At 60.9% G+C, this 57,305-nt stretch carries 50 protein-coding genes, 2 tRNA genes, 3 rRNA genes and 1 pseudogene (2 of these 56 running past the window's edge); 42 read left to right on the forward strand and 14 right to left on the reverse strand.

Annotated features, from left to right (window positions below; all coding sequences use genetic code 11):
• The 3 genes in view from U5L98_RS16580 to U5L98_RS16590 are tightly spaced (at most 9 nt apart) and all read left to right on the forward strand, a layout consistent with a single transcriptional unit that may run on beyond the window.
• A protein-coding gene (locus U5L98_RS16580) for an McrB family protein (protein ID WP_322559376.1) crosses the window boundary here: on the forward strand, positions 1–2,431 show its 3' portion. 80 nt of this gene lie to the left of the window's left edge; 2,431 of the gene's 2,511 nt are visible here — the last part of the coding sequence; its start codon lies off the left edge, out of view; it ends in the stop codon at positions 2,429–2,431.
• A 6-nt stretch (positions 2,432–2,437) separates the two neighbouring features.
• On the forward strand, positions 2,438–4,849 hold the full coding sequence (locus U5L98_RS16585) for a DUF2357 domain-containing protein (RefSeq protein WP_322559377.1): 2,412 nt from the start codon (positions 2,438–2,440) through the stop codon (positions 4,847–4,849).
• Between the two features lie 9 nt (positions 4,850–4,858).
• Positions 4,859–5,152 carry a hypothetical protein gene (locus U5L98_RS16590; protein ID WP_322559378.1) on the forward strand — a complete coding sequence of 98 codons (294 nt, stop codon included), beginning with the start codon at positions 4,859–4,861 and terminating at the stop codon, positions 5,150–5,152.
• Between the two features lie 18 nt (positions 5,153–5,170).
• Here U5L98_RS16590 and U5L98_RS16595 read toward each other — a convergent pair whose 3' ends face one another.
• Positions 5,171–6,241 (reverse strand): tetratricopeptide repeat protein, encoded by a 1,071-nt coding sequence (locus U5L98_RS16595; RefSeq protein WP_322559379.1) that lies wholly within the window; start codon positions 6,239–6,241, stop codon positions 5,171–5,173.
• 295 nt (positions 6,242–6,536) lie between these two features.
• On the opposite strand from U5L98_RS16595, the gene U5L98_RS16600 reads away from it, so the two are divergent.
• Together U5L98_RS16600 and U5L98_RS16605 are read left to right on the forward strand one after the other, a co-directional pair.
• Positions 6,537–7,403, forward strand: a complete 867-nt coding sequence (locus tag U5L98_RS16600) for a hypothetical protein (protein ID WP_322559380.1) — start codon at positions 6,537–6,539, stop codon at positions 7,401–7,403.
• Positions 7,404–7,624: 221 nt separating this feature from the next.
• Complete coding sequence (locus U5L98_RS16605; RefSeq protein WP_322559381.1) at positions 7,625–8,842, forward strand: PcfJ domain-containing protein; 1,218 nt, start codon at positions 7,625–7,627, stop codon at positions 8,840–8,842.
• A gap of 110 nt (positions 8,843–8,952) precedes the next feature.
• Here the strand turns inward: U5L98_RS16605 and U5L98_RS16610 are convergent, their stop codons facing one another.
• A complete protein-coding gene (locus U5L98_RS16610) occupies positions 8,953–10,308 on the reverse strand; it encodes an SMEK domain-containing protein (RefSeq protein WP_322559382.1) in 1,356 nt (451 codons plus the stop codon).
• Between the two features lie 790 nt (positions 10,309–11,098).
• Between U5L98_RS16610 and U5L98_RS16615 the strand changes: the two genes are divergently transcribed.
• The 4 genes from U5L98_RS16615 to U5L98_RS16630 all read left to right on the forward strand — a co-directional run bounded on the left by U5L98_RS16615 (position 11,099) and on the right by U5L98_RS16630 (position 13,335).
• Positions 11,099–11,320, forward strand: coding sequence for a hypothetical protein (locus tag U5L98_RS16615; RefSeq protein WP_322559383.1), 222 nt, complete (start codon positions 11,099–11,101; stop codon positions 11,318–11,320).
• Positions 11,305–11,709 (forward strand): hypothetical protein, encoded by a 405-nt coding sequence (locus tag U5L98_RS16620; RefSeq protein WP_322559384.1) that lies wholly within the window; start codon positions 11,305–11,307, stop codon positions 11,707–11,709. Before U5L98_RS16615 ends, U5L98_RS16620 begins: the two co-directional genes overlap by 16 nt.
• A gap of 220 nt (positions 11,710–11,929) precedes the next feature.
• Entirely contained in the window at positions 11,930–12,199 is a 270-nt protein-coding gene (locus tag U5L98_RS19095; protein WP_416208271.1) for a hypothetical protein, read from the forward strand.
• Positions 12,200–12,738: 539 nt separating this feature from the next.
• Entirely contained in the window at positions 12,739–13,335 is a 597-nt protein-coding gene (locus U5L98_RS16630) for a terminase small subunit (RefSeq protein ID WP_322559385.1), read from the forward strand.
• A gap of 419 nt (positions 13,336–13,754) precedes the next feature.
• On the opposite strand, the gene U5L98_RS16635 is transcribed toward U5L98_RS16630, so the two are convergent.
• Both U5L98_RS16635 and ispB read right to left on the reverse strand, forming a co-directional pair.
• Positions 13,755–13,831, reverse strand: a tRNA-Pro gene (locus tag U5L98_RS16635).
• 91 nt (positions 13,832–13,922) lie between these two features.
• Positions 13,923–14,930: an octaprenyl diphosphate synthase gene (ispB, locus tag U5L98_RS16640; RefSeq protein WP_322559386.1), complete on the reverse strand. Its 1,008-nt coding sequence runs from the start codon at positions 14,928–14,930 to the stop codon at positions 13,923–13,925.
• 292 nt (positions 14,931–15,222) lie between these two features.
• Between ispB and rplU the strand changes: the two genes are divergently transcribed.
• From rplU to ispH, 14 genes are all read left to right on the forward strand, one after another.
• Entirely contained in the window at positions 15,223–15,534 is a 312-nt protein-coding gene (gene rplU / locus U5L98_RS16645) for a 50S ribosomal protein L21 (protein ID WP_151442391.1), read from the forward strand.
• Positions 15,535–15,568: 34 nt separating this feature from the next.
• A complete protein-coding gene (gene rpmA, locus U5L98_RS16650) occupies positions 15,569–15,826 on the forward strand; it encodes a 50S ribosomal protein L27 (protein ID WP_089714316.1) in 258 nt (85 codons plus the stop codon).
• A gap of 99 nt (positions 15,827–15,925) precedes the next feature.
• A complete protein-coding gene (cgtA, locus tag U5L98_RS16655; RefSeq protein WP_322559387.1) occupies positions 15,926–17,113 on the forward strand; it encodes an Obg family GTPase CgtA in 1,188 nt (395 codons plus the stop codon).
• 42 nt (positions 17,114–17,155) lie between these two features.
• Positions 17,156–17,380, forward strand: coding sequence for a DUF433 domain-containing protein (locus tag U5L98_RS16660; protein WP_322559388.1), 225 nt, complete (start codon positions 17,156–17,158; stop codon positions 17,378–17,380).
• Positions 17,377–17,718, forward strand: a complete 342-nt coding sequence (locus U5L98_RS19100; RefSeq protein WP_416208272.1) for a DUF5615 family PIN-like protein — start codon at positions 17,377–17,379, stop codon at positions 17,716–17,718. Before U5L98_RS16660 ends, U5L98_RS19100 begins: the two co-directional genes overlap by 4 nt.
• 31 nt (positions 17,719–17,749) lie before the next feature.
• Positions 17,750–18,889 (forward strand): glutamate 5-kinase, encoded by a 1,140-nt coding sequence (gene proB, locus U5L98_RS16665; RefSeq protein WP_322559389.1) that lies wholly within the window; start codon positions 17,750–17,752, stop codon positions 18,887–18,889.
• Between the two features lie 206 nt (positions 18,890–19,095).
• Entirely contained in the window at positions 19,096–19,362 is a 267-nt protein-coding gene (rpsT, locus tag U5L98_RS16670; protein ID WP_151442387.1) for a 30S ribosomal protein S20, read from the forward strand.
• 222 nt (positions 19,363–19,584) lie between these two features.
• Entirely contained in the window at positions 19,585–21,108 is a 1,524-nt protein-coding gene (murJ, locus tag U5L98_RS16675; protein WP_322559460.1) for a murein biosynthesis integral membrane protein MurJ, read from the forward strand.
• 144 nt (positions 21,109–21,252) lie between these two features.
• Complete coding sequence (gene ribF / locus U5L98_RS16680) at positions 21,253–22,395, forward strand: bifunctional riboflavin kinase/FAD synthetase (RefSeq protein ID WP_322559390.1); 1,143 nt, start codon at positions 21,253–21,255, stop codon at positions 22,393–22,395.
• Between the two features lie 10 nt (positions 22,396–22,405).
• Complete coding sequence (gene ileS / locus U5L98_RS16685) at positions 22,406–25,240, forward strand: isoleucine--tRNA ligase (RefSeq protein ID WP_322559391.1); 2,835 nt, start codon at positions 22,406–22,408, stop codon at positions 25,238–25,240.
• Between the two features lie 84 nt (positions 25,241–25,324).
• A complete protein-coding gene (lspA, locus tag U5L98_RS16690) occupies positions 25,325–25,813 on the forward strand; it encodes a signal peptidase II (protein WP_322559461.1) in 489 nt (162 codons plus the stop codon).
• 75 nt (positions 25,814–25,888) lie between these two features.
• The gene (gene fkpB, locus U5L98_RS16695) at positions 25,889–26,350 is read left to right on the forward strand and encodes an FKBP-type peptidyl-prolyl cis-trans isomerase (protein ID WP_322559392.1); all 462 of its coding nucleotides are present in this window, start codon (positions 25,889–25,891) and stop codon (positions 26,348–26,350) included.
• Positions 26,351–26,359: 9 nt separating this feature from the next.
• Complete coding sequence (locus U5L98_RS16700) at positions 26,360–27,298, forward strand: hypothetical protein (RefSeq protein ID WP_322559393.1); 939 nt, start codon at positions 26,360–26,362, stop codon at positions 27,296–27,298.
• Between the two features lie 17 nt (positions 27,299–27,315).
• Positions 27,316–28,284, forward strand: a complete 969-nt coding sequence (gene ispH / locus U5L98_RS16705) for a 4-hydroxy-3-methylbut-2-enyl diphosphate reductase (RefSeq protein ID WP_322559394.1) — start codon at positions 27,316–27,318, stop codon at positions 28,282–28,284.
• 15 nt (positions 28,285–28,299) lie between these two features.
• On the opposite strand, the gene U5L98_RS16710 is transcribed toward ispH, so the two are convergent.
• The gene (locus tag U5L98_RS16710; protein WP_322559395.1) at positions 28,300–28,617 is read right to left on the reverse strand and encodes a HigA family addiction module antitoxin; all 318 of its coding nucleotides are present in this window, start codon (positions 28,615–28,617) and stop codon (positions 28,300–28,302) included.
• 523 nt (positions 28,618–29,140) lie between these two features.
• Between U5L98_RS16710 and U5L98_RS16715 the strand changes: the two genes are divergently transcribed.
• Genes U5L98_RS16715 through U5L98_RS16730 form a run of 5 tightly spaced genes read left to right on the forward strand, consistent with a single transcriptional unit; the run spans position 29,141 to position 32,388 of the window.
• Positions 29,141–29,557, forward strand: a complete 417-nt coding sequence (locus U5L98_RS16715) for a type IV pilin protein (RefSeq protein ID WP_322559396.1) — start codon at positions 29,141–29,143, stop codon at positions 29,555–29,557.
• Positions 29,558–29,561: 4 nt separating this feature from the next.
• Entirely contained in the window at positions 29,562–30,002 is a 441-nt protein-coding gene (locus U5L98_RS19105) for a GspH/FimT family pseudopilin (protein ID WP_416208273.1), read from the forward strand.
• Positions 30,002–30,442: a type IV pilus modification protein PilV gene (pilV, locus tag U5L98_RS16720; protein WP_322559397.1), complete on the forward strand. Its 441-nt coding sequence runs from the start codon at positions 30,002–30,004 to the stop codon at positions 30,440–30,442. The genes U5L98_RS19105 and pilV overlap by 1 nt, the downstream gene beginning before the upstream one ends.
• Positions 30,443–30,444: 2 nt before the next feature.
• A complete protein-coding gene (locus U5L98_RS16725) occupies positions 30,445–31,380 on the forward strand; it encodes a PilW family protein (protein ID WP_322559398.1) in 936 nt (311 codons plus the stop codon).
• A 33-nt stretch (positions 31,381–31,413) separates the two neighbouring features.
• The gene (locus tag U5L98_RS16730) at positions 31,414–32,388 is read left to right on the forward strand and encodes a pilus assembly PilX N-terminal domain-containing protein (protein ID WP_322559399.1); all 975 of its coding nucleotides are present in this window, start codon (positions 31,414–31,416) and stop codon (positions 32,386–32,388) included.
• A 150-nt stretch (positions 32,389–32,538) separates the two neighbouring features.
• On the opposite strand, the gene U5L98_RS16735 is transcribed toward U5L98_RS16730, so the two are convergent.
• From U5L98_RS16735 to U5L98_RS16750, 4 genes are all read right to left on the reverse strand, one after another.
• Entirely contained in the window at positions 32,539–32,733 is a 195-nt protein-coding gene (locus U5L98_RS16735; RefSeq protein WP_322559462.1) for a type II toxin-antitoxin system YoeB family toxin, read from the reverse strand.
• A 30-nt stretch (positions 32,734–32,763) separates the two neighbouring features.
• Positions 32,764–33,348, reverse strand: a complete 585-nt coding sequence (locus U5L98_RS16740; RefSeq protein ID WP_322559400.1) for a hypothetical protein — start codon at positions 33,346–33,348, stop codon at positions 32,764–32,766.
• Positions 33,349–33,560: 212 nt separating this feature from the next.
• On the reverse strand, positions 33,561–34,094 hold the full coding sequence (locus U5L98_RS16745) for a GspH/FimT family pseudopilin (protein ID WP_322559401.1): 534 nt from the start codon (positions 34,092–34,094) through the stop codon (positions 33,561–33,563).
• Between the two features lie 505 nt (positions 34,095–34,599).
• Complete coding sequence (locus U5L98_RS16750) at positions 34,600–34,902, reverse strand: PP0621 family protein (protein WP_322559402.1); 303 nt, start codon at positions 34,900–34,902, stop codon at positions 34,600–34,602.
• A 101-nt stretch (positions 34,903–35,003) separates the two neighbouring features.
• Between U5L98_RS16750 and U5L98_RS16755 the strand changes: the two genes are divergently transcribed.
• Positions 35,004–36,635 (forward strand): NAD+ synthase, encoded by a 1,632-nt coding sequence (locus U5L98_RS16755; protein WP_322559403.1) that lies wholly within the window; start codon positions 35,004–35,006, stop codon positions 36,633–36,635.
• A gap of 112 nt (positions 36,636–36,747) precedes the next feature.
• On the opposite strand, the gene U5L98_RS16760 is transcribed toward U5L98_RS16755, so the two are convergent.
• Together U5L98_RS16760 and U5L98_RS16765 are read right to left on the reverse strand one after the other, a co-directional pair.
• Complete coding sequence (locus tag U5L98_RS16760; protein ID WP_322559404.1) at positions 36,748–38,595, reverse strand: sensor domain-containing diguanylate cyclase; 1,848 nt, start codon at positions 38,593–38,595, stop codon at positions 36,748–36,750.
• A 144-nt stretch (positions 38,596–38,739) separates the two neighbouring features.
• Positions 38,740–39,555 (reverse strand): outer membrane protein assembly factor BamD, encoded by an 816-nt coding sequence (locus tag U5L98_RS16765; RefSeq protein WP_322559405.1) that lies wholly within the window; start codon positions 39,553–39,555, stop codon positions 38,740–38,742.
• 125 nt (positions 39,556–39,680) lie between these two features.
• Here U5L98_RS16765 and rluD point away from each other — a divergent pair, with 125 nt between their 5' ends.
• From rluD to ilvN, 5 genes and pseudogenes are all read left to right on the forward strand, one after another.
• Complete coding sequence (gene rluD, locus U5L98_RS16770; RefSeq protein WP_322559406.1) at positions 39,681–40,640, forward strand: 23S rRNA pseudouridine(1911/1915/1917) synthase RluD; 960 nt, start codon at positions 39,681–39,683, stop codon at positions 40,638–40,640.
• A 10-nt stretch (positions 40,641–40,650) separates the two neighbouring features.
• Positions 40,651–41,406 (forward strand): peptidoglycan editing factor PgeF, encoded by a 756-nt coding sequence (gene pgeF / locus U5L98_RS16775; protein ID WP_322559407.1) that lies wholly within the window; start codon positions 40,651–40,653, stop codon positions 41,404–41,406.
• Between the two features lie 152 nt (positions 41,407–41,558).
• Positions 41,559–44,141 carry an ATP-dependent chaperone ClpB gene (gene clpB, locus U5L98_RS16780; RefSeq protein WP_322559408.1) on the forward strand — a complete coding sequence of 861 codons (2,583 nt, stop codon included), beginning with the start codon at positions 41,559–41,561 and terminating at the stop codon, positions 44,139–44,141.
• 576 nt (positions 44,142–44,717) lie between these two features.
• Positions 44,718–46,442 carry an acetolactate synthase 3 large subunit gene (locus tag U5L98_RS16785; RefSeq protein WP_322559409.1) on the forward strand — a complete coding sequence of 575 codons (1,725 nt, stop codon included), beginning with the start codon at positions 44,718–44,720 and terminating at the stop codon, positions 46,440–46,442.
• Positions 46,442–46,934 (forward strand): annotated as a pseudogene (ilvN, locus tag U5L98_RS16790) (acetolactate synthase small subunit). The gene U5L98_RS16785 and the pseudogene ilvN overlap by 1 nt, the downstream one beginning before the upstream one ends.
• A 63-nt stretch (positions 46,935–46,997) precedes the next feature.
• Here ilvN and U5L98_RS16795 read toward each other — a convergent pair.
• Positions 46,998–47,303: a LysR substrate-binding domain-containing protein gene (locus U5L98_RS16795; protein ID WP_322559410.1), complete on the reverse strand. Its 306-nt coding sequence runs from the start codon at positions 47,301–47,303 to the stop codon at positions 46,998–47,000.
• Positions 47,203–47,886 (reverse strand): LysR family transcriptional regulator, encoded by a 684-nt coding sequence (locus tag U5L98_RS16800; protein ID WP_322559411.1) that lies wholly within the window; start codon positions 47,884–47,886, stop codon positions 47,203–47,205. The genes U5L98_RS16795 and U5L98_RS16800 overlap by 101 nt, the downstream gene beginning before the upstream one ends.
• A gap of 189 nt (positions 47,887–48,075) precedes the next feature.
• On the opposite strand from U5L98_RS16800, the gene ilvC reads away from it, so the two are divergent.
• The 7 genes from ilvC (at position 48,076) to U5L98_RS16835 (ending at position 56,223) form a co-directional block, all read left to right on the forward strand.
• Positions 48,076–49,092, forward strand: coding sequence for a ketol-acid reductoisomerase (gene ilvC, locus U5L98_RS16805; protein ID WP_322559412.1), 1,017 nt, complete (start codon positions 48,076–48,078; stop codon positions 49,090–49,092).
• Between the two features lie 145 nt (positions 49,093–49,237).
• Complete coding sequence (pssA, locus tag U5L98_RS16810; protein ID WP_322559413.1) at positions 49,238–50,074, forward strand: CDP-diacylglycerol--serine O-phosphatidyltransferase; 837 nt, start codon at positions 49,238–49,240, stop codon at positions 50,072–50,074.
• A 518-nt stretch (positions 50,075–50,592) separates the two neighbouring features.
• A 16S ribosomal RNA gene (locus U5L98_RS16815) occupies positions 50,593–52,131 on the forward strand.
• A 96-nt stretch (positions 52,132–52,227) separates the two neighbouring features.
• Positions 52,228–52,304: transfer RNA gene (locus tag U5L98_RS16820), tRNA-Ile, on the forward strand.
• Positions 52,305–52,782: 478 nt separating this feature from the next.
• Positions 52,783–55,678, forward strand: a 23S ribosomal RNA gene (locus U5L98_RS16825).
• An 83-nt stretch (positions 55,679–55,761) separates the two neighbouring features.
• A 5S ribosomal RNA gene (rrf, locus tag U5L98_RS16830) occupies positions 55,762–55,877 on the forward strand.
• The 16S, 23S and 5S rRNA genes sit together here with 1 tRNA gene alongside, the layout of an rRNA operon.
• 145 nt (positions 55,878–56,022) lie before the next feature.
• Positions 56,023–56,223: a hypothetical protein gene (locus tag U5L98_RS16835; protein WP_322559414.1), complete on the forward strand. Its 201-nt coding sequence runs from the start codon at positions 56,023–56,025 to the stop codon at positions 56,221–56,223.
• Positions 56,224–56,312: 89 nt separating this feature from the next.
• Here U5L98_RS16835 and U5L98_RS16840 read toward each other — a convergent pair whose 3' ends face one another.
• A complete protein-coding gene (locus U5L98_RS16840) occupies positions 56,313–57,122 on the reverse strand; it encodes a Tim44 domain-containing protein (RefSeq protein ID WP_322559415.1) in 810 nt (269 codons plus the stop codon).
• A gap of 102 nt (positions 57,123–57,224) precedes the next feature.
• Here U5L98_RS16840 and U5L98_RS16845 point away from each other — a divergent pair, with 102 nt between their 5' ends.
• On the forward strand, positions 57,225–57,305 hold the start of the coding sequence (locus U5L98_RS16845; RefSeq protein WP_322559416.1) for an isochorismatase family protein. The gene runs 498 nt beyond the window's last position; the window shows 81 of its 579 coding nt (coding positions 1–81); the start codon lies at positions 57,225–57,227; its stop codon lies off the right edge, out of view.

A 57,305-nucleotide genomic window follows, 5' to 3' on the forward strand; every position in this document is an offset into this window, starting at 1 on the left:
CGAGTGCTTCTCATGCCTTTACCGGGGTCGCCGCTTCGACCCCAAGCAGCTGGTCGCGGAGGCGCTGTTGTACACCAAACAGCACCGCGTTGACCCTGAGGAGCTTGAGCAGGCGCTCTACGAGCCCTTTGTGGAGGCGCTCAAGGAGCGGGAATTTTCGGTGGTCAGCAATTCCCGCCAGCTCGGGGACACCAGTCTGACAGTGATGATCTACGAGGTGAAAAAGCCGCGCCTTGTGCAGGAGAACTTCAAGCGCCTGTTTTCAGCCAATCAGAACCGTTTCTACTGGAACCGTGACAAATTCTCGCGGCTGCGCCAAGGCGCCCCGGTGTTTGTGGTCAATAACAGCGCTTCCCGTGTGTTTTTTGGCTACGTTCAGGACACCCTGATTCGCGCTGAATTCGAAGAGGAGAGCAATGTAAGCCGCTTCACCCATCAGGGCGAGACGTTCGAGGTCAGTGGCGAGTATCGTGAGTTTGTTTGTATCGAGGTCAAGTCGTTACAGTACCCGCCGCCAGGCTGGCAGTGGAAGACCTTTGGTAGTGGTGAGCACTCATACATTTCTGGCCCTGAAGTAGGTGCAGCCGCGGCAAGAAACAACCTTGAGCGCGTTAATTTGCTACTCGAGGTCTTCGCACGAGAGGAAGAGATTACTCTACAGCTGCAGACTTGCTACCAGGCGCTGCGCAGCCACGTGGTGGATGACGACGAGCCCGAGCAGCAGACCGAGCCCCGTGTCTGGTACGTGATGCAGGGTAAGACATTCACACCCGAGCAGGGCCTGGCCTACCTCTGGGCACCGCTGGAGGGGAAGGGCGGGCGCTCTTTCAATCACTGGAAGGCCGTCGGCGACGTTAAACCTGGCGACATCATCGTCCACCACGCCGCAGGTGGGGTTCAAGCCCTCTCACGGGCGAGCTCTATGCCGTTCGTGGCCCAGCAATCAGATGACGTCGATAATGAGTGGCGCGGTGATGGATACCGAGTCGAGCTTGAGGTGCTGGTTCACTTGAACGAGCCGGTGTCTCTGGATGTCATCCGGCAGAAGAAGCTCCAGCTGCAGAAAGCCCTTGCCGGTGTCCGTGGGCCTTACAACCGCGACGGCACAGGAAATCAGGGCTATCTGTTTGAGTTCACTTGGGAGGCGCTGGCCATTTTGTTGAACGGGCACTCTCTGGCGCTGCCCGAAGAGATTCAGCGCTGGTTGCCCGCTCTCGATGAGCTTGAAGACCACATTGAGGCCCAGCTCGCCGACGATATTCTTCCTGAGGAAGACCAGGAGCGTCGCCTGCCGGTCGGGATCACCCAAGCCCCGGCCAAGGAGTGGCTGCCCCGGGTGAAGGCCTACATGGCCAGCCAGGGTTTTCACTACTCACTGGCGGAGGTGGCCAACTTCTACCTTTGCATGCGCACCAAGCCGCTGGCGATGCTGGCGGGGATCTCGGGTACCGGCAAGACCCAGCTGGTGCGAAAGTTCGCCAAGGCCATCGGATATGGCGACCCCGACCACTGCGTCCTGATCGCTGTGCGCCCCGACTGGGCCGACAGCTCGGATCTTATCGGCTATGCCAATATCCAGGGCAAGTTCGAAACAAAGCCGCTACTAGATGTGATGGCACGGGCCATCGAGCACCCTGACGAGCTTTACTTCGTCATCCTGGACGAGATGAACCTGGCCCGGGTCGAGCACTACTTCTCGGAGTTCCTGAGCTTTATCGAGACGCGTGAGCGCGACACCGACGATGTCATCGTTACCGAGCCGCTGATCAGCCGCGCCGACGTGAATGGTGGCCACCCGGTGTATCTGCCGCAGAACCTGATGGTAGTGGGCACGGTGAACATGGACGAGACCACGCACGCCTTCAGTCGCAAGGTGCTCGACCGCGCCAATGCCATCGAGATGAACGACATCGACCTGGCCTGGGTGAATTCGGAAAATAACGTGACGCCGGTTAGCGGGGTCTATGCCGATGCGCTGAAAGCGCCGTTTCTCAACTCCATCGACCTGACCGACAAGCACAAGCGGGAGTTGGCCGCCCCAATGGCCTTCCTGATGCGGGTCAACGCCATCCTCGAACCTGCCGGGTTGCACTTTGCCTACCGTGTGCGCGACGAAGTGGCGTTCTACCTGACCCTACACAGTGAGGAGTCGCTGGAGAGCCTGGAGGGCTTCGGTGCCGACGCAGCCATGGACTTCCAGCTGATGCAGAAGGTGCTGCCGCGCATTCAGGGCAGCTCGCTGAGCATGCTCAAGGTGCTGATACGCCTGCTGGGCCTGCTGGCCGATAAACCGCTCGATGATGAAGCCGAATACAGCAGCATCGAGAAAGAGGTGAGTCCGCAGGGCAGTCGCTACCCCCGAAGTGTCAAGAAGCTGCTGTTCATGCTGCAGCGCTTCCATGACGACGGCTTTACCTCCTACTGGCTATGATCTGATATGACGGCGCTTTGTTTCGATCATCCTGACGGCACCATCTGCCACCTCTCGGTTAGCGAGGTGGCATTGCCGCGGGTGATCGAGGCCCAGCGGCACCAGGCTCAGCGGGCGCGTTTCAAGGAACACGGCCTGCAGCTCAACCGTGAGGAGTCGGAGCTGGTAGGCCCGCTGGATGCACCGCTGTTCTTCGAGTGGCAACAACAGGAGTGGTTGTTCGAGCCAGGGGAGGAGAGTCGCTTCGAGCCGCCCCTGGCGCTCTACGTCAATGGCGCGCCCCAGAATCGGGTCAAGTCTCGGTTGCTGCATGGCCAGGTCCGGCTGATGGGCTCCATTAACCTGGAGAACAGCGTGGGGCTGACCCGCTTCGAGGTGCGTGATGCCAGGGGCAAGGTGCTGTTTGCCCTGGATAGCGAGGTGTTCCCCCAGAAGCTGGACTACAAGGACGACTTCCCGGCCATGTTGGATGAGATCACCGAGATCCTCTATTCATTGGCCTTCGATGCGTTCACCAAGACATTCGCCTCCACGCGGCCGCGTTCCACCTATCACCAGCTCACTTCTGAGTGGCTCAACCTGTTCAAGGCGCTTTACCGCAGCCTGGAGCAGAGCCTGGACACGCTGCTGCGCTCGCCCAAGTCGGAGCTACGCAAGGAGTCCCAGGACAAGCCGATACACCGGGTAAAACGCGCTACACCCCAGGCGATCAAGGCGGCGACCCAGCGCCCCGATCGTTACTGCCGCGGGGGCGGCCTTGAAGTGGCTGCGGGTGTGCGGCTCTCGCATCTGAAGGAACAGCACAAGCGGATCAGCTACGACACCCAGGAGAACCGCTTTGTGGCCTGGGCAATCAAAGACATCCTGCGCCAAATTCAGCGCGCCGTACGCCATCTTTCTGACCAGCTCGGGCTCAACAGCCAGCGAGTCCAACTGGAGGTGGACGCACTGGAACGTAGTAAGTCACATCTGAGGCGTCGCCTGCGAGGCCCGGTGTTGGGCGAGGTGGGGGCCTTTAATCACCAGATGTTTTTCTCTACCGCACTCACCATGGCGCCGGGGTATAAGGAGTTCTACCACCGATTTCTGCTGCTGCGGAAAGGCCTGACCATGGCCGAGCACCCGCTGTTTAAGATGGACTACAAGGACATCGCCACCATCTACGAATACTGGTGCTTCCTGAAGACCGTCAGGCTGTTGCGCGAGAACCCCAAGTACGACCTGGCCAGCAACGACATCGTCAAGCTGGAGCACCATCGCTTCAAGGTGAACCTGAAGAAGGGCAAGCGTTCTGCTGTTAACTTCGTGCAGCGCGGTACCGGTGATGATATCTCGATCTACTTCAACCGCTTGTTCCCGCGTGAGCCCTTTACTTACACCTTCGATCAGCGCCCTGATCAGTTTATCGAGTTCTCCCGTAAAGGCTTCGGCAAGGATGGGGACAAGAAGTCCTTCAAGGTGGTCATGGATGCCAAGTACCGCTTTGACCGCGAGTCGAGTGGTTACCCATTGGCCTCCACGCCTTATGGGCCGCCGCTGGATACCATCGCTCAGCTGCACCGCTATCGAGACGCCATCCTTTGGGAGCAGGGCCAGGATGAGTCGGTCAAGGTCGCCAACAAGAGCATCGGCGGGGTGATCCTGTTCCCCTACCCGGAAGACGAGGAGGACTTCATTCCTCATCCGTTCTACCAGAGCATCCAGAAGGTGAACATCGGTGCCATCCCGCTCCAGCCGGGCAGGTCGAGGAAAAACACCCTGTTCCGACAGTACCTGGACAGCCTCTTCGAGCAGCCGGGGGAGGTGATTACGGAGTCGCTCTATCACTACGACAACCGGGTCTATCAGCAGCGTCGGCAGTCCAGTAAGGATCTCGTGATGGTGGGGCTGATACCCTCTCGGCAGCGAGAGGCACGGCTGCAGTACCACTTCGATCATCAGGTCTACTATACCCAGCGCCCGGCCTCGTCGCGCTACCCGCTGCATGAGGTCAAGGCAGTGGCCCTCTACGACCAATCCAGCCGTTTCATTATCGGCTGGGCCGATGTGGTCGATGTCGAGATGCTGCTAGGTGGTGAGCTCAAGGAAACCGGCACTACCTGGGCACCCAGCAGGCCCGATCAGCCATACTACGTCTATCGGTTGGGGCCCATCCAGCGCGTCAGCATGCGCTCTGGCGGCCAGATGAAAGGCAATCGTACGGGGCGCTATTTCATCACTCGGCTGGGCCTGGAGGTGGCGCTTGAGGAGCAGGAGCCACAGCTGCAGTTCATCAGCAGCTGGGAAAAATTCATCGAATGGAAGACCCTGAAGACACGCTACCCGGTAGTACGTGTTCAGCGGCAACGGTTCATTGATCCACTTACTGGTCAACCAGAGAGTGAACTCGAATTCATCGCAGAAGCATACGCGGAGTAGAAGATAGCCATGCCAGTCAACATGGTCGACGACGAGTTCATGGTCTGCACCGACTGCCTGATGATCATCGCCAACGATGACGCCAGCGGGCTGGACTATTCGCTGGGTGAGGAGGAGGGCGCAGCCCGGGAGCAGGAGATCCGGAAGGCCATCGCCGTGATCCAACGGGAGGAGGGTCAGATCGCCGTCGGGGATGGCGACCGGTACGTCGAATTCTCCTCGCGTCCCTGCGCCTGCTGTGGCATCCGCTTGGCAGGGCCGCGTCACCACTTCGTGATCCTGGGGAGCGACCGGGAGCGCTGAGCTCCCGGCGCCGTCAGGTTACTTGCCAGCCATGCTCTTGGCGGCGTCGTACTCGGCGTCTAGGCCGGACTGGGTGTCCAGCGAGGGGTCGATGCTCTTCAGGCCGACGTGCATCATCGACAGCAGCTGCAGGCCGGAGAAGTCACCGTCGAGGGACTTCAGAGTGTAGCGCTTGTCGGGGTCGTTGATGGAGAGCCCACTCTCGCCGAGCTTGGCGATCTCGAACACTACCTGGGCCAGCTCTTGCTGCTCCATGTTCGCGAAGGTCTCGAAGGCGCCGGTCATGTACATCACCGCGTCCATGCGCAGGCCACCTTCGGCCTTCTCCTTCATGGCGCCCTGGGCCAGCCGGCTGATCGCCTTCTTGGCCTCGATGGCGATGGGGGAGTTCGGCTCCAGGTCGATGATGCGCTTGTAATTCCCGATGGCCTGCTCGTGGTTCTGCGGCCCGATCTCCTCCAGGCTCAGTGCCAGGCCGTACAGCGTGGCGACATCCTGAGGATTGGCCGCCAAGGCCCGCTCGAAGAACGGCTTGGCGTCCTGATGCTTGCCGCGCTTGGCGAGCAGAGCGGCCAGGTTCCGGTTGATCCAGAGGTCGTCGGGGAGCCGCTTGGCGGCGTCACGCAGAACACTCTCGGCCTTGTCCAGCTGGCCGAGCTTGATATAGGAGAAGCCCAGAGCCGCATGCGCATGAGCATAGCTTGGTTCCTCTTTGACGCATGCCTGCAGGGGCGCGATGGACTCGGTGACCCGATCCATCTCAGACAGGCAGACCCCGTAGTTGTAGAGGATTTCGGGATCGTCAGTCATCTCGGCCATGACTTCGAGAGCAGGCAGCGCCTCTTCGAGGTAGCGATGCTCAAGCAGGCCGAGGATGTACTGCTTCGGCTCAACGCCCTCTTGCGGCACCGCGACGCCGAGGACATGCCCATTCTGGATAACGAACGCCCCAGTGTAGCCTTTGGCCGCGTACTGGAGAGTGAGCCTCTGCAGGACGGCATCCTCGAAGCCCGGGTCATCGCGCGGCGGCAGCCCATCAAGATTGATTTCGTCGAGGCTGCGCTTGAAAATCTCGGGGGCTTGCGGCATTGCGTCACCTACGGGCGTTGGATGTCAAAGCGCCAATGGTACCAAGGAATGACGTCTTGTTTGGAGAATGAGGTATTCCCGTATTGGTCAGCAACCGTGACAGAGCCGGGTGGTTCCGGACCGGGATACCCCGAGTGTCAGCTACCTTGTAAGCTTTCGTCGGGCACCGATGGTTAGCCCTGGCGCCCCATCCTGTCTTTTGTCACGCTACCAGACAGGGCCTTTTGAAAATGTTCAGCTTTTGCTCTCAGCGGATACGCTTTGGGCCAGTTTGCCTTGCAAGGAGATTTAGCGGATGAAACAGCGACTCATCCGGGCTATCACTGGCCTTTGTCTCACGGCTTCACTGACCTGGCTCGATGGCGGATTCCTTGTGTCTACCGAGCGTGGCTTGGCATTTCATCCCTCGATGGTAGCCCATGCGAGTGCTGAGGCCGTTATTCGGGCCGAGCTGTCACGTTTGCTACGCGATCCGGAATTCCAGACTCGGGCCATCCGTCAGATGGAAGTGCCGCCCGGTCAGGAAGCTGTCTATCTCGAGCATATGGAAAAGGCGTGGGGCAATGATGCGGTGATGTCCGTCTTCCTCGACGATCTCCTTCAGCTCATCGAGGTGATGCAGCTGGATGACCGCGAGGCTCGGCGCAACCTGACACGCAACTTCGCTTCGGCATGGTTCCAGGAGAAATCGTTCAATGGAGTCCGCAGGCTGAAAAGTGAGGAGCAGCGCGAATTCTTTCGCTTTGCTCTCCTGCTGACGAAAGTGGTCTCGACAGAGCATTGTGCCGCCATAGCGCGAGAGGAGCTATCGGCTCCCGAGCTAGCCCGTGTGGAGATTCAGGGGTTCAGTGTCCTTCCGACAGCCACCCTCCGCGCCTACCTGGGGATTCTACGCAAAGCATTGATTGCTGAAGTCACCGAACACCCTCCCGTCCCTACGCTGGGGCCCTCCGAACGCATGGTGGTGGAGGAGACCATAGGCGCTCAGCTGTTCGCAGCTCTGGGAAACCACCCTAACGGCGAGCGGTTGGCCTTGGGCCTGGATAATCAGGCCTATCTCTCCGACGCGGAACTCTGCGAGCTGAACACGATGATTCTCGATCTCGCGGTGGAAGAGCGGGGGCAGATTGGGGAGTGGGTGATTCGCTACATGTTGCTCTAGCCAGCGCGCGCCTGTTGATACGCCCGTGGCGGGGCACGGATCGGGGCACGTGTCGGTGGACTTTGTGTTGAATACCGCCCAGGCCTCCCTTATCAACGTGTTCGCAGGACATTGAGACCGCCGTCGTTATGTGTTTGTCAGCGGGCTATATGGTTGATGCCGGCGGTATGTCTGTCGGTTTGGGGGCAAACTGGCCATGACCGAGATAGGAAAGGAAGTTTATGCCGCTTGCTGCATTGCTTGAACGTGTTTCACTCACTTTCCGTAGGCAGTCGGTGCCGGCCCATTCGGGGGTTGTGACCTTTGATCTCGGCCCCGCAACGGGTTATCCACTCAAGCTCCATCTGTCGACATGGCAGTCAGACGAGCCATTTCGGTGGGAGAGTGAGGCTGATTCCGTCACGATTGCCAGCGGCGCTTTTCTTGAGCCGCCGGGTATCGCCTGGGAGTTGTTGCTGGCCACTGAGGGCGAGGCGTTGCTGCAGGGCATGCCTGTGTCGGTGCGCAAGGTCATCGCCTCAGCCCCTTTTCTGGGGGTGGAGCTGGCCCAGGTGTGCGGGCAACTTCAGGCTGCCAGAGACTTGGCTTCGACTTCGCCGCTGCTGCTGATCCTGCTCGTCGACCGAGCCAGTGCCACCGGCATGCCGCAGGCTGATTTCGCCGAGTGGCTGACGCAGAAACAGGCAGTGCTCTGTGCCGCAGTAGACTTACCGGCCAGCAAGGCCACGGCCAAGTTACTCAGTCGGTGTACCTTGCGACCCATGATTCGTCGTGAACTGCTCGAGCTCAAGCGTTGCCTGAACACTCCTCAAGGTACGGCGCTGCTGCGGCACCATGCTCCGCTATGCCTGGAGCACTTTATTTTCCTGTCGCATTATGAGGGTACTTACTGGCCGGGCCTATTACCGGTCGTCGATGGTATTCTGGAGAACCAGCGATCGCAGCCGGGACAGTCGGTCTGGCTTCACCGCCAGCTGGCCGATATCGAGGGGATGCTTGGCGATGATCGGCAGGCGCTGCGCCGGGTTATGAGTCTGGAGGCGTTCCAGAGGCTTCATGATCGTCTCCTGGATCACTTCAACGACCAGATCAATCAGGTCGGCAGAGCCAAGCTGGCATCCGAGCTGCGAGTTCAGTATGGCGGTTACCCGCCAGCTCCCATCCCCGGCCATGAAGATATTTTGCCCATCACCTCATGGGAAGCTCTATTGCAGGAAGGGCAGAGGATGGGCCACTGCGTCGGCTCATACCACAAGTCAGTGGCAGCCGGCCGAGTGGCCATATATCACCTGAGGGCTCCCGAGGCGGTCACGATTGCAATTTCCCCCCAGGCCGATGGCTGGGTGCTCAGAGAAGCCAAGGCGCGCTTCAATGAAATGCCGACAGGGGATGCGATGCGCCGTATCGGACAATGGATGGATCAACTGACCGATACATAGAGTGCCCTGATACCATCCTCGCTAACCGGCTAAAAATGGCCTTATGGAATGCTGGTGGCCTAATTAGGAGAGATGGTGACTAGCCAGGGTCAAAAAATCTCCCATATATACTATGTTAAGGGTGTGTCCGCCTGGCGGATTTCATTAAGCATTTCTCTGTAATCGTCAATGAGCATCGACAGTTGGAAAATCATTCGATCTAACTCAACTGCTTTCCCATAAAGGTAGGCGAACTCGCAAGGGATGCGTGATTTTACAGCTTCGTCCAGATTTTCGCCGTGAGGGTTGAAAATTTTACCAAAAGGACCTGAATTATCTATTACAAGAATCTCATAGTTAACGTTGGAGTCTGCCTGTTGATACGGGTGATGGCTCCTTAGAATAGTTTTTGTAAAGCCTAATTGTATTTTTCTTTTTAATAAATTATAATCAAGGCCAATCAAATTGGCAGACATTTCTTCCTTGAAGTTTTGGATGCGTCTTGCCACTTCAAATATCCTATCTTCCAAAATAGCTAGTTCGATTATCCCATTTCTTTCCAAAAGTGTGCTCTGCCTAGAAAGTGGGTGGTACCAACTGTTTAGATGGTTGATCAAGCGGTCAAAGAATTTACTACTTACCCCCCAGAAACGGATGAACTCACTCTTTTCAGCAAGTCCTTCAGCACCATCTTCTTTGTATTTTTCAAATAATTCTTCCCTGAGTGTTTTAGCCTTGAAATTAAGCCATGAGGGTGAGGATTGCTGTAGCTGATGCCGATGCCTTTTTGATAGACGGTAATAAAAGGCTAGATTTATGTCAATATCTTTTATTCCATCTAAAAAAGACACAGCCTTGTTATATTCTACGCGTTTAATTTCATGAGTTATATATTTTTCAGGGTGTAGGAAGTTCATCGCGTGATGGAAGGCCCTTCTTAAATTAGGCGTAATTGCGGCATAAGAGGGTGCCGCTTGATCCGATAATAAATCCCTACATCTGGTTTGCAGGTTGTGAATGGTTGCCACCTCGACCTCAATGCCGCTTTCCTGTGCTAAAACCTCGATAGACTTTGTTTGTGGAGGGGGTGCAGAAGTATCGCAGATGAAGAGAACGGTCAGGTGGTTTATTTTTTTATAGCCCTCTTTGTTCTTGCGTTTAGCCTCGGCTGTTCTGCTAAGCGAATCTTTAACTTTATGATTATTGGGAGGCTGGGAGGTTATCTGATAAGCAATCTTTCCCGAGGCGTCAAGTAAATCAATGCCTGCTGAGAAACTCCCATATCTGTCGTTCATGTTGTATAGGTTATACCCATATAAATGATTCAGAATTCCTATATAAAAATACTCTGCATGCTTGGCTTTATCAGTCAGTCCTCTAGCATTGGAACTTCTGATGGATTCACCATGGTTTTTCAGTATATCGCAAAGAGCGTCAGCGTATTCCGCCATAGTCATCCCTATAAAATCATGGTGAGAACGTTGCATGCTCATCCTTTTAGTTTGTCTTTATAAATTTGATCAGGTATAAGAGGAAACTTTCTGACTCCCCCTGCTCGCAGATTGCACAATAATATACTGATATGGTGACCAGAAGGCAACAGACGAGACGGGAGCTTTGGTAGGAATGGCCATCCGTTGGTAGTCTCCGGTCAAAACATATCGGTAGAACAAGAGTGTGGAGTTTTTCATGCTTACTAATGTCGACTATAAACCAGGAAAGAAAAATTTCCGATTGAAAAAAAGAGGAAGCGTGCGACCAGCAACTGTGCTAATGCCGTGATGAATTACACGGATTGCGCCCCCCCCGGCTCGTTCCTAGCCCGGGGGCCGGGCTGCTCCGGGCTTCGGCCCTTCGGGCTGGCTGCGCCACCCTGCGCATCCCTGGCGCTCTTGCGCTCCGCGCGCTGACGGCTTTGCCTGTTCGTTCCACACACGCTCCACCCCGGCGGGGCCGGCTCGTGCCTCGCCCGCCCCTCAACCCCACCGTGCCGGCTGACGCCCGCACGGCCTGGCTCGGCCAGCGCTTCGCGCACGCCTCACCGAAACCTTCGCTCCGGCGCAAGCTCGTTCCTCGCACGCGCCTGGGCTGATCCACAACCCTATCACTGTCGGGCGCAAGCGCCTGCTTGTCTGTTTCCCCGGCTGCCCGCGGCGAAAACCCAAGACCCGCTTCGCCTGCGAGGCATCCGGGGGCCGGTCCGCCTACCCCCGCGTCCGGCCCCCGGTGGGGGCAGCGTGGGTGCTCCGCTCCGGCCGTTGGGTATGGGCGCAGCGCATGGCGCGCCGGGGCAGCAATCCTGCTCCGGCCTGTGTGTGCATTCCGGTCGTTTCGCGCGCCCAGGCCGTGGCTGCCTGGTGGTTGCTGCATCGCCAGGGCTGGCAATGCTGGCCACGGCCGGGCAAGCGCACTGGGGCGCCGGCCGAGCTCAAGGTGGTCATTCCGCCGGGCTGGTCGTTGGCCCAGGTGCGCAGGGTACTGGTATGGCTGGCCCCGTAGCCTTCATCGGCGGGCGGCGGTTGTTGCCGAGCGCCGCCGCCCACGTCCAGGCGCTGGCCGCGCAGCTCAACGGCCGGGGTTTCACCTTGATCACCGGGTATTGCACCGGTGCCGATCAGGCCGTCATCGAAGCGGCTCTGGCCGGTCGTGTTCCGGTGGCGGCCTTGCAGGTCATGGCGGCCTTCAGCCCGGGCGGGCAGGGCGCCTGCCCGGTGTCGGCCCTCGCCCAGGTCGAGTCCTTTGCCGCCCAGGGCGGCACTGTGTCCTGGTGGGCGGGTGGCGGCCCCGGCATCTCCCTTCGGCAGCGCCTCCGCGGCCGCGCCCATGCCGAGAGCATCGGCCTGAGAGTTCATCGGGCACACAGCTGGCTGGAACGAGCAGAGCAATGACGATGAGGATGGCCGCTTCATCTTCCTGTGGATCGCCTTCAATGCCGCCTACGACAACGATATCGAAGAGCGACGCATCTTCGAGGCGCGCCGACTCGGTGGCTTTCTCGCACGTCTGGATTCACTGGACGACCAGAGCCGCCTTTACGTACTGGTCTGGAACCGCTACCCGGAAGCCATCCGGCTTCTGCTGGACAATCACTTCGTCTTTCAGCCCTTCTTGGATCACCAGAACAACCTGACCGGCAGTGAGGACTGGGAAGACCGCTTCGCCAGTGCCAAGCGTGTGGCCCATGCGTCGCTGGCAAAGCAGGATACCGGAACGGTGCCGAGCATCGTCTTCCAGCGGCTCTATACCCTGCGCAACCAGCTAATCCACGGCAGTGCGATCTGGAACAGCTCGGTGAAACGCGATCAGATCCGGGACACCAACGGCATGCTCGGTGACATTGTGCCGTCCATCATCGAGATCCTGCTGGACAACGCCTGAACTCACAGGGATGACGCTTGCAACGTGGTTAGTTATTCGATCACAGTTACATGTCACTCCACTCACCCCAATCGGGAAGTTCACATCGCTTCATCAAGGCACTAACAAGATAACTCCACCTCGTCACAAATCTTTCAGTTGAGCTTCGACGTCCACAGCCAATTCGGGCGCGAGTTGTCGAAGCTCAAGCTGTCGGTCTCGCAAAATGTTCGGGGACCCATCCAGATCAACCATGGCACAACATTCCTCCAGTGCCCGGAATAGCTGGTCGACGGTTCGGACTTGGCCTATATACCCTCTATTTTGTCGCCCCATCTCGTCCTCGATGTAGCTCCAGACTGCAAGGTCCCCACTTCGATATCGTCCCAAGAAAACATATGAACACCAAGATGATAGCATCGTAAACTGCTCGCCTTGGGTCAGGAGGAGCTGCTTTTTCGGTCGGTTCGGCATGTCGTTCCAGTCTCCTTCGTTGTCACGGCCTTCGCTGATTAACTCTAATGCTCGCATTGAAAGTTTTCCAAATAAGAGGTAGAGCGATGATACATCACTTTTTCCAATTATTAAGTTATAATGGAGATATTGCCATCCGAGAGGATCGCCTCATGACAAGCAAGCCATTACCACCTAAGCAGGACCGATTTGTCGAAGAGTATCTCCTTGACCTGAACGCTACCCAGGCGGCCATCCGGGCCGGTTACAGTTCTAAGACGGCCTATCGCACTGGCGCCGATCTCCTCAAGAAACCTCAGATCCACCAATTGATAGATCAGTACAAAATGGAGCGTAGCCAGCGGGTTCAGATGGATGCCAGTCGCGTCCTTGAGCGCCTGACTGAGATTGACGCGATGGATGTCGCCGACATTCTTGATGATGACGGCCGCCTGTTACCAATAAAGCAATGGCCCAGTGTTTGGCGGCGATATGTCACCTCGGTCGACGTCAGTGAGCTGGCGGAAGGAGTTGGTGATGAGCGCCAAGTCATTGGCTTTCTCAAGAAGATCAGGTGGCCTGATAAGTTGAAGAATTTGGAGATGATCGGGCGGCACGTTTCTGTCCAAGCATGGAAGGAGCAGCGGGAGTTTTCTGGCGAGCTGCAGCTGACCCATGAAGAGGCCCTGGATCAGCTGAGTTGAATGCTCTGGCCAGGCATGGGGCATGATCCCCGGCCTGGCTTCTCATCGACTGGCTCTAGAGCATCACTCGCCACGCTGGTGCCCCAATGTCTGGTTCGGGGGTGGGGCGTTCAGCACTCGAGCCAAACTGTACTGAAGCCTGAAGCTGATCTGGCTTTGCCATGCCCTCAAGCCTGTCCGAAGGGATCGTCAGTTATGTCTGTGACCTTCAAAGGGTTTCTGCGCCACGCCTGAGCAGGTCTCGGCACGGCAGGAGTTCGGAAGCTTTGGCTGGATGTGCTTCTGGGGGAGAGGAGGAAGAGGCCTCCCCACGTTGCTTCCTGTTTCCGATGCTTGCTACCTATTTGCTACCTAAAATCTCGGCAATGAAAAACGGCCACCGCTCTGATGAGCTAAGTGGCCGTTTTTACTGGAATTTTTGGTCGGAGTAGCAGGATTCGAACCTACGACCTCTGCCTCCCGAAGGCAGCGCTCTACCAAGCTGAGCTATACTCCGATTCTTTCTCGTGTCGTGCCTTTGACAACCGACGTGGCGTATTATACGCAAGCCTTGCCGCCATGCAAGCCTCTGAGCGGCTTTACGTGGCTCAGGTCTGCCGGTCGACGGCTGTGCGGGCGAGCTGGGCCATGCTGTCGCGGAAGGGACTTTCGGGTAGGGCGTCGAGCTGTGCCAGGGCCTTGTCGGCCATCTCTTCTGCGCGGGCCCGGGTGTAGTCCAGAGCGCCCGTGTCGTGCACGATTGCCAGTACCTCGTCCAGGTGCTCGAGGCCACCCTTGCGGATGGCCTGGCGGATCAGGTCTCGCTGCTCGGTAGTGCCGGCGGCCATGGCCTGGATCAGCGGCAGGGTTGGCTTGCCCTCGGCCAGGTCGTCGCCCACGTTCTTGCCCATGGCCTCGGCGTCGCCTTCATAGTCGAGCAGGTCATCGATCAGCTGGAAAGCGAGACCCAGGTAGCGGCCGTAGTGCTGCATTGCCGTTTCCTGCTCCAGGCTGGCATCGGCGAGGATAGCGCCGCTGTGGGAGGCGGCCTCGAAGAGCATGGCGGTCTTGCCCTGGATGGTCTCGAAGTAGGCTTTCTCATCGGTGTCAGGATTGCCCACGTTGGTGAGCTGCTGCACTTCGCCCTCGGCGATGGTGCAGGTGGCCCGCGAGAGCACATCCATGATGCGCATGGAACCCACTTCTACCATCATCTGGAAGGAGCGCGAGTAGAGGAAGTCGCCCACCAGTACCGAGGGGGCGTTGCCCCAGGCATCGTTGGCCGTGGCCTTGCCGCGGCGCATGTGAGACTCGTCGACTACGTCGTCATGCAGCAGCGTCGAGGTGTGCATGAACTCGATCAGGGTGGCCAGAGTGATGTGCCGTTCGCCCTGGTAGCCCAGCGAGCGCGCCGCCAGCAGCACCAGCAGCGGACGCAGCCGCTTGCCGCCGCTCTCGATGATATACTGGCCGATAGTTTCCACCAGCGGGATGCGCGAGGCGAGCTGGGCCATGATCGTGCGGTTCACGGCGAGGAAGTCATCGGCGACCGGGGCATGGAGCTGCGACGCGAGAGCGGGGCTGGATGACTGTGGCGGTGCGGCGTTGGCTGGCATGGAGGCGGTTTCGACGAGTAATGGGTGCCGGGGCGAGAGGCGCCCCTTCTGGCTTCGGGTTGCCGGTCATGCTATGGGCCCCCCATGGGGGCGTCAAGCTGGAGCTGGTGGGCCTTCGGCCGGGTTGGCCGCATCGCTTTCGGAGCCTGGTTCACGGGTTGTACGGTCGTTCTCCCGCGGTTATAATCCGCGACCCACTCATCATGCTCCCTGTCAGATGGCTGCCGGAAGGGGCGCCACTCGCAGCAGGTCGATGAAGAGCCAATACCCGATGAGTCCTGGAGAGAAAAGCATGTACGCAGTTATCAAGAGCGGTGGCAAGCAGTACCGCGTTCAGGAAGGCCAGACGCTTAAGCTCGAGAAGCTGGAAGTGCCGACCGGCGACACCATCGAGTTCGACGAGGTCCTGCTGGTGGGTAACGACGAGGACGTCACCGTTGGCGCCCCGCTGGTTGATGGTGCCAAGGTGGCCGCCGAGGTCGTCTCCCATGGCCGTGGTGACAAGATCACCATCATCAAGTTCCGTCGTCGTAAGCACTCCATGAAGCGTCAGGGCCACCGTCAGTGGTTCACTGAAGTCAAGATCACCGGGATCTCCGCGTAAGCGGCTGCTCCCCTGAACGAGCGAGGACTTTGCAATGGCTCATAAGAAGGCAGCGGGCTCTACCCGTAACGGTCGCGACAGCGAATCCAAACGCCTAGGCGTCAAGCTGTTTGGCGGTCAGGTCGTCAACCCCGGCAACATCATCGTGCGTCAGCGTGGCACCAAGTTCCATGCCGGCACCGGCGTTGGAATCGGCAAGGACCACACGCTGTTCGCGCTGGACGAGGGTGTGGTCAAGTTCGAGACCAAGGGTCCGAAGAACCGCAAGTTCGTCAGTATCGTCTCTGCCTGAGACCCCTGATGCTTGCAGCGAGAAGGCCCCGCCCAGGCGGGGCCTTCTTGTACTTATATGATGGCGGCGGGGCGGCATGGGCCGTCAGGAGAGTAAGAGATGCAGTTCGTCGACGAAGCCTCGATCATCGTGGAAGCCGGCAAGGGCGGTAACGGCTGCCTGAGCTTCCGCCGCGAGAAGTACGTGCCCAAGGGTGGCCCTGACGGCGGCGATGGTGGTCATGGCGGTACCGTCTACCTGATCGGTGACGATGCCCTCAATACCCTCATCGATTTCAAGTACCAGCGCTTCTACAAGGCGCAGAACGGCCAGCCCGGTATGGGGCGGCAGATGAGCGGGCGCGCCGGCGACGACCTGCACGTCAAGGTGCCGGTGGGCACCACGGTGATCGACGAGGACACCCTCGAGGTGATTGCTGATGTCACCGAGATTGGTCAGGTCGTGCCGGTTGCCCAGGGCGGACGCCGGGGGCTTGGCAACATTCACTTCAAGTCCTCCACCAACCGGGCGCCGCGGCGAACCACGCCGGGCACCGAGGGTGAGCGCCGCAACCTGCGCTTCGAGATGAAGGTGATGGCCGACGTCGGCCTGCTGGGTCAGCCCAATGCCGGCAAGTCGACATTGATCCGCGCCGTCTCGGCGGCCAAGCCCAAGGTGGCCAACTATCCGTTCACGACCCTGGTGCCCAACCTGGGCGTGGTGAAGCTTGGCCTGCACGAGCATTTCGTGATGGCCGACGTGCCCGGCCTGATCGAGGGCGCCTCCGATGGCGCCGGCCTGGGGCTGCGCTTCCTCAAGCACCTGACCCGCACCCGGCTGCTGTTCCATGTGGTGGATGTGGCACCCTTCGACGAGTCCGATCCCGTAGAGGCCGCCGAGGCGATCATTCATGAGCTCGGTGAGTTCTCGCCGGCGCTGGCCGAGCTGCCGCGCTGGTTGGTGCTCAACAAGCTCGACCTGCTGCCGGCCGATGAGCGCGAGGCAGTAGTCGACGAGATCGTCCGTCGGCTTGGCTGGGAGGGGCCGGTATTCCGCATTTCGGCGATTTCCAGCGACGGCACCGAGGCCCTGGTGCAGGCCGCCCATCGCTGGCTTACCGAACAGCGACGCCTCGAGAACGAGGATGAAGAGGCCGCCGAGCGTGCCCGCGAGATGCGGGCGCGCATGGAGGACGAGGCGGTGGCGCGCACCGAAGCCCGCCTGGGTCGCAAGCGCAAGCGTGACGACGAGGATGACGACGATTTCGATGATGACGATTACGACGTCGAGATCGAATATGCGCCGTGATGAAGTAGACTGATGATAAGTGGATCGGATGGGAGGTGCCGCATGAGCGCGCTATTGAGTCGAATCACGATCGACCCTGCCCAGTGTGGGGGCAGACCCTGCATTCGCGGCATGCGTATTCGAGTCGTGGATGTGCTCGACCTTCTGGCTCTGGGGCTGAGTAGCCACGAGGTAATAGAAGAGCTCCCTGATCTTGAGCCTGAGGACATCCTAGCGGTTTTGCTGTATGCGGCACGTCGTCTCGACCATCCAGTGCTGGCCGCATGATCCTTTGGGTTGATGCTCAGCTTTCCCCGCATCTTGCCCCTTGGATTACCGAACAATTGGGGGTAGAGGCTTATTCGGCTCGCTGGCTCGGATACCGCGACGCGTCAGATGAAGTGATATTTACCGCTGCCAGGCAGTCCGATGTCGTAGTGCTTACCAAGGATCGGGATTTTCCTGATCTCCTGGAGAGGTATGGTCCTCCGCCGAAAGTAATCTGGGTGACCATGGGTAATACGACCAATGCCCGGTTGCGTGAGGTTCTCCAGCGTCTTCTCCCCGCGGCACTTGAGCTAGTGATCAAGGGTGAGTCTCTGGTGGAGCTGAGCGATCGCTACTAGTTAGTCTCCCCACGTAACTTCAGGAATCAAGATGACGGAAGGGGTTGTAAATCCCGGCCGCGAGGCTCTGGTTGGTGCCCGCCGGGTGGTGGTGAAGATCGGCAGCGCGCTGCTGACCAATGACGGCCGCGCGCTGGACGAGGTGGCCATCGGCGGCTGGGTGGATCAGATCGCCGAACTGCATCACCGGGGCATCGAAGTGGTGCTGGTCTCCTCCGGTGCGGTGGCCGCCGGCATGGCGCGCCTGGGCTGGCAGGTCCGGCCCTCGGCGGTCCACGAGCTCCAGGCCGCAGCAGCGGTGGGCCAGAACGGCCTCACCGAGTGCTATGAGGGCCACTTCGCCCGTCACGGCCTGCTCACCGCCCAGGTACTACTCACTCACGACGACCTCTCCAACCGCAAGCGCTACCTCAATGCCCGCTCGGCACTCCGCACCCTGGTCGCCCTGGGAGTGGTGCCGGTGGTCAACGAGAACGACACTGTGGTCACTGACGAGATCCGCTTCGGCGACAACGACACCCTGGGCGCCTTGGTGGCCAATCTGCTTGAGGCCGATGCCCTGGTGATCCTCACCGACCAGGAGGGGTTGTTCGATGCTGACCCGCGCGGAAACCCTGACGCGCGTCTGATTGCCGAGGGGCGTGCCGACGATCCGAGCCTGGTCGCGGTGGCCGGCGGCGGCGGCGTGCTCGGTCGCGGTGGTATGGCCACCAAGGTGCGGGCAGCCCAGCTGGCGGCCCGTTCCGGCGCGGTCACGGTGATCGCCAGCGGTCGTCAGCCGGCGGTGCTCGGCCGCCTGGCCGAGGGTGAGCGGCTGGGCACTCTGCTGCTCCCCGAGCAGGCACCCATGGCGGCGCGCAAGCGCTGGCTGGCGGGGCAGCTGCAGGTGCGTGGCACCCTGACCCTGGATGCCGGCGCGGTGAGGGTGCTCAAGAGCAGCGGGTCCAGCCTGCTGGCGGTGGGAGTGACCGCGGTCAGTGGTCAGTTCCGCCGCGGCGACATGGTGCTCTGTGTCGACGAGCAGGGGCGTCGCGTGGCCAAGGGACTGGTCAACTACGGCGCCGACGAGGCCCGCCTGCTGGTTGGCAAGCCCAGCCACCAGATCGAGGCCATCCTCGGCTACATGGAATCGCCGGAGCTGATCCACCGCGACAACCTGGTGGTGCTCTAGCACCGTCGCAGGAACTATGGCAAGCACGGGGTTGGCGTGATAGGATGCGCCATCCTCTCAGATACGGCCCCTGAGCGACTGCGTCGAAACAGCGCAGCCGGCAACATGGCCAAGCCGGTGGGGATTTTTTATTTCCCTGCTGGATCAAACAGTTATCAAGCGTCGCCCATAGATGGCGACCACAACTTTCTCCAAGGAGACAGTCAGTGGCGAACAGCAAGCAAGCCCGCAAGCGTGCCCGTCAGGCAGAAGGTCGTCGTGTCCTGAAGGCGAGCCAGCGCAGCATGGTCCGCACCTACATCAAGAACGTCGTCAAGGCCATCAACGGCGGTGACCACGCCCAGGCCATGGACGCCTTCAAGCAGGCGCAGCCGGTCATCGACCGTATCGCCGACAAGGACGTGCTCTCCAAGAAGAAGGCCGCGCGCCTGAAGAGCCGCCTGAACAAGCGCATCAAGGCACTCGCGGCGTAAGCCAGCCGAGCGCCCGCAAAAAAACCGGCTGCGGCCGGTTTTTTTGTGCCCGCGATTCTTGCCGAGTGCCCATCGAGGGTGCCGAACGAGGAAGAGACGGTGACGGATCACGAACAGCCGCCCGAGCCCCGGGACGATGAACCCCAGACACCAGATGGTCCGCTTCGTCCGCCGGCCGTAAATAGCCATGACCGCGTGGTGGCGCCCAAGGCGGGTGGCCTGATGCGTTCCGGCCTGGTGGTCAGCATGATGACCATGCTCTCGCGGGTGATGGGGCTGGCGCGTGACGTGGTGATCGCCACCCTGTTCGGTGCCGGTGACGGGGCGGACGCTTTCTTTGTCGCCTTCAAGATTCCCAACTTCCTGCGCCGTCTGTTCGCCGAGGGGGCCTTCAACCAGGCCTTCGTGCCGGTGTTGTCGGAATATGCCACCCGGGGCAGCAAGCGCGAGGTGAAGGAGCTGCTCGATGCGGTAGCCGGCAGCCTGACGGCGGTGCTGGCGCTGATCACGGCGCTGGCCATGCTGGCCTCGCCCTGGCTGGTGTGGGTCTTCGCCCCCGGCTTTGGCCGCGACCCGGAAAAGCTGGCGCTGACCGCCGATATGCTGCGGCTCACCTTTCCCTATCTGCTGCTGATCTCGCTCACCGCCTTCGCCGGCAGTACGCTCAACACCTGGAACCGCTTTGCCGTGCCGGCCTTCACCCCGGTGCTGCTCAACCTGTCGCTGATCGCTGCAGCGGTCCTGCTTACGCCGCTGTTCGAGGAACCGGCCATGGCGCTGGCCTGGGGCGTGCTGATCGCCGGCGGTGCCCAGTTGGCCTTCCAGGTACCCTTCCTGGCGAGGCTGGGGTTGTTGCCGCGGCCGTGGCCCGACTTCGCCCACAGCGGCGTGCGGCGCATCCTGCGGCTGATGGCACCGGCGCTGTTCGGCGTCTCGGTCTCGCAGATCAACTTGCTGCTCGACACCGTGCTGGCCTCGTTGCTGGCGGCGGGCAGCGTCTCCTGGCTCTACTACTCGGATCGCCTGGTGGAGCTGCCGCTGGGCGTGTTCGGCATCGCCATCGGCACGGTGATCCTGCCGGCGCTCTCCAGGCGCCATGCCGAGCAGTCCGGCGAGCATTTCGCCGCCATGCTCGACTGGGCGATCCGTACCGTTCTGCTGCTGGGGCTTCCGGCGGCCCTGGCCCTGGCCGTGTTGGCCGAGCCGTTGCTGATCGCGCTGTTCCACTACGGCGCCATGACCGAGCACGACATCGCCATGGCGGCGATGAGCCTCAGGGCCTATGCGTTCGGGTTGGTGGCCTTCATGCTGATCAAGGTACTGGCACCGGGCTTCTTCGCTCGCCAGAACACCGTCACGCCGGTGAAGGTGGGCATCATCGCCATGGTTGCCAACATGGTCTTCAACCTGATCCTGGTCTGGTCCCTGGCCCATGCCGGCCTGGCACTGGCCACGGCGCTCTCGGCCTTCCTCAACGCCGGCCTGCTGGGCTGGCTGCTGCGCCGGGAGGGCGTGCTGGTCTTCCAGCCCGGCTGGGGGCGCTACGCGGTGCAGCTGCTTGGTGGTTGCACGGTGATGGGGGTGGGTCTGGCCTGGCTGGCCCCCGAGTGGCAGGCCTGGCTCGATTGGAGCGTCTGGGTTCGCGCTGGCTGGCTGGCGGTGCTGGTGGCGGCCGGGGTGGCGGTCTACTTCGCCTGGCTGGCGGCCTTCGGGGTGCGCCTTCGGCATTTCCGGATGAAGGGGTGAAGGCATACCCACTAATCGCCGTGCAAGCACAGCTCCAACAAGAAATGCAAAGACCAAGTCGGCCCGGCTGTCAAGGGGCCGGCTCTCCGGTATAATCGCACCTTTTATGACCAATTCCCCGGCAAGCGGAGCCCTGGCAACGCCATGCGAGTGATTCGAGGACTGCACAACCTGCGTGACGAGGATCGCGGCTGCGTGGCCACCATCGGCAACTTCGATGGCGTGCACCGCGGGCATCGGGCGATCCTCGACCAGTGCCGCGAGCATGCCGCTCGGCTCGGCCTGCCGGTGACCGTGGTGGTCTTCGAGCCACAGCCGCGGGAGTTCTTTGCCGGCGACCAGGCACCGCCGCGGCTGAACCGGTTGCGCGACAAGGTGGCGCTGCTCGGCGAGTGCGGGGTCGACCGTGTTCTCTGCCTGCCCTTCAACGATGCCCTGCGCAGCCTGACCGCCCTGGAATTCATCGAGCAAGTGCTGGTGGACGGCCTGGGCGTGCGTCACCTGGTGGTGGGCGACGACTTCCGCTTCGGTTGCGATCGCCGCGGCGATTTTCACCTGCTCACCGAGGTGGGCGTGACACACGGCTTCGGCGTCGAACACACTCGCACCTTCACCATCGACGGCGAACGGGTTTCCAGCACCCGGGTGCGCACCTTGCTGGACAGCGGCAATTTCGCTGCCGCGGCGCGCCTGCTGGGTCGCGTCTACCGGCTGGGCGGCCGGGTGGTGCCCGACCGCCAGCTCGGCCGCACCATCGGCGTGCCCACCGCCAACCTGCCGCAACCGGCCCTGTCGCTGGCCCTGCAGGGTGTCTATGCGGTGGTCACCGAGCTCCCCGATGGGCGCTACCTGCCCGGTGTGGCCAATATCGGCTGGCGTCCCACGGTGGGCAGCGAGCGGCCGGTACTCGAGGTGCATCTCTTCGACTTCGACGGTGACCTCTACGGCGAGCGCCTGACGGTGTTCCCCTGCGCCAAGCTGCGCGGCGAGGTCAAGTTCGCCCACTTCGACGAGCTCAAGACCCAGATTCGTGCCGACCAGGCGCGCGCCCGGGAATACTTTTTACAACACCCCGCTGCTGGTGCCGTTCTACAGCACCCCGCTGCCGGTGCTCACTTTCTAGAGCACCCCGCTGCCGGTGCTTGTTCCGCCACACACCCCGACGCGACGGCTACCGCGGGCGACGGCAGCGATGATTCTCTTCCTCTGGCATCGGCGCCGCTGGCGCGCGAGGCCGTGACTTCCGATTCCTCGGCGGGCTCACCCGCCGACCACGACGACGGCTGACCCCCAGGATATGAGCGACTACAAGCACACTCTGAACCTGCCAGAAACCGACTTCCCCATGCGCGGCATGCTCCCGAAAAAGGAACCTGCCCGGGTGGCGCAGTGGAAGGAGATGGACCTTTACCATCGCCTGCGCGAGGAGCGCCAGGGCAGGGAGCTGTTCGTGCTGCACGACGGCCCTCCCTACGCCAACGGCAGCATCCACATCGGTCACGCCGTCAACAAGATCCTCAAGGACATCATCGTCAAGTCGAAGAACCTGGCCGGCTTCGATGCCCCCTACGTGCCCGGCTGGGACTGCCACGGCCTGCCCATCGAGCACAAGGTGGAGACCACCCACGGCAAGCACCTCGAGCCCGGCAAGGCCCGCGAGCTGTGCCGCGAGTACGCCGCCGAGCAGATTCATGGCCAGCTCGCCGACTTCGTGCGCCTGGGCGTGATCGGCGACTGGGACAACCCCTACCGCTCCATGGACTACGCCAACGAGGCCGGCGAGATCCGCGCCCTGGCCGACATGGTCGAGGCGGGCTATGTCTTCAAGGGGCTGAAACCCGTCAACTGGTGCTTCGACTGCGGCTCGGCGCTGGCCGAGGCCGAGGTGGAGTACCAGGACAAGAAGTCCGACGCCATCGACGTGGCCTTCCCGGCGGAAGACGCCGGCCGCCTGGCTGCCGCCTTCGGCCTCGAAACACTGGCCAAGCCTGCCGCCATCGTGATCTGGACGACCACGCCCTGGACCATCCCCGCCAACCAGGCGCTCAACATGCACCCCGAGTTCACCTATGCCCTGGTGGATACCGGCGAGCGGCTGCTGGTGCTCGCCGAGGAACTGGTGGAGTCGTGCCTCGAGCGCTTCGGGCTGGAAGGCGAGATCGTCGCCACTGCCACCGGCGAACGCTTCGACGGACTCGAATTTCGGCACCCTTTTTATGACCGTCTGTCGCCGGTCTACCTGGCCGATTATGTCGAGGTCGAGGTCGGCAGCACCGGCATCGTTCACTCGGCACCGGCCTACGGCGTCGACGACTTCGTCACCTGCCGCGAGCACGGCATGACCTTCGACGAGATCGAGAGCCCGGTACAGAGTAATGGCGTCTATGTGGATGATCTGCCGTTCTTCGGCGGCCAGATGATCTGGAAGGCCAACCTGCAGATCGTCGCCAAGCTCGACGAGGTGAGCGCGCTGATGGCCCATCAGACCATCACCCACAGCTACATGCACTGCTGGCGCCACAAGACACCGGTGATCTACCGCGCCACCGCCCAGTGGTTCGTGGGCATGGACCTCGAGGGCCGCGACGGCAAGACCCTGCGTGAGCGGGCCCTCGCCGGTATCGAGGCGACCACCTTCACGCCGGCCTGGGGCCAGGCGCGCCTGCACAGCATGATCGCCAACCGCCCGGACTGGTGCATCTCGCGCCAGCGCAACTGGGGCGTGCCGATTCCCTTCTTCCTGCACAAGGCGACCGGTGAGCTGCACCCGCGCACCGTGGAGCTGATGGAGCAGGCCGCCCGGCGCGTGGAGCAGGAGGGCATCGATGCCTGGTTCCGCCTCGATCCCGCGGAGCTACTGGGCGAGGAGGCCGCGGACTACGACAAGGTCACCGACACCCTGGATGTCTGGTTCGACTCCGGCACCACCCATCGCCACGTGCTGCGCGGCTCGCACCCCCACGGCCACGAGAACGGCCCGCGTGCCGATCTCTACCTGGAAGGCTCCGACCAGCACCGCGGCTGGTTCCACTCCTCGCTGCTGACCGGCTGCGCCATCGACGGCCATCCGCCGTATCGCGGCCTGCTCACCCACGGCTTCACCGTGGACGCCCATGGCCGCAAGATGTCCAAGTCGGTGGGCAACGTGGTGGCGCCCCAGGAGGTAATGGACAAGCTCGGCGCCGACATCCTGCGCCTGTGGGTGGCCTCCACCGACTACGGCGGTGAGATGGCGGTCTCCGATGAGATCCTCAAGCGCACCGCCGACGTCTACCGGCGCATCCGCAACACCTCGCGCTTTTTGCTGGCCAACCTCAACGGCTTCGAGCCGGAACGCGATGCCGTGCCGTTCAAGGACATGCTGGCGCTGGATCAGTGGGTGGTGGACCGTGCCGCCCAGCTGCAGGCGCGCATCGAGACGGCCTATGAAGAGTACCGCTTTCTCGATGTCTACCAGCAGGTGCACGGCTTCTGTGCTCGCGAACTGGGCGGCTTCTATCTGGACGTGATCAAGGATCGCCAGTACACCACCCAGGCCGACTCCGTGGCACGCCGCAGCGCCCAGACCGCGCTTTATCAGGTGGTGGAGGCGCTGGTGCGCTGGGTGGCGCCGATTCTCTCGTTCACCGCGGAGGAGATCTTCGAAAATATCCCGGGCAAGCGCGGCGAGAGCGTGCTGCTGGCCGAGTACTACACGGCGCTCGATACGCTGGCGGACGACGCCGCCATGGGCCGCGACTTCTGGGAGCAGGTGCTCGAGGTCAAGCAGGCCGTGAACAAGTGCCTGGAGGATGCCCGCAACGCCAAGACCATCAAGGGCAGCCTGGCCGCCGAGGTCACCCTCTATGTGGACGACGCCCTGCGCGCCACGCTCGCCAAGCTGGGCGACGAGCTGCGCTTCGTGATGCTCACCAGCGAGGTGCGCCTGGCGCCGCTCGGCCAGGGTGAGGACGCGGAGGCCACCGAGCTTGAGGGGTTGAAGGTGGCCGTGGTCGAGAGCCCCAACAACAAGTGCGAGCGCTGCTGGCACCACCGCGACGACGTGGGCACCCACCCCGCGCATCCGGACCTCTGCGGGCGCTGCATCGGCAATCTTCCGGACGGCCCCGGCGAAACGCGGCAGTTTGCCTGAGGGCCCCTGGAGGATATGTCGATGTCCGAAGGACGCGAGGCGAGCATGAGCGACAGCCGGAAAGAGCACCACGAGGTGGCGCCCATGCATCGCCCGCTGCGCTGGCTGTGGCTGGCGCTGGCGGTGGTCGTGCTGGACCTGGCCACCAAGTATCTGGCCAGCGGGCTGCTCGACTACGCTCGGCCGGTGGAAGTGCTGCCGTTCTTCAACCTGACGCTGCTGCACAACACCGGCGCGGCCTTCAGCTTCCTGGCCGGCCACCCCGGCTGGCAGCGCTGGTTCTTCGCGACCATCGCCGTAGGCGCGAGCATCGGCCTGACGGTGTGGATGCGTCGCCTCAAGGCCGACGAGACGCTGCTGGCCGTGTCGCTGGCGCTGATCATCGGCGGGGCGCTTGGCAACCTCTACGACCGGCTGGTGCACGGCTATGTGGTGGACTTCCTCTCCTTCCATGCGGCCGGCTGGTACTACCCGGCCTTCAACGTGGCGGACATCGGCATCACCCTGGGGGCAATTGGCCTGATCTGGGAATCGCTGTTCGGCGAGAAGCGCCGAGCGCGCCGCCGTGGCTGAGGAACCCGCACGCCGTTCGGCCGTCCAAGCAGCCATTATCTTCGCGAATTTTATGCACGCTTCGAGAGACACGCCATGAGCAACCAGGAATCCCAGGGCCTTCGCATCGACGAGGGCATGGAAGTGACACTGCACTTCACCCTCAGCCTGGAAGACGGCACCGTGGTGGATTCCACCCGTGACAAGCAGGCCGCCACCTTCCAGGTGGGCGATGGCAACCTGCCGCCCGGCTTCGAGCATCCCCTCAAGGGGCTGGCGAGCGGCGAGACCGGCAGCTTCGAGATCAGCCCCGAACACGCCTTCGGCCAGCACAACCCGCAGAACATCCAGCTGCTCAAGCGTGACGACTTCGAGGGAGAGGAGCCGGAGGTGGGCATGGTGATGTCTTTCGCCGATGCCGCCGGTGGCGAGCTGCCCGGCGTGATCAAGCACATCGAGGGCGAGCAGGTGGAAGTGGACTTCAACCACCCCCTGGCGGGGCGTACCCTGACCTTCGAAGTCGAGGTCATCGATGTGAAACCCGCCACCACCCATTGAGGTGGCCGCATGAACGAAGAAGAAACGGCCGGCAAGAGCGATTTCGATTCCCCTTGGAAGGAGGCGCTGGAATACTATTTCCCGCAGTTCCTTGAGCTGCTGTTGCCCGAGATGCATCGCGAGATCGACTGGCATCGCCCGCATGAGTTTCTCGACAAGGAACTCCAGCAGGTGGTGCGCGACAGCGATGCCGGGCGGCGCCATGCCGACAAGCTGGTCAAGGTGTTCACCCTGGATGGCAGCGAGACCTGGGTGCTCATCCACGTCGAGGTGCAGGGCAAGGCCGATCGCCGTTTCAATGCCCGGATGTACCGCTATTACTACCGGCTTCAGGATAAGTACCCCTATCAGCGCCTCGCCAGTGTGGCGATCCTGACCGACGAGGCAAACCATCAAGCCATCGGTTACCATGAGCAGCAGCTCTGGCAGACCCGGTTGACCTTCAGCTTCCCGGTGGTGGAGCTGCAGCATGTGGGGCGGGATCGTCAGTCATTGGAGAACAGTGCCAACCCCTTTGCTGTCATAGTATTGGCGCAGCTGGAGGCGCACCGGACCAAGGGCAATGATCAGGACCGGCTGGTCACCAAGTTCAGCCTGATGAAGCGCCTGTATCAGCATGGCTTTACGCGGGTTGAAGTATTGGAGCTGTTGCGTTTGATCGACTGGATGCTGGCCTTGCCGCCGGCGTTGGAGGAGAAGCTGGAAGCCCAGATGGCTCGCTTCGAGGAGGAAATACAGATGTCATATGTCACATCGTTTGAACGCATCGCCGAAAAGCGCGGCAACCAAGGCGGGCGCGTAGAGCTGCTGTTCAAGCTGCTGACGCTGAAATTCGGTGAGCTGCCGAGTGACATAGAAGCAAGGTTGGCGCGAGCTGAAGTGGACGAGATTGATCGATGGGCTGAGCGTGTCCTGACTGCCAATAGCTTGGACGAAATTTTCGACTGACGCATCAAGGCAATTCCATGCAACCCAACACCATGCAAATCAGGCTGGCCAACCCGCGCGGCTTCTGCGCCGGCGTCGACCGCGCCATCGATATCGTCAACGGCGCGCTGGATGCGTTCGGCCCGCCGATCTATGTCCGCCACGAGGTGGTTCACAATCGCTTCGTGGTCGACAGCCTGCGCGAGCGCGGAGCAGTGTTCGTCGAGGAGCTCGAGGAAGTGCCCGACGACGTCATCGTGATCTTCTCGGCCCACGGCGTCTCGCGTGCCGTGCAGGCCGAAGCCGAGCGTCGCGGCCTCAAGGTGTTCGATGCCACCTGCCCGCTGGTCACCAAGGTGCACCTGGAGGTACTGCGCTACGCTCGCCGGGGCCAGGAGTGCATCCTGATCGGCCATGAAGGCCATCCCGAGGTGGAAGGCACCATGGGGCGCTACGATACCGCCCAAGGTGGGCAGATCTATCTGGTCGAGGACGAGGAAGACGTGGCCAACCTTGAGGTGAAGGACCCGAGCCAGCTGGCCTTTGTTACCCAGACGACGCTCTCGATGGATGACACCGCCCGAGTGATCGACGCCCTGCGCGCCAAGTTTCCCGAGATCCAGGGCCCGCGCAAGGACGACATCTGCTACGCCACCCAGAACCGCCAGGACGCCGTACGCGAGCTGGCGGACGGTGCCGACCTGGTGCTGGTGGTGGGCAGCCCCAACAGCTCCAACTCCAACCGGCTGCGCGAGCTCTCCGAGCGTATCGGCACCCCGGCCTACCTGGTCGACAGCGAGGAACAGGTCGACCCGGCGTGGCTGGAAGGCGTCAGCGTCATCGGCATCACCGCCGGCGCCAGTGCCCCCGAGGTACTGGTCAAGGGCGTGATCGAACGGCTGCAGGCACTGGGCGCCACCGCCCCCGAGGAAATCGCCGGCCGCGAAGAGACCATCACCTTCTCGATGCCGAAGGAGCTGCGCGAAAGGGTGATTGCCAGCGATTAGGAGCGAGGTACGGCGCTAAGCCAGCTTTTGCCAGTGGGTGACATCTTGAATTTCAGCCAAATCCTCCTGCTCCGCTTGTTGCGTCTTATAAAGGTCCCATCTGACTTGCAGATTGAGCCAAAAATCAGCAGAGACACCAAAAAAACGCGCCAACCTCAGCGCTGTACTTGGCGTGATACCACGCTTTTGATTAACCAACTCATTAACCCGCTGGTAAGGAACATGAATAGCATCAGCCAGTTCACGCTGTGTGATATTCATGGGGCGCAGAAACTCTTCTACCAGCATTTCGCCGGGATGTATCGGCTGCCTATGGGTAGGGATGCGGATCATATTTCACCTCTAGTGGTAGGGTGCCGGATGATTGATCGGCCGCTTGCAGCTGAGCGCCACGGTGCCCGAGGTGAGACTATCACCTTCTCGATGCCGAAGGAGCTGCGCGAGCGCGTCATCGCCAGCGAGTAGCACAGTTATTGTAGGAGCGCTGCTTGCAGCGCGATCCATCGCGTAGCGATGGCGATGCCTGCCGGCGGCATGTTTCTAAAGAGGCCGTAGGCTCGGTAAGCGCCAGCGCACCGGGCGCAAGGATGGCAGCAGCTGAACCGGTGGGCGCGCTCGGTCCGGCGTCCCGGCTTGCAGCGCGATCCATCGCGCAGCGATGGCGATGCTGACCCCTTGCACCGAACCATCCGTTCGCCTCAGCCGCCCGCCCGGCGCCGCCCAGGCAGGATTCATGCTACGATGTAAGCAGTCGCTAACCCCGATGGCATGGCATTTTTGGTTATGCACCCTATCGGAATGCCGCCGCTTGATACATACTGAAACAAATGCCTTGACTCACAGGGAGACGCATCGCGTGACCCCCAAGCGCAAAGGATCCAGGCCTCACGGCCCGACAGGCAGCACCCGGCATAGCGCCGGCTTCACGCTCATCGAACTGATGATTGCGGTAGCTATTATCGGCATTCTGGCATCGATTGCGTATCCGAGTTATCAGAATTATGTGAAGAACGCTCGTGTGAGCGATGGGCAAGCCAAGTTAATGGACCTCGCCGGGCAGCTGGAGCGGTGTTTTACAAACGAATATTCGTACGAAAACTGTGTCAGCCTGCCTACGGACTCAGAAGATGGCTATTATCGGATCACCGGCTCGACGACCGCTTCTACTTATACCTTGACCGCCACTCATACGGGCAATCAGGTAAAAGATGCCTGCAAAACGATGACCATTAGTCAGACCGGTCAAACGACACCCGACTCGGGATGCTGGTGAGGCGATGCGAAATCATGGTTTTACGTTAATCGAGCTATTGGTCACTATCGCCGTAATGGTTATCATGGCAACCATCGCTGTTCCTAGTTTTCAGAGCATGATGGCTTCTAGTCGTGTGGCGTCCGACTACAACCAAGTGCTGTCCGGTCTTAACTACGCGAGAAGCGAGGCCGTCAAGAAGCGAAGTGACGTGACCTTTACTGTGACTCAGGAAGAACCATGGATATACCAGGTATCGGATGATGATGGTGTACTTCGACAGCGCAGCGCTAAAGACAGTCGGACCTCGTTGTCCGAAGACTTTTCTGTGAAGTTTGGCCCTCTTGGCAAGCCGACAGGTCCTTGTTCAAGTGGGTGTGATTTAACGCTGGGAAACAAGTATTCGGGAGTGAGTGATCGTACCATCAACATAAGCGTCATGGGGCGAGTCGGAGGAGGTTCTTGATGCACAATGAGACTTTGCGCCAACGCGGCTTTACATTGATCGAGGCGTTGGTGGCCTTGCTGGTGCTATCTATCGGACTGCTAGGTGTGGCGGCCATGCAGCTCGAGGCGATGCAGGGCGCGCACGCTGCTTATCAGCGTTCCATTGCTTCCCTGGCGGCGCAGGATGCGCAGGAGAGGCTGTGGGCACAGTTGGCTATAAATTCGCAGGGCTCCAGCAGTATAATATGTCTTACGGCTGCCCAAGTTGATGTTATTGAAAGTGATTGGGAGGGTGTTTGGTCGACTTATTTACCTGGGCTTGATGAGTCGCCTATTGATATTGCCAATATTGGCAATTGTGAGTTTGGCATAACCGTTTCGTGGGCAGAGGCCCGGCTTGAAGATCAAGACGAAGGCTCTACATCTTTCAGCTACTCCGTTAGATTGCCCGGGGAGTGATGATGATGAAGCGTAACAGTGGTTTCTCCCTTGTCGAGCTGATGGTGGCATTGGTGATTGGCCTGATCATCATTCTGGGTGCCGGCCAGCTCTTTCTGACGGTTTTTCAGACCAATCGCCAGGTCGAGACGCTTAGCGAAAAACAGGCGGCGGTAAATTTTGCGGTTGAGACTTTACTGAGAGACGTGCGACGTGCCAATTCAGGTACGATAGACTGGGCTGATAACGAGTTATCTTTAACGGTTCCTAATCGTGGCGATGTTATTACTGGCTGTGATCCCGGTGATGATGTTGAGAAAGTTTACTCTTTAGATGGACAAAGCCTGCGCGTTGCTCAGAAGTGTAATGGACCACTAGGTATCCCACAGCCTATAGTTTCTGCTCTGGATTCAGATGGTCCAAAAGGTGGGTTCGAGGTCGATGATTCAGAATCTGCGGATGGTATATTTATTGTCTACCTTGATTTGGTTGCAACCGATAGCAGCGGTGATTCGGACGAATTGGTTTTTTATGCTGTAAATCGCACTGCTGCGGTTGGTGGTGGTACAGGCGGTGGTGATACCGGTGGCGGCGATGGCACCGATGGCACCGATGGCACCGATGGCACCGATGGCACCGATGGCACCGATGGCACCGATGGCACCGATGGCACCGATGGCACCGATGGCACCGATGGCACCGATGGCACTGATGGCACTGATGGCACTGATGGCACTGATGGCACTGATGGCACTGATGGCACTGATGGCGGAGATAATGGCGAACCAGTGAATGACTGTACATGCACACGAAAAGGCAATAGCGGTAATTTCGGTGGTGAAGGCGTGACAGGCTGCGATGACGATTGCTGTGATCTAGCCTTGGATGAGGGTGAGGGCTGTAGTGGTAATGGTTGTCATTTCTCTTTCCCGACTGCCAAATACTGCCCAGTCGAGTAATATGACTTTTGTACTAAAGATTGGGGGGGGGTTATGAAAACTCAAAAAGGCGCTGCGCTAATAGTCGTTCTTTCGCTGCTGACCATCTCGCTGATGGTCGGGCTGTCGAGCATGCAATCCTCACAGATCGATGAAAGGTTGGCGGGGAATTATAAGGCGGCATCACAGGCGCAGATGGGTGCTGAAGAAGCAGCCTCTGCTGGCTGGGAAAGTGTTAAAGATGCATCTTGGGAAAAGCTTTCTGACTTGACTGAATTTGGTTTGGATAGTCTGAGTTGGAAAGAGTTGAAAGATGGGCAGAGTGGTTTATGTGAGTTACCCGTAAGTTGCTACTACCGGTATGTTGACGATGGTGGTGATATGTATATAGTTGCAATGGGCGCTGTTGATGATGGGAATGTTGCGGTAAGTGAGCCTGTTTTTGTTGAGGTCGCGGGCTCCGGTTTAAAGATACCTTTTCTCAAAAATGCATATAATGTGATTGATGGGTATAAGAAAGATAACTGGAGTGCCAATGATCAAGCTCAAGAATGGAGTGACCTTATTGTCGATACCCCAAATTTATTTGAAGAGGATGTGCCCGCTACACCTAGTCAGTTTCTTTCTTTCGTAGATTCCGTGAAGCGTGCTGCCGAGTCGGGGAAGCATGATAATATATTTTATTTTGATGAGGATCCTGGGAAAATATCTGGCAATGACGGTCTTGTTGTGATTAATGGGGATTTTAAATGGGCGGGGAAGAATAATTTTAAAGGGCTCTTGATCGTGCTGGGGGAGAGTTTTGAATACAAAGGTGCTGGGCAGCCTGGCCTTATGGATGGGGCTGTTTTACATGTTCCTACAAGCTCAGGCTGCCGGACGAGTGAGGGCTCTGAATGTAAGTTTACCATTCCTAAAGTTAATGTTTCCGGTGGTGTTGGCGGGTTTAGGTACAACGAAAAAGTAATAGACGATTTGAGGGATTCTTTAGGCGGTGTTGAAGGAGCATTAGAAATACGCTCTTGGTGACCTTTCCCTTTTTGGTTTGTCGTCTACGGGGCACGGGCAATGCGGGCAATGATGGACAGACCCGCATTGTCTCCCCTAAAAATCACTCTTCCGGAGTTTGAATCAGGGATAGACCCTAATTTTCCTCTCTTCCAATATCCACAGCCTGCGTCAAAAACCCCGAGTATCAGAAAGCCAGAGCTGATCGTAGTGTCCGCCAATGGCAAAAATATAAATGGATCTATCGTCGAACCGGTAAATCAGCCTGTCCGTCTGTGAGATACGTTTTGACCACAAGCCGGATAAGTTGTGCTTTAGTAGCTCGGGGTTGCCGATGCCAGTGGATGGGTCTTCCGAGCGAGTAATAGAGACGGACCTGCATTGTCTCCCTAAAAATCACTCTTTCGAATCCTCATCCACCGGCCCCCAGGTGCCATCTTCCCGCCAGCCTTTACCGGTACTCTGTTTGCGCCGGTCCTGCACTTCCTTGATGGTCGCCTCTATGTCGTGTAGCGGGTCTTCCAGGGCATTGACGGGGCGGAACACCACCTCGCCCGGCGGTGCCTTGTCGCGATTGACATGCTCGCCGATGCCCGAGACATCTTCCGTGCTGATCAGCGCCGGGGCGGTCGGCATGGGATTTTCCTGCGTGACCAGGCGGCCTTCATAAGCCCAGCAACGCTGCGGTACCTGGGAGACCGCCCAGCTGCGCCCCTGCCACTCCGCGATGCGGCCGTTTTCCAGCAGCTTGAGATGTGCCAGCGGCACCACCGCGGCAAGAAGCCGGGTATTGAGCACGATGCCCGCGTCGCCCATTCGCACCCCGCCGTGGTACTGCCCGACCTCGAGCGCTTCCTTCACGCGCCTGGGCTTCTCATTCGTCGCCAGCACCCCTTGGCCACAAAGGTGCAGGACTTCCTCGTCGATCTGCTTGATCACCCAGACCTTAATCGGCGATTTCTTGAAAAGTTTGCTTATCATCTGTGGAGGTGGTCGCCTTGACGCCGAAGCACGAGAATGCGCTTGCGCGCATCGGAGTGAATAGTTTGTAAGGGTACGTAACAGGCGTGGCAATAGCAAATGCCTTTCGTCGGAATGATAGGCCTTGTTGCTATCACGAACTCTGCCATCTAGCCCTGGCTTTACGGCTCAGGGATGGCGTGGGGAGCATATCAGGTAGGGCTCTCGGCCGTTCAGCACTCGGGGCGGTCGGGGTCGACGCGAACGCGCCCGACATTGTTGACGATGACGCTAGCGCCTTCTTCCCGCCGTCCGCACAGCCGAAAGGTGCCGTTATGCCCGCCAGAACGTCCCAATGCCTTGTAGCGAACCGGGCGGTTATCGTTTCGGTAGGTGAGGGCTGGCAGCCGGCTCTCGCCGAAGGTGCGCAGCAACGCATCGCCCGGCTCACCGCGACCTTCGAAGATGGCCAATGTGGCCCGCCAGGCCTCGCCGGCGGCATTGTTGGAAATCTGGCACTGGGTCATATCGGTAGTGGGGCAGAGGGTCACGGTAGTTCGGCGGGTAACGGCCGCACTGCGGGTCTTGGCCAGCGCCGACTTCAGCCGCATCACCTCGGCGGCGACTTCATTCCGGGCGCTGAGCTGCTGAAAGTTCGGAATGCCGACAGTGACCATGATGGCCAGCACGGCAATGGCGACGATCAGCTCGATCAGCGTAAAGCCGTGCTGCCGAGCAGCAAGAGAGGAACGAACAGCAGGGCGCATGATGCCCTCCCGGCGGTTGGCCTGTTCGATGGTGTCTCTTTTCAGGCTAGCCGGACGCTACCAAGCCGCTGTAAGCCATCGCCTACAGCGGCTGTACGCCATTACGGCAGAAGGGTGGCGAGATTGTCCTCGGTCAGGAGGGCAGCACAGAGGAAGGGGCTAATCGGGTACAACCCCACGTGTCATTGCAAAATTCCGGAATCAGGGCAGGTTATAGCCATGGTTGTTATGCTGAGGGTGCCCAATGCTATGGCAATGCAAGGAGAGTCAGTATGCGTAATATTATCTACCTCATCGGACTGGTCGTCGTCATATGGTTCATTCTTTCCTTTCTGGGCGTGATCTGATGCGGATTTGGTGAGATCCGCTGAAAGAGGAAATGATGGATAGACCCTCATTTCCTCAGAAATCAAGCAATTAGAAAGCAATCAGGGACAGGCCCTCATTAACAGGGAGAGTAACCGGTAGGTGGGGTAGTCGAGCATCATCCCGCCCTTGCCGTGCTTCAGTCGTCCTTCTCCTGCGTCTGCTGTTCGTTCTTGCCCTCTTTTTCCTCTTCTTTCTGTTCGGCAAGGTACTTGTCGCGGTGGTCGCTGGAGCAGAACCAGTCGCCGCGTTCGCGTAGGGCATCGTCCTCGGGCAGGTGCACCTGGCACCAGCTGCAGCGGACCATGGGGTTGCCCTGGTCGTTACCCTCCTGCTGGGGGCCCTCGCGGTCCAGTTTCCATTCGCGGTACATGCCGTATAGCTTCAGGCCGGCGATGAATATCACGGCGAAGATGATCAGGCGAATCAGCAACAGGTTCATTCCTTGTGGAGCTCCCAGGTGGGGGTGGCCGGCTTTGCCACTCGACCGCCCTTGCGGGACAATGGCGGATATCCATCGATTCTCGAGAGATTTTCTAGCCCATGCAAGACCTGACCCTGGTGATGGCTCAGATCGACCCGCTGGTCGGCGACATTCCCGGCAATGCCGAGCTGGCCATCGAGACCGTGCGCGAGGCACGCATCGAGCATGGCGCCGATGTCGTGGTGCTGCCCGAGCTCTTCCTCACCGGCTACCCGCCGGAGGATCTGCTGCTGCGCCCCTCCATGGAAACCCGCCTGCGCCACGCCCGGGCCCACATGGCCGAGAAGATGGTGCGCGACGTCATGGTCATCGTCGGCTACCCGGGACGGCGCGAAGGGCACAACTGGAACCTGGCCGGGGTGCTCTATAACGGTGAATGGCTCGATGAGTACGCCAAGCAGGCGCTGCCCAACTACCAGGTGTTCGACGAGCAACGCTATTTCACCAGTGGCAACCAGCCGCTGGTGGTAGAGCACAAGGGGGCGAAGATCGGCATCCTGATCTGCGAGGACATCTGGAGCGAGAAGCCTGTCCGCCAGGCCCGCGACGCCGGCGCCCAGATCCTGGTCACCCTGAATGCCTCGCCCTTCCACCAGGACAAGCCCGCCGAGCGCCTCGCGCTGCTCAAGGAGCGCGCCCGCGAGGTAGCGCTGCCCATCGTCTACGTCAACCAGATCGGCGGCCAGGATGAGCTGGTCTTCGACGGCGGCTCGGCCTGCGTTGACGCCAAAGGCGAGCTGATGGTGCAGGCGCCTCACTGGGCGGTGGGCCTGATGCCGGTGCAGTTCGTGCGCGATACGCACCACTGGGTGCCCCAGCCGGGCGAGACCGAGCCCGATGTGGAGCCGGAGGATAACCTCTACTGCGCCCTGGTCACCGGCCTGCGCGACTACGTCAACAAGAGCGGCTTCAAGGGGGTGGTGCTGGGGCTCTCCGGCGGGATTGATTCGGCGCTGTCGCTGGCCATCGCCGTGGATGCCCTGGGCCCGCAGCGCGTCCATGCGGTGATGATGCCCTATCACTACACGGCGGACATCTCCAAGCAGGACGCCGCCGAGCAGGCTGAGATGCTGGGCGTGAGTTACGAGGTGCTGCCCATCGAGCCGATGGTCGAGGCCTTTATGACGACCCTGGCCGAGAGCTTCGCCGGTACCGAACGCGACACCACCGAGGAGAACCTGCAGTCGCGCTGCCGCGGCGTGCTGCTGATGGCGATCTCCAACAAGAAGGGCCTGATGGTGCTGACCACAGGCAACAAGAGCGAGATGGCGGTGGGCTACGCTACCCTCTACGGCGACATGGTGGGCGGCTACAACGCCATCAAGGACGTCTACAAGACCTGGGTCTACCGTCTGGCGCGCTGGCGCAACACCCAGTCGTCGGCGATCCCAGAGCGGGTCATCGAGCGGCCGCCGACCGCTGAGCTCGCCCCGGACCAGCAGGACAGCGACTCCCTGCCCGGCTATGACGTGCTCGATGCCATTCTGGTGCGCTACATCGAGGGCGACATGAGTGCCGAGGCGATCATCGAGGCGGGCTTCGAGCGCGAGGACGTCTACAAGGTGGTCAAGCTGGTGGATCGCTGCGAGTACAAGCGGCGCCAGGCGCCGGTGGGCGTGCGCGTCACTCGCCGCGGCTTCGGCCGCGATCGCCGCTATCCCATCGTCAATGCCTGGCAGCCGGGGGAGTAGGCGCGCCAAGCACCGAGCCTTGAGCCAATAGCAGTGCCATCGTCTTTCGGGCGGTGGCATTGCTGTTTCTAGTGGGTGCTTTGCGCGGCAGGTTACCGAGTCGACGGGTCCTTCAGGTCGTGGGCGAGGCTGGTGAAGACGAGTGAAAGCACCAGGTGTTGCGCCCGGCGTTCTTGGCGGTGTACATCGCCGAGTCGGCGGCACGAAGCAGGCTCTTTCCCTCGCTGCCGTCTGTCGGGTAGAGGGCGATGCCGACCGAGACACCGATGGTCACCGTCGTGCCATCGATGGTGAAGGGGGTTGTCAGCGCCTCGACCACGTTGGAGGCAACCTTCGCGGCGCTATCGGCGCTGTGAATGGGGCTCAGCACGATCACGAACTCGTCGCCACCCAGCCGAGCCAGCATGTCCTCGGCACGTAAGTTGGCTTCCAGGCGCTCGCTGACGGCCTGCAACAGGGTGTCTCCTGCCTGGTGGCCGAGTGTATCGTTGATTTCCTTGAAGTGATCCAGGTCCAGGAAGAGTACCGCCAGCTGCCTGTCAGCGAGGCGCACCATTTGAATGGCCCGCTCCAGCTGTTGCTCCAGGTGTGCCCGGTTGGGCAGTCCGGTGAGCTCATCGTGCAGTGCCTGATGGCGCACCACTTCTTCCGCGGCCTTCTGTTCGGTGACGTCGTTGAAGATGTGGATATGGCGCAGCACCTTGCCCTGAGTATCGCGCACGGCACTGATGGTCTGCAGTGCTACCAGTACGTTCCCGTTGGCGCAGCGGTAGCGGACTTCTCCTTGCCAGGTGCCGTCTCTTTCGAGCGTTCGCTTGCCCTCATTGAGCCGTTCTGCGCTGTCGGCCTGCCAGGCCAGCAGCTTGGTCAGCGGTCGTCCGACCAGGGCCTGATGAGAGTAGCCAAGCTGATCGCTGAAGGAAGGGTTGGCATCGATGATCTTGTGGTCTGGATCGGTGATGGCGATCGCCTCGTGAGCGTTACGAAACACGCTGGCGGCCTGACGCAGCTCTCGCTCTGAACCCTCTAACTGTTGAGCTTGCCTGTTCACTCGGGCCAGCAGGGGGGACAAGGCACGATTGACGACCCAAGTGCCTGCCAGGGCCATCAGCAGGATGGCCAGCGCCGGCCACAGCAGCAGTTGCAGGGCTTCGTTGCGAAACTGTCGTGAGGGCACTTCCACCAGCAGCTGCCAGCCCTGTTCGCCCAAGGGTGTCTCGAAGGTGACACTAAGCGTGGCTTCGCTATCTTCCACCGAATTGACGCTGTGTATGATCGGCCCTTCCGGTCCCAGCGCCAGCTCCTGCTGACTGCCGTTGGCACGCAGCCGCATCCTGGCGTCTTCACCGAAGCGCCCGGTATCAGCCAACAAAGCCAACAGCGGCTCGGCGTGGAAGAAGACGATATCCCGACCGATGTGTTCCCCTGCCGGCGTGACGATCGGCGAGCAGCTCTGCACCAGTACCTCACCGTTGTCCAGCAGGTCGAGGCGGCAGGGATAGCCCTCCTGTGGGTCTTGTGATGGCGGGACGTCAACCGGGACCTTGCCGATTTGCGAGATCCGCTCGCCGTCGGGGCCCTGTCGGAGCACGCCGGCCATGTCCGGCGCCTGAGCCATGGCGTCGGCCAGACGCGGCGTGGTGAACGCCGTGAGCGCTTCCCGCGAGATGTCACCGCGGGCATAGGCGGCGAGGCGGCGGCGAATCTCCGTGCGGCCGGTAAGCTGGCGGGTAATATCCTGATAGCGCTTGAACTGATAGTGGAGAGCCTCCGCCTGGGCTTCGGCGCTGAGCTGACTGATGTGCTCGATGCTGCTGTGCGCAGCATGGTAAAAGGGCAATGCGGTGATCAATCCGGCCAGCAGGGCGGTGGTCAGGATGCCCAGCGCGGTTAGCGACCGGATGCGCAGATGTAGACGACGGATGTAGCGCGTCGAGGGCGAGGGGAGATCTGTCGGCATGAGCTTGGGTCGGCATCGGCCAGTGGTCTGGGTATTCGACCATTCGAATTTCTATAAGGGTACTCTGTTGGGTGCTTGCCGGGCACCGGCGGGCTTCAACGAAGCGCCCCGCCGTGCTGGCGGGGCGGTGGTGTGGGGCGGGCGTCAGGCCGAGAGGCCGTCGGCCTTGACGTGCTCCGGGCGGAAGGTGCGGCCGCGCAGGCGTTCGTGATTCGGGGCGTTGTCGATCAGCACCTGTAGGGTCTCGCGGGCGCGGTCGCGCATATCGAGGCCCAGGTAGCCCTCTACCATCACCGCCAGGGCATCATGGGTGGCTTGGGTCTGCGGATATTGCTCAATCACCCAGCGGCCGCGCTCCACGGCGGCCAGGTAGGCCCCCTTGCGCAGGTAGAAGTCGGCCACGTGCAGTTCATGGCGGGCCAGCACGTTGCGCAGGTAGACGATACGCTGCTGGGCGTCCGGGGCGTATTGGCTGTTCGGAAAGCGCTGGATCAGCTCGCGGAAGTCTGCGTAGGCATCGCGAGTGGCGCCCAGGTCACGCTTGGAGATGTCGATCAGCCGCAGCCGCTCCAGGCTGAAGCGTCCCGCCTGCCAGGCGGCCAGGCCGCGCATGTAGTAGGCGTAGTCTACCTGGGGATGGTCCGGATGCAGGCGGATGAAGCGGCTGGCGGCGGCGCGGGCGCCTTCCCAGTCGTCGGTCTCGTAGTAGGCGTAGATCAGTTCCAGCTGCGCCTGCTCGGCATGCTCGCCGAAGGGGAAGCGGGTGTCGATGGCCTCGAGCCGGTTGATGGCGGTGGTGTAATGGCTATTCTCCAGGGCCTCGCGACCCTCCTCGTAGAGCTGTCGCTCGGCGACGCCGGAGAGCTCGTCTTCCTGGGAATCGCTGCTGGCGCAACCGGCTAGCACAATTCCGGCCAGCAGCAGGGAGGCCAGGCGAGCGGGGGAGGTGATAACGCGCATCGTGATCCTCGTGTCTAACAACCCGGATGGCCGTGATAGAATCGGCCGATATCTGCCCACTATAAAGCACCTTGCAGCGAAACGCAGTCATCGCTCCCGGTGCGCCAAGAGTCCTGTTCCGACCCATGTCCCAGACCCTCGATGCACAGCACCGCGTTCCCGAACGCATGGCAGGCCTGCGCCTTGACCAGGCCGCCGCCGAACTCTTCGCCGATTTTTCCCGCGAGCGGCTCAAGGCCTGGATCAAGAACGGGGCCCTGACCATGGATGGCCTGCCGGCCAGGCCGAAGGACAAGGTCTACGGCGGTGAGGCCCTGGCGCTGGCCGCCGAGCTCGAGGACGATACCCGCTTCGAGGCCGAAGACATTCCCCTGACGGTGGTGTACGAGGATGCCGAGGTGCTGGTGATCGACAAGCCACCGGGCCTGGTGGTGCACCCTGCCGCCGGAAACCCCGACGGCACTCTGCTCAATGCCCTGCTGCACCATGACCCGCAGCTGACGGCCATCCCCCGGGCGGGCATCGTGCATCGCCTGGACAAGGACACCAGCGGGCTGATGGTGGTGGCCAGAACCTTGACCGCCCAGACCGCTCTGGTCGAGCAATTGCAGGCGCGTAGCGTGTCCCGGGAGTACGATGCCGTGGTGGTGGGCGTGATGACGTCCGGCGGCACTGTGGATGCTCCCATCGGCCGCCACCCGCGCGACCGCAAGCGCCAGGCGGTGAACGCCTCGGGCAAGCCGGCGGTGACCCACTACCGGGTGGTGGAGCGCTTCCGTGCCCATACCCATGTGCGCTGTCGGCTCGAGACCGGCCGTACCCACCAGATTCGCGTGCACCTGGCTCATGCGCGCTATCCGTTGATCGGCGACCCGGTCTATGGCGGGCGCCTGAAGCTGCCGGGCGGCGCCGGCGAGACGCTCAAGGAGATCCTGCGCGAGTTCCCGCGCCAGGCGCTGCATGCCCGCAAGCTGGTCTTCGTGCATCCGGCCAGCGGCGAGCGCATGGCCTTCCGTGCGCCGTTGCCGGATGACCTGCTGATGCTGCTCGACTACCTGCGCGAAGACCGCGAGACCATGCGCTGAGGACCCCGTGATGAGCGATACCTTCGACCTGCGCCCCACTCCGATCCTGCCCGACTGGCCGGCGCCGGAGAGCGTGGGCGCCTTCGTCACCACCCGCGAGACCGGCCCCAGCCAGGGCCCTTTCGCCGCCTTCAATCCCGGCGAGAACTTGGGTGACAACCCCGCCCATGTGGCGCTGTGCCGCCGGCAGCTGGAAAAGGAGGTGGGCGACGGCCGCCCGCTGCTGTGGCTCGACCAGGTGCACGGTGCCCGTGTGCAGCAGGGCTACTCCCATTCCCGGCCCGAGGCGGACGCCGCCGTGGCCATGAATCGCGATTATGCCTGCGTGGTGCTCACCGCTGACTGCCTGCCGGTGTTTCTCTGCGATCGTCGCGGCGAGCGGGTGGCGGTGGCCCATGCCGGTTGGCGTGGGCTGGCCGGTGGCGTGATCGAGGCCAGCGTCGGGGCGATGGGCCGGCCGCCGGAAGCGCTGATGGCCTGGCTGGGCCCGGCGATCTCCAACGCCCAGTTCGAGGTGGGCCCCGAGGTGCAGCAGGCTTTCGTCGGGGTGCACCCGGAAGCCGAGGCCGCCTTCGATCCCAGCCCCTACCGGCTTGGCCACTACATGGGCGACCTCTACAAGCTGGCCCGCCTGCGCCTCGAGCGCCTTGGCGTTTCCCATATCAGCGGCGGCCACTTCTGCACCGCCTGCGAGCCACGTTTCTATTCCTACCGCCGTGATGACGGCGTCACCGGCCGCATGGCCAGCGTGATCTGGTTGCGCTGACGTGATCGCTTGATGCATATCAATCCTCGCGCCCTTTCCCTGGCTGATCACTTGAAAGCCGCCCACCGTGACTCCATTGATACCGTCAAGACACATTGATAGGGCCAAACGGCGCGTCTGACCGCGCCGTCATCCCGATGGAGGAACGATTCATGCGATTCGACAAGTTCACTGCCAAGCTGCAGACCGCCGTGGCGGATGCCCAGTCGCTGGCGGTGGGCCGCGGCCACAATCAGCTGGAGCCGGGCCACCTGCTGCTGGCGCTGCTGGATGCCACCGACACCGGCGTCAAGGCGCTGGTACAGAAGGCCGGCGGCGATGCCGCGCGGCTGCGCGATGGCCTGACGGGCCACCTCGAAGACCTGCCCAAGGTCGCCAATTTCGACGGCGAGGTGCAGCCCTCCCGCGATCTGATCAAGCTGTTCAACCTCACGGACCGTGAGGCGCAGAAGCGCGGCGACCAGTATATCGCCAGCGAACTGGTGTTGCTGGCCGCCCTGGAGATGGGCCACGCCGTCAGCAAGTTGCTCAAGCAGGTCGGGGTGACCCGCCAGTCGCTGGAAACCGCCGTCGAGAGCGTGCGGGGTGGCGAGAAGGTCGACGACCCCAACGCCGAGGATCAGCGCGAGGCGCTGGACAAGTACACCCTGGATCTCAACGAGCGGGCGGCCAGCGGCAAGATCGACCCGGTGATCGGCCGTGACGATGAGATCCGCCGCACCATCCAGGTGCTGCAGCGGCGCACCAAGAACAATCCGGTGCTGATCGGCGAACCGGGCGTGGGCAAGACCGCCATCGTCGAGGGCTTGGCCCAGCGCATCGTCGATGGCGAGGTGCCCGAGGGCCTCAAGGACAAGCGCGTGCTGTCGCTGGACATGGGCGCCCTGCTGGCCGGGGCCAAGTTCCGCGGCGAGTTCGAGGAGCGCTTGAAGTCGGTGCTCAAGGAGCTGGCCCAGGAGGAGGGCCGGGTGATCCTGTTCATCGATGAGCTGCACACCATGGTCGGCGCCGGCAAGGCCGAGGGCTCCATGGATGCCGGCAACATGCTGAAGCCGGCGCTGGCGCGTGGCGAGCTGCACTGCGTGGGCGCCACCACCCTGGACGAGTACCGCAAGTACATCGAGAAGGACGCCGCCCTGGAGCGCCGTTTCCAGAAGGTGTTGGTGGACGAGCCCTCCGAGGAGGACACCGTGGCGATCCTGCGCGGTCTCAAGGAGCGCTACGAGGTACACCATAAGGTCGACATCACCGACGGCGCGATCATCGCCGCGGCCAAGCTTTCGACCCGTTACATCACCGACCGCCAGCTGCCCGACAAGGCGATCGACCTGATCGACGAGGCCTCCTCGCGCATCCGCATGGAGCTCGACTCCAAGCCCGAGGAGATGGATCGCCTCGACCGCCGGCTGATCCAGCTGAAGATGGAGCGCGAGCACCTAAAGAAGGAGACCGACGAGGCCTCGAAGAAGCGTCTCGAGGGCCTGCAGGAGCAGATCGATGACCTGGAACGCGAGTACGCCGACCTCGACGAGATCTGGAAGGCCGAGAAGGCCAGCATCCAGGGCGCAGGACAGTTCAAGGAAGATCTCGAGCGCGCGCGCATCGAGCTTGAACAGGCGCGCCGCCAGGGCGACCTGGGGCGAATGTCCGAGATTCAGTACGGGGTGATCCCCGATCTGGAGAAGAAGATCGCCGAGGCCAGCGAGGCCGAGGCCGACACCTCGAGCCACAAGCTGCTGCGCTCCAACGTCACCGAGGAGGAGATCGCCGAGGTGGTCTCGCGCTGGACCGGCATCCCGGTGGCCAAGATGCTCGAGGGCGAGCGCGACAAGCTGCTGCGCATGGAAGAGGCGCTGCACGAGCGGGTGATCGGCCAGGATGAGGCGGTGACCGCCGTGGCCAACGCCGTGCGCCGTTCGCGCGCCGGCCTGGCCGATCCCAACCGGCCCAATGGCTCCTTCCTGTTCCTCGGTCCGACCGGTGTAGGCAAGACGGAGCTCTGCAAGTCGCTGGCCAACTTCCTCTTCGACACCGAGGAGGCGATGGTGCGCATCGACATGTCGGAGTTCATGGAGAAGCACTCCGTGGCACGCCTGATCGGTGCGCCTCCCGGCTACGTCGGCTACGAGGAGGGCGGTTACCTGACCGAGGCAGTGCGCCGCAAGCCCTACTCGGTGCTGCTGCTCGACGAGGTGGAGAAGGCCCACGCCGACGTCTTCAACATCCTGCTGCAGGTGCTGGAGGACGGACGCCTCACCGATGGCCAGGGTCGCACCGTGGACTTCCGCAACACGGTGATCGTGATGACCTCCAACATGGGCTCGGACATCATCCAGCGCATGGGCGGCGACGACTCGGACTATGAGCAGATGAAGGAGATGGTGATGGCGGTAGTCGGCGATCACTTCCGCCCGGAGCTGATCAACCGCATCGACGAGGTGGTGGTCTTCCACGCTCTGGGTAAGGCGCAGATCCAGTCCATCGCCGAGATCCAGCTCGACCGCCTGCGTGCCCGGCTCGCCGAGCACGATCTGCGCCTCGAGATCAGCGAGGCGGCGCTGGCCCTGCTGGCCGAAGCGGGCTTCGATCCGGTGTACGGTGCCCGCCCGCTCAAGCGGGCGATCCAGAGCCGTATCGAGAACCCGTTGGCCCAGGACCTGCTGGCTGGGAAATTCTCGCCGGACGACGTCATCCATGTGGAGGCGGAAGGCGACCGGCTGGTGTTCCAGAGCTGAGGTTCCAGAGCTGAGGTCGGCCGCGTGTCGTGCGCCATCAAGGCAGCGTCACACCGAGCCAACACGTGTTTCCTTGCCGCCCGGTCGCACGGGCGGCAAGGCGCTATACTCCTATCCAGGTTGCGTCCTGTAACCCCTTGCCCGCCCTCCTCGTGAGTGGTCGGGCTTTTTTTGTGGTTAATTGTGACGCCCAGCATGACTCAATTGCCTTGCCGGATGGCCCAGCATGGGCTACCCATGCCGTTTCTGCGGTTGACACTTTCGCGGTGCTAATGGAATCTTGAGCCTTCCTGATACGGGCGCGGACTCCAGCGGGCAATCCCCCATCACCGCGCGAAGGGTGGGCCGAGCGCCTCTACCCGCCGAAGGACTACCGGAATACGGCTAACCGCCGCTTCCGGCCAACGCCCCCGACGCGGTGAACTGCCGCAATGAGAGTGCAGGCCCCAACAGGGCCACTAGCCAGGGTTTGGCATCAGGTGCCGGCACGGCCGGCAGCGGCATACCGCCGCACTCGACTTCGTGTCCACAGGGTGGGCGCGGATCGCACTCGAGACCTCCAGGGGAGATACATCAGTGGAACTGCTTTCCGGCGCAGACATGATCGCCCGCTTCCTCCAGGATGAGGGCGTCGAATATATCTATGGGTATCCCGGTGGGGCGGCGCTGCACATCTACGATGCGCTGTTTCGCCAGGACAAGGTCAAGCACATTCTGGTGCGCCATGAACAGGCGGCTACCCACGCTGCCGACGGCTACGCACGGGCCTCTGGCAAGCCGGGCACGGTGCTGGTGACTTCCGGCCCCGGGGCGACCAATGCCGTCACCGGCATCGCCACCGCCTACATGGACTCGATTCCCATGGTGGTGCTGTGTGGCCAGGTAATGAGCCACCTGATCGGCGATGATGCCTTCCAGGAGACCGACATCGTCGGGGTGACTCGGCCGATCGTGAAGCACAGCTTTGCGATCCGGCATCCGACCGAGATTCCCGAAGTCCTCAAGAAGGCCTATTACCTGGCCGCGACCGGGCGCCCCGGGCCGGTGGTGGTCGACATTCCCAAGGATATGACCGCCCCCACCGAGCGCCACGAGTACGTCTACCCGAAAAAGGTGAAGATGCGCTCGTACAACCCGGTTACCCGCGGACACACCGGCCAGATCAAGAAGGCCGTGGAGTTGATGCTCAAGGCCCGGCGTCCGGTCTTCTATACTGGCGGCGGCGTGGTTACCGGCAAGGCCAGCGAGGGGCTGACCGATCTGGTCCGGCGGCTGGGCTATCCCATCACCACCACCCTGATGGGCATTGGTTCCTACCCGCAGAGCGACCACCAGTGCCTGGGTTGGCTGGGCATGCACGGCTCCTATGAGTCGAACATGGCCATGCACCATGCCGATCTGATCGTCGCGATTGGCGCGCGCTTCGACGACCGCGTCACCAATAACACGTCGAAGTTCTGCCCTACCGCCAAGATCATTCATGTGGACATCGACCCGAGCTCGGTCTCCAAGACGGTGCGCGCGGACGTGCCCATCGTCGGTCCGGCGGGCAGCGTGATCAACGAAATGATCAGCATGGTGCAGGGCAAGGAGATCGCCAATCCCGAGGCCCTGGCCGATTGGTGGAAGCAGATCGACGGCTGGCGCGAGGAGCGCCGCGACAAGCTCTATGAGCCTTCACGGCCCGGCGAGGCGATAAAGCCTCAGGAGGTGATCGAGGCGTTGTGCAGGGTGACCCGCGGCGAGGCCTACGTGACCACCGACGTGGGTCAGCACCAGATGTTCGCGGCCCAGTACTACAAGTTCGACAAGCCCAATCGCTTCATCACCTCCGGTGGGCTTGGCACCATGGGCTTCGGCTTTCCGGCGGCCATGGGCATCAAGCACAACTTCCCGGAGGAGCAGGTGATCTGCATCACCGGCGAGGGCAGCTTCCAGATGATGATGCAGGAGCTGTCGACCTGTAAGCAGTTCGGTGGCGGCGTGAAGATCATCAATCTCAACAACGGCTCGCTGGGTATGGTGCGCCAATGGCAGGACCTCAACTACAAGTCCCGCCATGCGCACTCCTACATGGAATCGTTGCCCGACTTCCAGCAGTTGATCGGAGCATATGGCTTCACCGCGCTGCGGGTGGAGACACTGGCGGATCTCGAGCCGGCACTGGAGCGCACCTTTGCCGACACGCACGAGCTGGTGTTTCTCGATGTTCTCGTCGACCCGCACGAGCACGTCTATCCGATGCAGGTGCCCTTGGGCTCCATGCGTGACATGCTGCTTTCCAAGACGGAGCGGACCTGATGCGCCATATCATCTCGATTCTGATGGAAAACGAACCGGGCGCCCTGTCACGCGTGGTGGGGCTGTTCTCACAGCGCAACTTCAACATCGAAACGCTGAACGTGGCGCCCACCGAGGACCCGAGCCTGTCGCGGCTGACCGTGACCACCGTGGGGGACGACCGGGTGATCGAGCAGATCACCAAGCACCTCAACAAGCTGATCGACGTGGTCAAGCTGGTAGACCTGACCGAGGGCAACCACATCGAGCGCGAGCTGATGATGGTCAAGGTCAAGGCGCTGGGCGCGGCCCGCGACGAGGTCAAGCGCACCGTGGATATCTTCCGAGCTCAGATCGTCGACGTGACGCCGAGCCTTTATACGGTGCAGATCACCGGCGACGCCGGCAAGCTGGATGCCTTCCTGCAGGCCATGGCGCCGGTGGGCATCCTCGAGGTGGCGCGTACCGGGGTCTGCGGGCATTGCGCGGGGAGATAAAGTGTTGTCTCTATAAGCGAGACAAGCATCTGCCAGAATGCAAAGGCCGTCCTCCGGGGCGGCCTTCGTGATTCGCGGCTCAGCGTTCCACAACCTCGTCCCATAGCGCGCGGATCAGCGGGCTCTTCAGGCGGCGCTCGAGCACGCAGAGCCCGACGTCGTAATGGGGCAGTTCCGGCTTGACCGGCAGGACCCTGACTCGCTCCGCCAGGGGGCTGGTATCGAGTACGATACGCGGCACCACGCCGACGCCGAATCCCAGCCCTACCATGCTGACGATGGCCTCATGGCCGGCCACCTGGGCATAGATCCGCGGCGCCACGCCCAGTGCCGAAACCAGGTGTCGCTGTACTGCGCGCGACAGGCCGGCCTCGGAGAGGATCATCGGCACCTCGCGCCACTGCTCGGCGGAGGGTGACTGCGGGCGTGGTGGGAATCCACTCATGGACCTCGTGAGGGGCGATGAACACCAGTGGCGAGCGGGTCAGCGACTTGAAGGCCAGGGCGTCGGGGGCCTGACGCGGCCGCGGGGTGATCGCCATGTCCTCGTTGCCGGCCAGCACTCGGGGCAGGGACTGGCCGGAGTCGCCGGTATGCAGCTTGAGCTCGATGCCGGGGTGATGGGTGCGGAACTCGCTGAGCAGGTCGTAGAGGAAGCTGTAGCTGGCGGTCACCGAGCAGTAGATGCTGATCTCGCCGGTGAGGTGCGCGCCTCGCGCATCAGTGACTGGCGCAGCCGTTCCCACTCCTCCGAGCGTGTCCCGTGCATAGGCCTGGAAGCTGTGGCCCTGGCGGGTCAGCGCCACATGGCGATTGTCACGCTCGAAGAGCCTTACGCCCAGGCTCTCCTCGAGCTGGCGAATCGTGCGCGAGAGCGTCGAGGGACTGACGTGGCAGGCCTCGCTTGCGCGACCGAAGTGGAGGGTCTCTGCCAGGGCGAGGAAGTGCTTGAGGGGGCGCATGTCCATGGGGCCAGTATTGCATAAACCGGCACATGACATTGCAAATATCGCGTTTTACGCAACGCGAGAGCTGACGTAAGGTGATGCCATCGGCTGCAACGAATCTTCTGCATCAAATCCGGCGCCGCGATAGGCGGCGCGGTCGGCCATCAGTGCTGACCTCGTTCCCACTCTTCCGCTTCAGGAGCACTAAATATGCGCGTTTATTACGACAAGGATTGCGACCTCTCCCTCATCCAGGGCAAGAAGGTGGCCATCGTGGGTTACGGTTCTCAGGGCCATGCTCACGCCAACAACCTCAAGGAGTCCGGTGTCGACGTCACCGTCGCCCTGCGTGAAGGCTCCTCCTCCGCGGCCAAGGCCGAGGCCGCCGGCCTCAAGGTTGCTTCCGTCGAGGAAGCCAGCCGCAACGCCGACGTGGTGATGATGCTGGCGCCTGACGAGAACCAGAAGGCGATCTACGAGAATCAGATCGCGCCGAACCTGGCCCAGGGCGCCACCCTGGCCTTCGCCCACGGCTTCAACATCCACTACAACCAGATCGAGCCGCGTGAGGATCTGGACGTGGTGATGATCGCACCCAAGGCGCCGGGCCATACCGTGCGTTCCGAGTTCGTGCGCGGCGGCGGCATCCCGGACCTGATCGCCATTCACCACGATGCCACCGGCAACGCCAAGGAGCTGTCGCTCTCCTACGCGGCGGCCATCGGCGGCGGTCGCAGCGGCATCATCGAGACCACCTTCAAGGACGAGACCGAGACCGACCTGTTCGGCGAGCAGGCCGTGCTCTGCGGCGGTGCCGTCGAGCTGGTCAAGGCTGGTTTCGAGACGTTGACCGAAGCGGGCTACGAGCCGGAGATGGCCTACTTCGAGTGCCTGCACGAGCTCAAGCTGATCGTCGACCTGATGTATGAAGGCGGCATCGCCAACATGAACTACTCCATCTCCAATAACGCGGAATATGGTGAGTACGTGACTGGCACCGAGGTCATCAACGAGCAGTCTCGCGCCGCGATGCGCAACGCGCTCAAGCGCATCCAGACCGGCGAGTACGCCAAGATGTTCATCAATGAGGGCAACAGCAACTATCCCTCGATGACCGCGCGTCGTCGCCTGAACGCCGAGCATCCGATCGAGCAGGTTGGTGAGAAGCTGCGGGGCATGATGCCGTGGATCGCGGCCAACCAGCTGGTCGACAAGTCGAAGAACTGATCCCCGCGATCCGTTCCGACTGATGCGAGGGCGCGGATTTCCGCGCCCTCGCTGCGTTCAGGGTGCCCGCTTGATGGCACTGCCGTGAGTCCTCGGTCGCTCTGTGTGTAGAATGGGGCGATACCCAAGCCGATGGAAGAGACACATGAGTCGGGATTCGCACCACAGCGAGCAAGAGCCGGACCAGCATAATGACGAGGATCTGGCGAGCACCTTCATGCGCGAATCGGAGGTCATCGAGGAAGCCGAAGAGGGTGGCCAGAAGATACGTCGCAAGGGGGTCTATCTGCTGCCGAACCTGTTCACCACGTCCGCGCTGTTCTCCGGTTTCTTTGCCATGGTGGCCGCCGTGAACGGGGATTTCACCACGGCCTCCATCGCCATCTTCATTGCCATGGTGCTGGATGGTCTGGACGGCCGTGTGGCCCGCCTGACCAACACCCAGAGCGACTTTGGCGCCGAGTATGACAGCCTCTCCGACATGCTCTCCTTCGGTGTGGCCCCGGGGCTGGTGGCCTTCATCTGGATCCTGCAGGACATCGGCAAGACCGGCTGGGTCGTCGCCTTCCTCTACGTAGCCTGCGCCGCACTGCGGTTGGCGCGTTTCAACGTGCAGGTCGGCAGCGTCGACAAGAAGTGGTTCATTGGTCTGCCGAGCCCCTCGGCGGCCGCCCTGGTCGCGGCCAGTGTTTGGACCTTCCACAGCTTCGATGCCGATGCCTTTGGCTACAAGCTGCTGATGCTGTTCGTGGTGGGCGTCGCGGGGGTGCTCATGGTCAGCAACATCCGCTACTACAGCTTCAAGGACGTCGACCTCAAGGGACCGGTACCTTTCGTCTTCCTGTTGGCCGTCGTGCTCGGCTTCGTGGTTATCTCCATCGAGCCCTCTGTGATGCTGCTGCTACTATTCGGCGCCTACGTGGGCTCCGGGCCGGTAATGGCGTTGACCCGCAAGCTCAAGCGCTCGCCATCCACCAGCTGAACCTGATCCCGGTTATGCACCCTGGATTCAAAGAATAAACGCTCGCCTTAAGCGGGCGTTGTCATCACCGTGACATTTTTCTTCCTGAAGCCCTTGCGCGCTCCCGGAGGAATCCGTAGAGTACGCATCCGCTGCCAGCGACGTGAAGACGTTGCAGGCGGTTCGGCCGCCATCTCGATGGCACGTCGCTCACCTGGAACCGTTCTTCGGAACGCTTCACAGGGTTGACACCGACAGCCGATCACGTAGAATACGCCTTCCTCGCAGGGCGCCGACGAGGCCGCCGCTTCCATTGATGCGGCCGAGCACGACGGCAACAGCGAGAGCTCCGCGCTTCATAAGAGCCCGGAGACGCTCTTTAACAATCGATCAGGTAATTCATGTGGGCGCTTGTCGGGATGTCGGTGACCAGTCACTGAAACATTCAAGGCAAGCGACTCGTCAAGGATCTTCGGATCCGAATTGAGAACGTTTGACCCTTGAGCCAAGTTTGGTGCTCTTAAAGCACCTATGATTTTAAACTGAAGAGTTTGATCATGGCTCAGATTGAACGCTGGCGGCAGGCCTAACACATGCAAGTCGAGCGGAAACGATGGAGCTTGCTCCAGGCGTCGAGCGGCGGACGGGTGAGTAATGCATAGGAATCTGCCCGGTAGTGGGGGATAACCTGGGGAAACCCAGGCTAATACCGCATACGTCCTACGGGAGAAAGCAGGGGCTCTTCGGACCTTGCGCTATCGGATGAGCCTATGTCGGATTAGCTAGTTGGTGAGGTAACGGCTCACCAAGGCGACGATCCGTAGCTGGTCTGAGAGGATGATCAGCCACATCGGGACTGAGACACGGCCCGAACTCCTACGGGAGGCAGCAGTGGGGAATATTGGACAATGGGGGCAACCCTGATCCAGCCATGCCGCGTGTGTGAAGAAGGCCCTCGGGTTGTAAAGCACTTTCAGTGAGGAAGAACGCCTATCGGTTAATACCCGGTAGGAAAGACATCACTCGCAGAAGAAGCACCGGCTAACTCCGTGCCAGCAGCCGCGGTAATACGGAGGGTGCAAGCGTTAATCGGAATTACTGGGCGTAAAGCGCGCGTAGGTGGCTTGATAAGCCGGTTGTGAAAGCCCCGGGCTCAACCTGGGAACGGCATCCGGAACTGTCAGGCTAGAGTGCAGGAGAGGAAGGTAGAATTCCCGGTGTAGCGGTGAAATGCGTAGAGATCGGGAGGAATACCAGTGGCGAAGGCGGCCTTCTGGACTGACACTGACACTGAGGTGCGAAAGCGTGGGTAGCAAACAGGATTAGATACCCTGGTAGTCCACGCCGTAAACGATGTCGACCAGCCGTTGGGTGCCTTGAGCACTTTGTGGCGAAGTTAACGCGATAAGTCGACCGCCTGGGGAGTACGGCCGCAAGGTTAAAACTCAAATGAATTGACGGGGGCCCGCACAAGCGGTGGAGCATGTGGTTTAATTCGATGCAACGCGAAGAACCTTACCTACCCTTGACATCCTGCGAAGCCGGAAGAGATTCCGGGTGTGCCTTCGGGAGCGCAGAGACAGGTGCTGCATGGCTGTCGTCAGCTCGTGTTGTGAAATGTTGGGTTAAGTCCCGTAACGAGCGCAACCCTTGTCCTTATTTGCCAGCGAGTAAGGTCGGGAACTCTCGAGGAGACTGCCGGTGACAAACCGGAGGAAGGTGGGGACGACGTCAAGTCATCATGGCCCTTACGGGTAGGGCTACACACGTGCTACAATGGCCGGTACAAAGGGCTGCGAGCTCGCGAGAGTCAGCGAATCCCTTAAAGCCGGTCTCAGTCCGGATCGGAGTCTGCAACTCGACTCCGTGAAGTCGGAATCGCTAGTAATCGTGAATCAGAATGTCACGGTGAATACGTTCCCGGGCCTTGTACACACCGCCCGTCACACCATGGGAGTGGACTGCACCAGAAGTGGTTAGCCTAACGCAAGAGGGCGATCACCACGGTGTGGTTCATGACTGGGGTGAAGTCGTAACAAGGTAGCCGTAGGGGAACCTGCGGCTGGATCACCTCCTTAAACGACGCGTCCCGGCACCCGGCAAGTGTCCACAATGAATTACCTGATCGAACGAGCAAAAGACTGTTTGGGTCAACGACCCAGTGGTTGGCAGCCGGGTCTGTAGCTCAGTTGGTTAGAGCGCACCCCTGATAAGGGTGAGGTCGGCAGTTCAAGTCTGCCAGACCCCACCAAATTTGAGTGGCACGTCGTTGCTCAGCTCGTGCAGAGCGCCTACGCGTCTGCAGCAGAAGGTCAGCGCGTTCGATCTAACTCCGGAGTCCACCAGTGTTCGATGGATAGCGCGGCCATAGCTCAGCTGGGAGAGCGCCTGCCCTTGCACGCAGGAGGTCACGCCGGTTCGACGCCCGACTTGGCGGTCCACCAGCTAGGCTCCACCAGACTTCGCAGCTGTAAGCTGATTCAGCGATAAGCTGTGAGTAAGCACAAGCCACAACAGTCGTTGATAAGCGTAAGCCTAGCTAGCACTGAGAAGGCTTTCTGCCTCAAGCTGGTCCTGCTTACAGCTTCCGCTGGAGCAGTCTAATGCTCTTTAACAATGTGAATCATGCTGACAACGTTTCTTCCAAGAGGAAGAGTACTCGTGATACGTTTCAAGCGTATCCGGCAATTGTCGATCGTCATCGCGGACCAGACCTCTTGGGGTTATATGGTCAAGCGATGAAGCGCATACGGTGGATGCCTCAGGCAGCCAGAGGCGATGAAAGACGTGGAAGCCTGCGATAAGGCTCGGCGAGGTGGCAAACAACCTGTGACCCGGGCATTTCTGAATGGGGAAACCCACCCACCATAAGATGGGTATCCTGCACTGAATCCATAGGTGTAGGAGGCGAACCAGGGGAACTGAAACATCTAAGTACCCTGAGGAAAAGAAATCAACCGAGATTCCCCTAGTAGCGGCGAGCGAACGGGGACCAGCCCTTAAGCGTGTGACTGATTAGGCGAACATGCTGGGAAGCGTGGCCGTAGCGGGTGATAGCCCCGTAGCCGAAAATCTGATCACGTGAAATCGAGTAGGTCGGGGCACGAGAAACCTTGACTGAAGACGGGGGGACCATCCTCCAAGGCTAAATACTCCTGGCTGACCGATAGTGAACCAGTACCGTGAGGGAAAGGCGAAAAGAACCCCGGAGAGGGGAGTGAAATAGATCCTGAAACCGTATGCGTACAAGCAGTGGGAGCATGCACTTGTTCATGTGACCGCGTACCTTTTGTATAATGGGTCAGCGACTTATTTTCAGTGGCGAGGTTAACCGATTAGGGGAGGCGTAGCGAAAGCGAGTCTTAACTGGGCGACCAGTCGCTGGAAATAGACCCGAAACCGGGCGATCTATCCATGAGCAGGTTGAAGGTTGAGTAACATCAACTGGAGGACCCGAACCAGGATCTGTTGAAAAAGATTTGGATGACTTGTGGATCGGAGTGAAAGGCTAATCAAGCCCGGAGATAGCTGGTTCTCCTCGAAAGCTATTTAGGTAGCGCCTCACGTAGCACCGCCGGGGGTAGAGCACTGTTTCGGCTAGGGGGTCATCCCGACTTACCAACCCGAGGCAAACTCCGAATACCGGTGAGTGACGCGTGGGAGACACACAGCGGGTGCTAACGTCCGTTGTGAAAAGGGAAACAACCCAGACCGTCAGCTAAGGTCCCGAAATCCTGGTTAAGTGGGAAACGATGTGGGAAGGCTCAGACAGCTAGGAGGTTGGCTTAGAAGCAGCCATCCTTTAAAGAAAGCGTAATAGCTCACTAGTCGAGTCGGCCTGCGCGGAAGATGTAACGGGGCTCAAACCAGGTACCGAAGCTACGGGTTCATCCTCTGGATGAGCGGTAGAGGAGCGTCGTGTACGCCGATGAAGGTGGATCGAGAGGTCTGCTGGAGGTATCACGAGTGCGAATGCTGACATGAGTAACGACAAGGGGCGTGAAAAACGCCCCCGCCGGAAGACCAAGGGTTTCTGTTCGACGCTAATCGGAGCAGAGTGAGTCGGCCCCTAAGGCGAGGCCGAAAGGCGTAGTCGATGGGAAACGGGTCAATATTCCCGTACCGGCCATGATTGCGATGGGGGGACGAAGAAGGCTAGGTGAGCCAGGCGTTGGTAGTCCTGGTGAAAGTCAGTAGGCTGAGGGTTCAGGTAAATCCGGACCCTCAAGGCCGAGAGACGAGACGAACTGACCACGGTCAGGAAGTCATCGATGCCACGCTTCCAGGAAAAGCCTCTAAGCTTCAGATACAGTGGGACCGTACCCCAAACCGACACAGGTGGTCAGGTAGAGAATACCCAGGCGCTTGAGAGAACTCGGGTGAAGGAACTAGGCAAAATGGTGCCGTAACTTCGGGAGAAGGCACGCCGGCGTAGTGTGAAAGGCCTCGCGCCTGGAGCATGAACCGGTCGAAGATACCAGGTGGCTGCAACTGTTTATTAAAAACACAGCACTCTGCTAACGCGTAAGCGGACGTATAGGGTGTGACGCCTGCCCGGTGCCGGAAGGTTAAGTGATGGTGTTAGCCGCAAGGCGAAGCTCTTGATCGAAGCCCCGGTAAACGGCGGCCGTAACTATAACGGTCCTAAGGTAGCGAAATTCCTTGTCGGGTAAGTTCCGACCTGCACGAATGGCGTAATGATGGCCACGCTGTCTCCACCCGAGACTCAGTGAAATTGAAATCGCCAGTGAAGATGCTGTGTACCCGCGGCTAGACGGAAAGACCCCGTGAACCTTTACTATAGCTTCACACTGGACGCTGATGTTGCCTGTGTAGGATAGCTGGGAGGCTTGGAAACCCGGACGCCAGTTCGGGTGGAGCCAACCTTGAAATACCAGCCTGGCATCATTGGCGTTCTAACTCAGATCCGTGATCCGGATCGAGGACCGTGTGTGGTGGGTAGTTTGACTGGGGCGGTCTCCTCCCAAAGCGTAACGGAGGAGCACGAAGGTACCCTCAGCACGGTCGGACATCGTGCAATGAGTGCAAGAGCATAAGGGTGCTTAACTGCGAGACAGACACGTCGAGCAGGTGCGAAAGCAGGTTCTAGTGATCCGGTGGTTCTGTATGGAAGGGCCATCGCTCAACGGATAAAAGGTACTCCGGGGATAACAGGCTGATACCGCCCAAGAGTTCACATCGACGGCGGTGTTTGGCACCTCGATGTCGGCTCATCACATCCTGGGGCTGAAGTCGGTCCCAAGGGTATGGCTGTTCGCCATTTAAAGTGGTACGCGAGCTGGGTTTAGAACGTCGTGAGACAGTTCGGTCCCTATCTGCCGTGGGCGTTGGATGTTTGAGAAGGGCTGCTCCTAGTACGAGAGGACCGGAGTGGACGCACCTCTGGTGTTCCGGTTGTCACGCCAGTGGCATTGCCGGGTAGCTATGTGCGGACGGGATAACCGCTGAAAGCATCTAAGCGGGAAGCCCCCTTCAAGATGAGACATCCCCGAGGCCTCGAGCCTCCTGAAGGGCCCAGCGAGACCAGCTGGTTGATAGGCCGGGTGTGGAAGCGCTGCAAGGCGTTGAGCTAACCGGTACTAATGGCCCGTGAGGCTTGACCATATAACACCCAAGCGGTCTGCCGATGGCGACCGACAGCCGGATACGACGAAACGTATCAGCTCAGCATGATTCACCGCTTTTCGCCTGACGACCATAGCGTGCGGGAACCACCTGATCCCTTGCCGAACTCAGCAGTGAAACCGCTCAGCGCCGATGGTAGTGTGGGGTCTCCCCATGCGAGAGTAGGTCATCGTCAGGCACCTATCCCGAGAAACCCCCGAGTTCGAAAGAGCTCGGGGTTTTTCATGTCTGGTACCTGTACCGTTACCCGATGTTCCAATCCGAAGTGGAAAGTTCGGCTGGTAACGTCTATGGTTTTCTGGACGTCTCAGAAGGAGATGAGCATGAAGAACGTAACGATGCGCAAGATAGGTCTTGCCCTGCTGATTGCTATGCTGGGCGCTGGTCTGGCGGCCTGTGAGGAAGAGCAGGGGCCGGCGGAGCAGGCAGGCGAGAATATCGACGAGTCCATGGAAAAAATGGGCGAAGGCATGGAGGAAATGGGCGACGAGATAGAAAAAGCAGCCGAGGACGCCCAGAACTGATTCCCCGTCTCCGCTGGCGGATAAAGCAATGAAGAGGCCGGGCATATTGCCCGGCCTCTTGTGTATTAGCCTATCCGTTCGTGGCGGCGTCAGGCACCGGGGTTCTGCTCGATCCCCTGCAGGTACCAGGGGGCGCCGTCGCGCAGCTGGCGAGTCAGATGCCAGGTCTCGTTGAACTCGTTCTCCTCGCCGTTCTCGGCGATGATGCCGTGGAAGATCACCGTAGCCTCAGCCTCCTGGCCCACCTCGCGGATGTCGCCGAGTTCGGCGAACAGCCGCACGACCTCGGTGCGATTATTGGCGGGCTGTCGGTCCCGCTCTTCACGCAGCAGATTGTAGAGCTCCGGCGTCACGTACTCCTGAATGCCGGCGAAATCGTTGTTGTCCCAGGCGCGCTGCAGAGTCATGAAATGCTCCTTGGCGCTGCCGAGGAAGCGTTCCCGGTCGAACCACTCTGGCTCCGAAACGAAGGCGGTGCCGCTGCTCAACGGTGCTTGCTCGGCCTGGAAGTGCTGGGGCCCTGTGGGGGCATCCGACTGGCCCGCGCCTCCAGCCATGACCGGCCGTCGCCGGGCGAACAGCCTAAAGAGCAGGAAGGCGACGCCAGCGACCAGCAAGATATCCATCAGACGCAGTTCATCGAAGGCACCACCGAAGAAGAGCGCAGCGAACAGGCCGCCCGCGAGCAGGCCGCCGAACATGCCGCGCATCCGCGAGCCGGGTCGCGTCTGAGCGGCGCGGCTGCCGGTAGCCTGGTTCTGGGTCGCCGCGGGCTGCTGCACCGTGCGGGATTGGCTGCCGAAGGTCTTGCCGCCACCCATGCGGCGAGCATCGGCGTGGTCCACGGCCAGGCCGAAGCCCAGCACGCCGACCACGAGCATGACGAAAAGGTGACGCATCAGGAGGTTCTCCATCGGGAAGGGGGATGACAAAGGCTCGGAAGCCTCCATTCTAGCGGCTATGCTGGGCAGTCACGACTATTAAAGAGGGGAGGCCGTCCTATGCGCCTGACGCGAGAGAAAAGCCTGTTGTTGATCGTCGACTTGCAGGCCGGCCTGCTGCCTGTCATTGAACACGGTGAC

Origin of the sequence: Halomonas sp. (assembly GCF_034520545.1) — a bacterium.
Classification (GTDB): domain Bacteria; phylum Pseudomonadota; class Gammaproteobacteria; order Pseudomonadales; family Halomonadaceae; genus Halomonas.

Bases quoted from the DNA above. Each gene is read 5' to 3' on its own strand.
- U5L98_RS16585 (WP_322559377.1), top strand. From the start codon at position 2,438: ATGACGGCGCTTTGTTTCGATCATCCTGACGGCACCATCTGCCACCTC.
- U5L98_RS16590 (WP_322559378.1), top strand. From the start codon at position 4,859: ATGCCAGTCAACATGGTCGACGACGAGTTCATGGTCTGCACCGACTGC.
- U5L98_RS16595 (WP_322559379.1), bottom strand. From the start codon at position 6,241: ATGCCGCAAGCCCCCGAGATTTTCAAGCGCAGCCTCGACGAAATCAAT.
- U5L98_RS16600 (WP_322559380.1), top strand. From the start codon at position 6,537: ATGAAACAGCGACTCATCCGGGCTATCACTGGCCTTTGTCTCACGGCT.
- U5L98_RS16605 (WP_322559381.1), top strand. From the start codon at position 7,625: ATGCCGCTTGCTGCATTGCTTGAACGTGTTTCACTCACTTTCCGTAGG.
- U5L98_RS16610 (WP_322559382.1), bottom strand. From the start codon at position 10,308: ATGCAACGTTCTCACCATGATTTTATAGGGATGACTATGGCGGAATAC.
- U5L98_RS16615 (WP_322559383.1), top strand. From the start codon at position 11,099: ATGGCGCGCCGGGGCAGCAATCCTGCTCCGGCCTGTGTGTGCATTCCG.
- U5L98_RS16620 (WP_322559384.1), top strand. From the start codon at position 11,305: ATGGCTGGCCCCGTAGCCTTCATCGGCGGGCGGCGGTTGTTGCCGAGC.
- U5L98_RS16630 (WP_322559385.1), top strand. From the start codon at position 12,739: ATGATACATCACTTTTTCCAATTATTAAGTTATAATGGAGATATTGCC.
- ispB (WP_322559386.1), bottom strand. From the start codon at position 14,930: ATGCCAGCCAACGCCGCACCGCCACAGTCATCCAGCCCCGCTCTCGCG.
- rplU (WP_151442391.1), top strand. From the start codon at position 15,223: ATGTACGCAGTTATCAAGAGCGGTGGCAAGCAGTACCGCGTTCAGGAA.
- rpmA (WP_089714316.1), top strand. From the start codon at position 15,569: ATGGCTCATAAGAAGGCAGCGGGCTCTACCCGTAACGGTCGCGACAGC.
- cgtA (WP_322559387.1), top strand. From the start codon at position 15,926: ATGCAGTTCGTCGACGAAGCCTCGATCATCGTGGAAGCCGGCAAGGGC.
- U5L98_RS16660 (WP_322559388.1), top strand. From the start codon at position 17,156: ATGAGCGCGCTATTGAGTCGAATCACGATCGACCCTGCCCAGTGTGGG.
- U5L98_RS19100 (WP_416208272.1), top strand. From the start codon at position 17,377: ATGATCCTTTGGGTTGATGCTCAGCTTTCCCCGCATCTTGCCCCTTGG.
- proB (WP_322559389.1), top strand. From the start codon at position 17,750: ATGACGGAAGGGGTTGTAAATCCCGGCCGCGAGGCTCTGGTTGGTGCC.
- murJ (WP_322559460.1), top strand. From the start codon at position 19,585: ATGCGTTCCGGCCTGGTGGTCAGCATGATGACCATGCTCTCGCGGGTG.
- ribF (WP_322559390.1), top strand. From the start codon at position 21,253: ATGCGAGTGATTCGAGGACTGCACAACCTGCGTGACGAGGATCGCGGC.
- ileS (WP_322559391.1), top strand. From the start codon at position 22,406: ATGAGCGACTACAAGCACACTCTGAACCTGCCAGAAACCGACTTCCCC.
- lspA (WP_322559461.1), top strand. From the start codon at position 25,325: ATGCATCGCCCGCTGCGCTGGCTGTGGCTGGCGCTGGCGGTGGTCGTG.
- fkpB (WP_322559392.1), top strand. From the start codon at position 25,889: ATGAGCAACCAGGAATCCCAGGGCCTTCGCATCGACGAGGGCATGGAA.
- U5L98_RS16700 (WP_322559393.1), top strand. From the start codon at position 26,360: ATGAACGAAGAAGAAACGGCCGGCAAGAGCGATTTCGATTCCCCTTGG.
- ispH (WP_322559394.1), top strand. From the start codon at position 27,316: ATGCAACCCAACACCATGCAAATCAGGCTGGCCAACCCGCGCGGCTTC.
- U5L98_RS16710 (WP_322559395.1), bottom strand. From the start codon at position 28,617: ATGATCCGCATCCCTACCCATAGGCAGCCGATACATCCCGGCGAAATG.
- U5L98_RS19105 (WP_416208273.1), top strand. From the start codon at position 29,562: ATGCGAAATCATGGTTTTACGTTAATCGAGCTATTGGTCACTATCGCC.
- pilV (WP_322559397.1), top strand. From the start codon at position 30,002: ATGCACAATGAGACTTTGCGCCAACGCGGCTTTACATTGATCGAGGCG.
- U5L98_RS16725 (WP_322559398.1), top strand. From the start codon at position 30,445: ATGATGAAGCGTAACAGTGGTTTCTCCCTTGTCGAGCTGATGGTGGCA.
- U5L98_RS16730 (WP_322559399.1), top strand. From the start codon at position 31,414: ATGAAAACTCAAAAAGGCGCTGCGCTAATAGTCGTTCTTTCGCTGCTG.
- U5L98_RS16740 (WP_322559400.1), bottom strand. From the start codon at position 33,348: ATGATAAGCAAACTTTTCAAGAAATCGCCGATTAAGGTCTGGGTGATC.
- U5L98_RS16745 (WP_322559401.1), bottom strand. From the start codon at position 34,094: ATGCGCCCTGCTGTTCGTTCCTCTCTTGCTGCTCGGCAGCACGGCTTT.
- U5L98_RS16750 (WP_322559402.1), bottom strand. From the start codon at position 34,902: ATGAACCTGTTGCTGATTCGCCTGATCATCTTCGCCGTGATATTCATC.
- U5L98_RS16755 (WP_322559403.1), top strand. From the start codon at position 35,004: ATGCAAGACCTGACCCTGGTGATGGCTCAGATCGACCCGCTGGTCGGC.
- U5L98_RS16760 (WP_322559404.1), bottom strand. From the start codon at position 38,595: ATGCCGACAGATCTCCCCTCGCCCTCGACGCGCTACATCCGTCGTCTA.
- U5L98_RS16765 (WP_322559405.1), bottom strand. From the start codon at position 39,555: ATGCGCGTTATCACCTCCCCCGCTCGCCTGGCCTCCCTGCTGCTGGCC.
- rluD (WP_322559406.1), top strand. From the start codon at position 39,681: ATGTCCCAGACCCTCGATGCACAGCACCGCGTTCCCGAACGCATGGCA.
- pgeF (WP_322559407.1), top strand. From the start codon at position 40,651: ATGAGCGATACCTTCGACCTGCGCCCCACTCCGATCCTGCCCGACTGG.
- clpB (WP_322559408.1), top strand. From the start codon at position 41,559: ATGCGATTCGACAAGTTCACTGCCAAGCTGCAGACCGCCGTGGCGGAT.
- U5L98_RS16795 (WP_322559410.1), bottom strand. From the start codon at position 47,303: ATGATCCTCTCCGAGGCCGGCCTGTCGCGCGCAGTACAGCGACACCTG.
- U5L98_RS16800 (WP_322559411.1), bottom strand. From the start codon at position 47,886: ATGGACATGCGCCCCCTCAAGCACTTCCTCGCCCTGGCAGAGACCCTC.
- ilvC (WP_322559412.1), top strand. From the start codon at position 48,076: ATGCGCGTTTATTACGACAAGGATTGCGACCTCTCCCTCATCCAGGGC.
- pssA (WP_322559413.1), top strand. From the start codon at position 49,238: ATGAGTCGGGATTCGCACCACAGCGAGCAAGAGCCGGACCAGCATAAT.
- U5L98_RS16835 (WP_322559414.1), top strand. From the start codon at position 56,023: ATGAAGAACGTAACGATGCGCAAGATAGGTCTTGCCCTGCTGATTGCT.
- U5L98_RS16840 (WP_322559415.1), bottom strand. From the start codon at position 57,122: ATGCGTCACCTTTTCGTCATGCTCGTGGTCGGCGTGCTGGGCTTCGGC.